This is a genomic window from Pseudomonas bohemica (assembly GCF_002934685.1).
GTDB lineage: Bacteria > Pseudomonadota > Gammaproteobacteria > Pseudomonadales > Pseudomonadaceae > Aquipseudomonas > Aquipseudomonas bohemica.
This window is the reverse complement of sequence record NZ_NKHL01000101.1, coordinates 57,672-104,802: the sequence shown is the minus strand read 5'-3', so window position 1 is coordinate 104,802 and position 47,131 is coordinate 57,672. Positions and strand designations below refer to the sequence as shown.

At 60.3% G+C, this 47,131-nt stretch carries 36 protein-coding genes (1 of these 36 running past the window's edge); 23 read left to right on the top strand and 13 right to left on the bottom strand.

The features are described 5' to 3' along the window. Nucleotides 1-2,520: retention module-containing protein (locus CE491_RS10505; RefSeq protein WP_199885061.1), on the bottom strand; the 2,520-nt coding region annotated here is incomplete at its 3' end. Between the two features lie 419 nt (nt 2,521-2,939). On the opposite strand from CE491_RS10505, the gene CE491_RS10490 reads away from it, so the two are divergent. From CE491_RS10490 to CE491_RS10480, 3 genes are read left to right on the top strand one after another with little or no spacing between them, the layout of a single operon-like run. Next, nucleotides 2,940-4,295, top strand: coding sequence for a TolC family outer membrane protein (locus CE491_RS10490; protein ID WP_110948285.1), 1,356 nt, complete (start codon nt 2,940-2,942; stop codon nt 4,293-4,295). A 40-nt stretch (nt 4,296-4,335) separates the two neighbouring features. Continuing rightward, nucleotides 4,336-6,498: a type I secretion system permease/ATPase gene (locus CE491_RS10485; RefSeq protein ID WP_110948292.1), complete on the top strand. Its 2,163-nt coding sequence runs from the start codon at nt 4,336-4,338 to the stop codon at nt 6,496-6,498. A gap of 12 nt (nt 6,499-6,510) precedes the next feature. Next, complete coding sequence (locus tag CE491_RS10480) at nt 6,511-7,854, top strand: HlyD family type I secretion periplasmic adaptor subunit (RefSeq protein WP_110948284.1); 1,344 nt, start codon at nt 6,511-6,513, stop codon at nt 7,852-7,854. Between the two features lie 122 nt (nt 7,855-7,976). Here CE491_RS10480 and pap read toward each other — a convergent pair whose 3' ends face one another. Beyond that, on the bottom strand, nt 7,977-9,479 hold the full coding sequence (gene pap / locus CE491_RS10475) for a polyphosphate:AMP phosphotransferase (RefSeq protein WP_110948283.1): 1,503 nt from the start codon (nt 9,477-9,479) through the stop codon (nt 7,977-7,979). A 178-nt stretch (nt 9,480-9,657) separates the two neighbouring features. Between pap and mnmC the strand changes: the two genes are divergently transcribed. The 8 genes from mnmC (at nt 9,658) to CE491_RS10435 (ending at nt 21,946) form a co-directional block, all read left to right on the top strand. Beyond that, nucleotides 9,658-11,634, top strand: a complete 1,977-nt coding sequence (gene mnmC / locus CE491_RS10470; protein ID WP_110948282.1) for a bifunctional tRNA (5-methylaminomethyl-2-thiouridine)(34)-methyltransferase MnmD/FAD-dependent 5-carboxymethylaminomethyl-2-thiouridine(34) oxidoreductase MnmC — start codon at nt 9,658-9,660, stop codon at nt 11,632-11,634. Between the two features lie 306 nt (nt 11,635-11,940). Continuing rightward, on the top strand, nt 11,941-12,609 hold the full coding sequence (locus CE491_RS10465) for an ABC transporter ATP-binding protein (RefSeq protein ID WP_110948281.1): 669 nt from the start codon (nt 11,941-11,943) through the stop codon (nt 12,607-12,609). Then, nucleotides 12,609-15,089, top strand: a complete 2,481-nt coding sequence (locus tag CE491_RS10460; protein WP_110948280.1) for an ABC transporter permease — start codon at nt 12,609-12,611, stop codon at nt 15,087-15,089. The genes CE491_RS10465 and CE491_RS10460 overlap by 1 nt, the downstream gene beginning before the upstream one ends. Continuing rightward, the gene (locus CE491_RS10455; protein ID WP_110948279.1) at nt 15,079-16,167 is read left to right on the top strand and encodes a lipocalin-like domain-containing protein; all 1,089 of its coding nucleotides are present in this window, start codon (nt 15,079-15,081) and stop codon (nt 16,165-16,167) included. Before CE491_RS10460 ends, CE491_RS10455 begins: the two co-directional genes overlap by 11 nt. A gap of 302 nt (nt 16,168-16,469) precedes the next feature. Continuing rightward, the gene (locus CE491_RS10450) at nt 16,470-18,242 is read left to right on the top strand and encodes an N-acetylglutaminylglutamine amidotransferase (protein WP_110948278.1); all 1,773 of its coding nucleotides are present in this window, start codon (nt 16,470-16,472) and stop codon (nt 18,240-18,242) included. Between the two features lie 3 nt (nt 18,243-18,245). After that, a complete protein-coding gene (gene ngg, locus CE491_RS10445) occupies nt 18,246-19,994 on the top strand; it encodes an N-acetylglutaminylglutamine synthetase (RefSeq protein ID WP_110948277.1) in 1,749 nt (582 codons plus the stop codon). A gap of 145 nt (nt 19,995-20,139) precedes the next feature. Further along, complete coding sequence (locus CE491_RS10440) at nt 20,140-21,327, top strand: osmoprotectant NAGGN system M42 family peptidase (RefSeq protein ID WP_110948276.1); 1,188 nt, start codon at nt 20,140-20,142, stop codon at nt 21,325-21,327. A gap of 388 nt (nt 21,328-21,715) precedes the next feature. Beyond that, the gene (locus CE491_RS10435) at nt 21,716-21,946 is read left to right on the top strand and encodes a YheU family protein (RefSeq protein WP_081566003.1); all 231 of its coding nucleotides are present in this window, start codon (nt 21,716-21,718) and stop codon (nt 21,944-21,946) included. A gap of 29 nt (nt 21,947-21,975) precedes the next feature. Here the strand turns inward: CE491_RS10435 and csrA are convergent, their stop codons facing one another. The 4 genes from csrA to CE491_RS10415 form a co-directional block, all read right to left on the bottom strand. After that, nucleotides 21,976-22,173, bottom strand: a complete 198-nt coding sequence (gene csrA / locus CE491_RS10430) for a carbon storage regulator CsrA (protein WP_110948275.1) — start codon at nt 22,171-22,173, stop codon at nt 21,976-21,978. Nucleotides 22,174-22,372: 199 nt separating this feature from the next. Next, a complete protein-coding gene (locus CE491_RS10425) occupies nt 22,373-22,705 on the bottom strand; it encodes a YnfA family protein (protein WP_110948274.1) in 333 nt (110 codons plus the stop codon). Between the two features lie 85 nt (nt 22,706-22,790). Then, nucleotides 22,791-23,600, bottom strand: coding sequence for an SDR family oxidoreductase (locus tag CE491_RS10420; RefSeq protein WP_110948273.1), 810 nt, complete (start codon nt 23,598-23,600; stop codon nt 22,791-22,793). A 104-nt stretch (nt 23,601-23,704) separates the two neighbouring features. Further along, entirely contained in the window at nt 23,705-24,082 is a 378-nt protein-coding gene (locus CE491_RS10415; protein WP_110948272.1) for a DUF2784 domain-containing protein, read from the bottom strand. Between the two features lie 301 nt (nt 24,083-24,383). On the opposite strand from CE491_RS10415, the gene CE491_RS10410 reads away from it, so the two are divergent. After that, nucleotides 24,384-24,542, top strand: coding sequence for a DUF3309 family protein (locus CE491_RS10410; protein ID WP_110948291.1), 159 nt, complete (start codon nt 24,384-24,386; stop codon nt 24,540-24,542). A gap of 380 nt (nt 24,543-24,922) precedes the next feature. On the opposite strand, the gene CE491_RS10405 is transcribed toward CE491_RS10410, so the two are convergent. From CE491_RS10405 to CE491_RS10395, 3 genes are all read right to left on the bottom strand, one after another. Beyond that, nucleotides 24,923-26,581 (bottom strand): cation acetate symporter, encoded by a 1,659-nt coding sequence (locus tag CE491_RS10405; RefSeq protein ID WP_110948271.1) that lies wholly within the window; start codon nt 26,579-26,581, stop codon nt 24,923-24,925. Next, nucleotides 26,578-26,889, bottom strand: a complete 312-nt coding sequence (locus CE491_RS10400; RefSeq protein WP_110948270.1) for a DUF485 domain-containing protein — start codon at nt 26,887-26,889, stop codon at nt 26,578-26,580. Before CE491_RS10400 ends, CE491_RS10405 begins: the two co-directional genes overlap by 4 nt. A 302-nt stretch (nt 26,890-27,191) precedes the next feature. Further along, a complete protein-coding gene (locus CE491_RS10395) occupies nt 27,192-28,049 on the bottom strand; it encodes a glycine betaine ABC transporter substrate-binding protein (RefSeq protein ID WP_110948269.1) in 858 nt (285 codons plus the stop codon). A 448-nt stretch (nt 28,050-28,497) separates the two neighbouring features. Here CE491_RS10395 and CE491_RS10390 point away from each other — a divergent pair, with 448 nt between their 5' ends. Beyond that, a complete protein-coding gene (locus CE491_RS10390; RefSeq protein ID WP_110948268.1) occupies nt 28,498-30,081 on the top strand; it encodes a glycoside hydrolase family 17 protein in 1,584 nt (527 codons plus the stop codon). A gap of 625 nt (nt 30,082-30,706) precedes the next feature. Here CE491_RS10390 and CE491_RS10385 read toward each other — a convergent pair. Beyond that, nucleotides 30,707-31,066, bottom strand: coding sequence for a hypothetical protein (locus CE491_RS10385; protein ID WP_110948267.1), 360 nt, complete (start codon nt 31,064-31,066; stop codon nt 30,707-30,709). Nucleotides 31,067-31,304: 238 nt separating this feature from the next. On the opposite strand from CE491_RS10385, the gene CE491_RS10380 reads away from it, so the two are divergent. From CE491_RS10380 to CE491_RS10370, 3 genes are all read left to right on the top strand, one after another. After that, on the top strand, nt 31,305-32,603 hold the full coding sequence (locus tag CE491_RS10380; protein WP_110948266.1) for a serine/threonine protein kinase: 1,299 nt from the start codon (nt 31,305-31,307) through the stop codon (nt 32,601-32,603). Beyond that, nucleotides 32,596-33,399, top strand: a complete 804-nt coding sequence (locus CE491_RS10375) for an MlaA family lipoprotein (protein WP_110948265.1) — start codon at nt 32,596-32,598, stop codon at nt 33,397-33,399. Before CE491_RS10380 ends, CE491_RS10375 begins: the two co-directional genes overlap by 8 nt. Before the next feature lie 217 nt (nt 33,400-33,616). Next, on the top strand, nt 33,617-34,471 hold the full coding sequence (locus CE491_RS10370) for a pirin family protein (RefSeq protein ID WP_110948264.1): 855 nt from the start codon (nt 33,617-33,619) through the stop codon (nt 34,469-34,471). Between the two features lie 3 nt (nt 34,472-34,474). Here the strand turns inward: CE491_RS10370 and CE491_RS10365 are convergent, their stop codons facing one another. Continuing rightward, nucleotides 34,475-35,407 (bottom strand): lipid A biosynthesis lauroyl acyltransferase, encoded by a 933-nt coding sequence (locus CE491_RS10365; RefSeq protein WP_110948263.1) that lies wholly within the window; start codon nt 35,405-35,407, stop codon nt 34,475-34,477. 145 nt (nt 35,408-35,552) lie between these two features. On the opposite strand from CE491_RS10365, the gene minC reads away from it, so the two are divergent. The 6 genes from minC to CE491_RS10335 all read left to right on the top strand — a co-directional run bounded on the left by minC (nt 35,553) and on the right by CE491_RS10335 (nt 43,216). Then, nucleotides 35,553-36,299, top strand: a complete 747-nt coding sequence (gene minC / locus CE491_RS10360) for a septum site-determining protein MinC (RefSeq protein WP_110948262.1) — start codon at nt 35,553-35,555, stop codon at nt 36,297-36,299. A gap of 338 nt (nt 36,300-36,637) precedes the next feature. After that, nucleotides 36,638-37,450, top strand: a complete 813-nt coding sequence (minD, locus tag CE491_RS10355) for a septum site-determining protein MinD (RefSeq protein WP_081565987.1) — start codon at nt 36,638-36,640, stop codon at nt 37,448-37,450. After that, nucleotides 37,450-37,704: a cell division topological specificity factor MinE gene (gene minE / locus CE491_RS10350; protein ID WP_037013831.1), complete on the top strand. Its 255-nt coding sequence runs from the start codon at nt 37,450-37,452 to the stop codon at nt 37,702-37,704. Before minD ends, minE begins: the two co-directional genes overlap by 1 nt. Nucleotides 37,705-37,848: 144 nt before the next feature. Then, nucleotides 37,849-38,484, top strand: a complete 636-nt coding sequence (locus CE491_RS10345) for an RluA family pseudouridine synthase (protein ID WP_110948261.1) — start codon at nt 37,849-37,851, stop codon at nt 38,482-38,484. A gap of 880 nt (nt 38,485-39,364) precedes the next feature. Continuing rightward, complete coding sequence (locus CE491_RS10340; RefSeq protein WP_110948260.1) at nt 39,365-40,654, top strand: M18 family aminopeptidase; 1,290 nt, start codon at nt 39,365-39,367, stop codon at nt 40,652-40,654. 372 nt (nt 40,655-41,026) lie between these two features. After that, on the top strand, nt 41,027-43,216 hold the full coding sequence (locus tag CE491_RS10335; protein ID WP_234407569.1) for a mechanosensitive ion channel family protein: 2,190 nt from the start codon (nt 41,027-41,029) through the stop codon (nt 43,214-43,216). Nucleotides 43,217-43,374: 158 nt separating this feature from the next. Here the strand turns inward: CE491_RS10335 and CE491_RS10330 are convergent, their stop codons facing one another. Then, nucleotides 43,375-44,277 carry a glycine betaine ABC transporter substrate-binding protein gene (locus CE491_RS10330; RefSeq protein WP_110948259.1) on the bottom strand — a complete coding sequence of 301 codons (903 nt, stop codon included), beginning with the start codon at nt 44,275-44,277 and terminating at the stop codon, nt 43,375-43,377. Between the two features lie 217 nt (nt 44,278-44,494). Here CE491_RS10330 and CE491_RS10325 point away from each other — a divergent pair, with 217 nt between their 5' ends. Beyond that, nucleotides 44,495-46,531: an NADH:flavin oxidoreductase gene (locus CE491_RS10325; protein ID WP_110948258.1), complete on the top strand. Its 2,037-nt coding sequence runs from the start codon at nt 44,495-44,497 to the stop codon at nt 46,529-46,531. Between the two features lie 109 nt (nt 46,532-46,640). Here the strand turns inward: CE491_RS10325 and CE491_RS10320 are convergent, their stop codons facing one another. After that, nucleotides 46,641-47,131, bottom strand: partial view of a pyrroline-5-carboxylate reductase family protein gene (locus CE491_RS10320; RefSeq protein ID WP_110948257.1) — the 3' portion only. It continues 289 nt past the right edge of the window; the window shows 491 of its 780 coding nt (coding positions 290-780); its start codon lies beyond the right edge, outside the window; it ends in the stop codon at nt 46,641-46,643.

Below are 47,131 nucleotides of genomic sequence, written 5' to 3'. Positions count from 1 at the left end.
GCCGTCGCCCTGGCTGTGGGTTTCAGCGCTATTGAGGGTGTAGGTGTAACTCACCTCGCCCGTATTCGGGTTGTAGTTGACGACGGTAAACGTGCTACCCGATGGCAAGGTGATCGACTGCGGCGAGGTCAGCGGCACACCATGATCGACTACGTTGATGCCGCCGACGGTGAGGGTTTGCAGGCCGTCCGGCGCGGTGATCTTGATCGTACCGGCCTGGGTCAGCGCGGCAGGATCTGGGTGGGAGCCGTCAGCAAGACTGGCCTCGCTGACCGTGCAATCGCTGCCACCGATGACCACGCCATCGTTATGGAACACGTTGACAGTGACTGTGGTGGTGCTGGTATCACCATCTGCGTCGCGGATGGTGTAGGTGAAGATGTCTTGCGCGTCGCCATGACCACCGGAATTCGGGTTGGCCATGTACGAGGCCTGACCGCTCGCGTCTACGGTCAAGGTGCCGTACAGCCCTTGAATCACCGTGCCGACGCCGCCGAAGACCGGGCTGGAAGTGTCGCTGCCCGCCCGCACGCCGACGATCAGACCGCCCGCCCCCGCGCCATCGGCCCCGGCCAGGTCGTTGGCGAGAATATTGCCGCTGGTCTCGCCACCTTCCTTCACATAGCCAATGTCCGCGGTTGCCTGAGGGACATCGTCGGTCACGTGGACGTTGATGTTGCCGTCGGCGGTGTCGCCATCGTTGTCCACAGCATGCACGGCGATCTGTTCGTTGTTGACAGTGCCGTCGCCCTGGCTGTGGGTTTCAGCGCTATTGAGGGTGTAGGTGTAACTCACCTCGCCCGTATTCGGGTTGTAGTTGAGGATCGTGAACGTGTTGCCAGACGGCAAAGTGACCGACTGCGGCGAGGTCAGCGGCACACCATGATCGACTATGCTGATGCCGCCGATGGTGAGGGTTTGCAGGCCGTCCGGCGCGGTGATCTTGATCGTACCGGCCTGGGTCAGCGCGGCAGGATCTGGGTGGGAGCCGTCAGCAAGGCTGGCTTCGCTGACCGTGCAATCGCTGCCACCAATGACCACACCATCGTTATGGAACACGTTGACGGTGATCGTGGTGGTGCTGGTATCACCATCGGCGTCGCGGATGGTGTAGGTGAAGATGTCTTGCGCGTCGCCATGACCACCGGAGTTCGGGTTGGCCATGTACGACGCCTGACCGCTCGCGTCTACGGTCAAGGTGCCGTACAGCCCTTGAATCACCTTGCCGACGCCGCCGAAGACCGGGCTGGAAGTGTCGCTGCCCGCCCGCACGCCGACGATCAGACCGCCCGCCCCCGCGCCATCGGCCCCGGCCAGGTCGTTGGCGAGAATATTGCCGCTGGTCTCGCCGCCTTCCTTCACATAGCCAATGTCAGCGGTTGCCTGAGGCACGTCGTCGGTCACGTGAACGTTGATGCTGCCATTAGCGACATCACCGTCGCTGTCCACCGCGTGGACCGCGATCTGTTCGTCGTTGACAGTGCCGTCGCCCTGGCTATGGGTTTCCGGGCCGTTGAGGGTGTAGGTGTAGCTGGCCTCGCCCGTCACCGGGTTGTAGTTGAGGATCGTGAACGTGTTGCCAGACGGCAAAGTGACCGACTGCGGCGAGGTCAGCGCCACGCCGTTGACCACGACGTCAATGCCGCCAATGGTCAAGGTCTGTAAGCCATCGGGCGCGGTGATCTTGATCACACCGTTCTGGTTCAACGCAGCCGGGTTTGGAGCGCTGCCGTCGGCAAGGTTGGCTTCGTTCAGCGTTACATCGCTGGCCCCCACCGTCACGCCGTTGTTGGTCGGCGGCGGTGGCTCATCCGGAGGGGTCACGACCGGAGGGGTGACCACAGGTGGTGTCACTTCCGGCGGCGTTGTGTCAGGCGGAGTCACTTCCGGTGGCGTTGTGTCAGGCGGCGTCACTTCCGGCGGACCGACTACAGGCGGCGCGACTACAGGGGGTTGATCGGGCGGCACGGCCACGACCGGTGGCAGCGAGTTGTCGCCGTTACGGTTCGCATCGCCGAAGACCTGGCCATCGGGCACCTCGAACGTGGCGGTCAAGCCCACCGTTGGAAAGCCGATGGTGGGCGTCACGACGCCTGCGGTCTCAGTCAGCAGCACGTAGCTGTGACCGCCGCCCAACGCCGACGGGGCACCACCGGGGTTGGCGCTGCCGGCAGCCGGCGAGTCGGCGACTTGACTCGGGTCGGCACCTGCAGCGATCACTTGCTGCAGTTGCTGCACATCCGCCAGTTGCCACTGACTCGGTGCAGTGGCATCCGGGGTGTCCACGTGAGTGGCGTGATTGGCGAGGATATCCGGGGTCAGCGGCATGCTGCTGTCGCGCCCCAGAGTCAACTCGCCTCCCTTGGCCAGGTGCACCGCCACCGCGCCCGTAGCGCCGGTTTGCAGCAGCTCGCCGGCGTAAACCTTGTCGCCTTCGACCACCAATCGCTTGGTGCCGTTGGTAGCCACTGCAAAAACGTCGCCTGTCACTGCCCGCACCGTACCGATCAACCTGGCCATGTCCACTCCCTTGCTGCGTAAACCGGATCAGAAATGTTACTAATCCAACAAAAAATGTTCGAAAGACGCACGTCTATGGCTGAGAGCCATCATTAAACGACAATTTTATGTCGCTGATTCTTTTCGAGATTTTGCTCGAAAAATCAGCTAGTCGAACGCCGTCAAATTTTCGTTTAAACCTCAATCTAAACGCTTCAGTGGTTGTAAACGCTTGAATAAAAGCGATTACTGAAGCCAACATTCGCCCGAATATCGAAAAAGGCATAAGTTTTTTTTGGAATAAGCGATATGAAAAAAACGTCTGAGCATTTCTCGAGAGTTGTTCTTTGCTATGTGTTACAAACCTGAGACGATTCAAACAGACGATTTCGCCTGTTTTTTGGCACAGGCAGTACAACATCTATCCAGGGAGAGTTTCCATGCGCGATTTGACCCCGCTTTACAGTGCAGTTGTGTTAGCGGTGGCCTGCGCCCAAGCGCAAGCCATGTCACTGAATCAAGCGGTTCAGAACACCATTGACAATCACCCGGAGATTCACTCCAACGTGAATAACCGGTTGTCCGCAGACGAAGACGTGAAGATCGCCAAGGGAGGCTATCTTCCGACCGTGGATGTCATTGCCGCCTACGGCCGCGAGCACACCGACAGCCCCACCACCCGTTTTGTGGGCAACCACAACGAAGAAACCCTGAACTACACCCAGTCGGAATTGCGGCTGCGCCAGATGCTATTCGACGGCTTCAACACCAAGAACGAAGTCGGCCGCACCCAGGCGGTGGTCAATTCCCGGGCGTACTACCTGCGCGGTACCTCGGAAGATCTTGCGCTGAGGGCTATCGAGGTTTACCTGGAAGTGCTCAAACGCCGGGAGCTGCTGGATCTGGCCAAGAACAACCTGCAGGCGCATCTGCGCATCAACGACCAGATCGGCCTGCGCGCCAATCGCGGCATCGGCAGCAACGCCGACAGCGATCAGTCCAAGGCCCGTCGCGCACTGGCGGAGAACAACTTCTACACCGCCCAGGTGGATTTGGCCGATGCCGAAGCCAACTTTTTCAGTGCCGTAGGCAAGATGCCCGATGAGCTGGAAGCCCCGCCTTCCATCAAGGGCGAAGTGCCGTCGAGCCTGACCGATGCCAAGCAAAGCATGCTGGCCAACAATTCCTATTTGAAATCGGCCCAGGCCGACGTCAACGCCGCCGAGAAGCAGTACGAGGTTGCCAAATCGCCGTTCTACCCACGCTTCGATGGCGAGCTGGCGGTGGGTGCCAACAACAACATTGCGGGCGAGGAAGGCCACGACAACGAATGGCGGGCCGCCGTGGTGATGAATTACAACCTGTTCAACGGCAATCGCGACAAGGCCCGGCTTAATTCGGATTCGTACAAGACCGGCCAGGCGATGGACATCCGCAACAACGCGCTGCGGATGATTAACGAGAACCTGTCCCTGGCCTGGAACGCCATGAACAACGCGCGCATCCAGACGCCGATCGCCCGTGAATATGCCGAAACCACGACCAAGGTCCGCGCCGCCTATCAGGACCAGTTCGGTCTGGGTCAACGCACCCTGCTCGACCTTCTGGACAGCGAAAACGAGCTGTACAACGCCGCCCGCCGCTACACCGAACTGCGCTACACCGAGGAATATTCGATGTATCGGGTGTTGGCCACCGAAGGCGAGTTGTTGAACAAAGCGCGCGTGATATTGCCAGCCGCCGCACTCGCCTTGACGGAAGTCAAAAGCGAAGCCCGGCTGCCCGACATGAAGTAATGAAGTAGCGCGCGAGCGCTGGGAGAAGTCTGTGACCAGCATGGAATTGCCAATTTTTGAACCTGCACCGTTCGACCCACGTTCGAACTTCGACGATCCGCTACTGGATGGTTTGCTCATCCTCTGCCGGCTTCACGATTGCAGCGCCAGCCGCAGCAGCCTCAGCGCTGGCCTGCCCCTGGCGCAACAATCGTTAAGCGTCGAGCTTCTGCCCCGCGCCGCCGCCCGCGCCGGTCTGCAGGCGCGCATCCTGCGCCGCGACCTGAACGCCATCGACGGCCTGAATCTGCCGGTTCTGCTGCTGCTCAAGGGCAATCGCTGTGCGATCCTTCGTCGCTGGGAAGAGGATGGTCGGGCACTGATTCTGCCCAGCGAGGCGGACGGCGGCGAACAGCGCGTCACCCGTGAAGAGCTTGAAACGCTCTACACCGGACAGGCGTTGTTCGCCCGCCCCCGCCACGAGCTGGAAAACCTGCGCGCGCCGCTGGTGCCTCGGGTCAACGCCTGGTTCCGCGACACGCTCAAATTGTCTCGCGGGCTGTACAGCGATGCGGTTCTCGCCAGTTTGCTGATCAACCTACTGGGCCTGATGGTGCCGCTGTTCGTCATGCAGACTTACGACCGCGTGGTGCCCAACCAGGCGACGTCCACGCTGTGGGTGCTGGCGATCGGTCTGCTGATCGGCACCGGTTTCGAACTGACCCTGCGGCTGGTGCGCGCGCATCTGCTGGATAAGGCCGGGAAGAAGACCGACGTGATTCTCTCGGCGACGCTGTTCGAGCGCATCACCGGCATGTCGATGAAGGCGCGCCCGGCCACCGTCGGCGGCTTCGCTCAGAGCATTCATGACTTTCAGGGCCTGCGCGAATTCCTCACCGCCGTGACCCTGACCAGCCTCATCGACCTGCCTTTCGCCGTGCTGATGCTGGCGGTGATCGGGCTGCTTGGCGGCTGGCTGGTGGTGATTCCGCTGGTGGCATTTCCGGTCACGATCCTGTTCGCCTGGATCATCCAGATACGTCTGCGCGACACGGTCGAGCGCAGTCTGGCCCTGGGTGCCGAACGCCAGGCGCTGCTGGTGGAAACCCTCGGCGGCCTGGAAACCCTGAAAGCCTGCGGCGCCGAAAGCGAACGCCAGCACAAATGGGAATCGACCCACGGCGCCCTCACCCGCCTGGACAGCCACGCCCGCGATCTGTCGGCACTGGCCAGCAACGGCACGCTGTTCATCCAGCAGTTCTCGGGCATGGCGACCATCATTGCCGGGGTCTACATCATCATTGCCGGCAACCTCACCGTCGGTGCTCTGGTCGCCAGCTACATGCTCGGCAGCCGGGTTCTCGCGCCACTGGGCCAGATCGCCGGCCTGATCACGCGCTATCAACAGGCGCAGGTCACGATGAAAAGCACCGACGCACTGATGGCCCTGCCACAGGAGCGCGCACCAGGCACGACCCCGCTGCAACACACTCAGCTCAAGGGCGCGATCCAGGTAGTCAACGCCAGCTTCGCCTATGGCGGCCCCGGCACGGCAGCGGCGTTGCACGAGGTCAGCATCAGCGTCAAACCGGGTGAGCGGGTCGGCATCATTGGTCGCAGCGGCTCGGGCAAAAGCACCCTGGCGCGACTGATGATGGGCTTCTACACGCCCGACGAAGGGCAACTGTTGCTGGACGGGCTGGACCTGCGGCAGGTGGACGTCGCCGATCTGCGTCAACAGGTGGGCTATGTCGCTCATGACCTGCCGTTGCTGGCGGGCAGCCTGCGCGACAACCTGACCCTTGGCGCGCGCTATGTCACCGATGCGCGGATGCTGGAGGTAGCCGAGCTGACTGGCGTCACCGAGCTGGCGCGCAATCATCCGCTGGGCTTCGACCGGCCAGTGGGCGAGCGCGGCCAGCTGTTATCTGGCGGGCAGCGTCAGGCAGTGCTGATGGCCCGCGCGCTGTTGCTCGATCCGCCGATCATGCTGCTCGACGAACCGACCAGCCACATGGACAACGCCAGCGAGGACGTCTTGCGGCAGAAACTCTTCGAGCGGATGCAGGGCAAGACGCTGTTGCTGGTCACCCATCGCATGTCGATGCTCAGTTTGGTGGATCGGCTGGTGGTGCTGGACAACGGCAAAGTGGTTGCCGACGGCCCGAAAGATCTCGTCGTCGAAGCACTGCGCAAGGGCCGTGTCGGCCCCACCACGGTTTAAGGAGCGTTACCGATGTCATCCGCTCACAGCTATTTTCGCCCTGCCCGTCAGGTCGATGCCGAGTTCATGCCGGAAGTTGCAGGCGTCGCGGCGCAGGACTCGTCCCGAGGTTCGCGACTCACGGTATGGATTGCCGCCGCCTTGATCCTTACCGCGCTGATCTGGGCCAAGTTCGCCGTTTTGCAGGAAGTCACCATGGGCGAAGGCAAGGCGATCCCGTCGAGCAAGGTTCAAGTGATCCAGAACCTGGAAGGCGGCATCGTCACCGAGATTTTCGTCCGCGAAGGGCAGATCGTGAACAAGGGCGATACCCTGCTGCGCCTGGACGACACGCGGTTTTTGTCGAACAAGGGCGAAAGCGAGGTCGACAAATACACCCTGATGGCTCAGGTCGGGCGCCTGTCGGCGGAATCCGAGGGGCGTCCCTTCAAGCCTTCGGCCGAGGTGCTGAGCAAGGCGCCACAAGTCGCGGCCGATGAGCAATCGCTGTATGACTCGCGCCAGCGCCGTCTGGCCAGCGAACAGCGCACACTGCAGGAGCAATTGCGGCAGAAGATGCAGGAAGTCGCCGAGTTTCGCTCCAAACAGGATCAATACCGCAATCAACTGGGCTTCATTCAGCAAGAGCTGAACATGTCGGCGCCCCTGGTCAACAGCGGCGCGGTATCGCCGGTGGAGATCATCCGGCTCAAGGGCAAGGCGTCCGAGGCCCGTGGTCAGATGGATGCGACGTCGCTGGCGATTCCTCGCGCGGAAGCCGCGATCAACGAGATCAAGAGCAAGATTCAAGAATCCCTCGACGGCTTCCGCTCCGACGCCGCGAAAGACCTGAACGACAAACGCTCGGACCTGGCCAAGGCCAGCGCCACCAGCATCGCCATCGACGACCGCGTGACCCGTACCACCGTGACCTCGCCGGTCAAGGGCATCGTCAAGACGCTCAAGGTCAACACCATCGGCGGCGTGGTTCAGCCCGGCAGCGACATGGTGGAAATCGTCCCGCTGGAGGACAACCTGCTGATCGAAGCCAAGGTACGCCCGCAAGACGTGGCCTTCCTGCGTCCGGGCCAGAAAGCCATGGTCAAGTTCAGCGCCTATGACTACACCATCTATGGCGGGCTGCCCGCCAAGCTGGAACTGATCGGCGCCGACACCACCACCGACGACAAGGGGAACACGTTCTACCTGATCCAGGTCCGGACCGACAAAAACCACTTGGGCAGCGATGACAAGCCCCTGCTGATCATCCCCGGCATGGTCGCCACCGTGGACATCATCACCGGCGAGAAAAGTGTGATGGATTATTTGTTGAAACCAGTGCTCAAAGCACGAACCGAGGCATTGCGGGAGCGGTGACGCCGCAGTTGCCCTGTAGGAGCGCGCTTGCCCGCGATACGTCGTATCGGATGATAGAAGTGCATCGGATATACGGACGAATCTCGGGCAAGCGCGCTCCTACAGGTTTTTGTGCCCGGCCGTTACTTTTTCTTTTTATCCCCCTTCTCGAACGCCGCCAACAGCGCATCGTTGATGGTGCGCAGCACTTTGACCCGCGCCCAGCGTTTATCGTTGGCTTCGACCAGTGTCCACGGGGCGATTTCGGTGCTGGTGCGGTCAACCATGTCGCCGACGGCTTCGCGGTATTGCGGCCATTTCTTGCGGTTGCGCCAGTCGTCATCAGTGATCTTGTGGCGTTTGAACGGGATCTTTTCCCGTGCCTTGAAGCGTTCCAGCTGGGTCTTGTCGTCAATCGCCAGCCAGAATTTCACTACCACGACGTTCGCATCGGTGAGTTGCTCTTCGAAGTCGTTGATCTCGCTGTAGGCCCGCAGCCAGTCAGCCTCGGAGCAAAAGCCCTCGACGCGCTCGACCAGCACCCGGCCATACCATGAGCGGTCGAACACGGTGAACTTGCCCCGCGCCGGAATCTGTCGCCAGAATCGCCACAGGTAAGGCTGCGCCAGTTCATCCTGACTCGGCGCGGCAATCGGCACGATGTGATACTGCCGAGGGTCGAGCGCCCCGGCCACGCGTTTGATGGCCCCGCCCTTGCCCGCCGCGTCATTGCCCTCGAACACCGCCACCAGCGCGTGACGACGCATGCGTTTGTCGCGCATCAGGCCCGACAGCCGCGCCTGTTCGGTGATCAACTGCTCGTTGTAGTCGTCTTTTTCCAGCGCCAGGGTCATGTCCAGGCTGTCCAGCAGGCTCAGCTCATCGGTGTTGCTCGGCAGCGGCCCGATGTTGACCATATTGGCGCTGCCTTCAGGCGTCTTCAGGGCATTCTGCAAGCCTTCCAGCAACAGGCGCCCGACCGTCAGACTGCGGTAATTGGGGTCGACACCCTCAATCACGTGCCACGGCGCATAGTCACGACTGGTGCGGCGCAGGACCCGCTCGCCGAAGCGCACGAACTTGTCGTAGGTCTGGGATTGTTGCCAGTCCAGCGGGCTGATGCGCCAGCTGTGCAACGGGTCGTCCTTGAGGGTCTTGAGGCGCAGCTTCATCTGTTTCTTGGACAGGTGAAACCAGAACTTGAAGATCACCGCGCCTTCGTCCACCAGCATTTTTTCCAGACGTTCGGCAGCGTTGATCGCCTGATCCAGAACCGGGTCCTTGAACTGCTTGTGTACCCGGCCCTGGAGCATCTGGCTGTACCAGTTGCCGAAGAAGATGCCGATGCGGCCCTTGGGCGGCAACTGGCGCCAGTAGCGCCAGACCGACGGATGGGCCAGTTCCTCGTCGGTCTGCTGATCGAAGGTGCGCACTTCTATAAAGCGCGGATCCATCCAGTCGTTGAGCAGCTTGACGGTTTCGCCCTTGCCGGCGCCTTCAATGCCGTTGATCAACACGATGATCTGGCGCTTGCTCTGTTCATGCAGTTCATATTGGGCGTCAAGCAAGGCTTCGCGAAGGGCCGGGACTTCGGCGTTGTAGGTTTCGTCGTCGATGGTGTGGCCGATTTCAGCGGATTCGAACATGTGTTGCTCCTGTTCCAGATCGCTCAAGACTAGCGGATCGATACGAGCGATGTGGGTTGTGACAACGAATCGCTGCCATGGATCAATCGTCGTGCAGCAAGCCGGTAACCGCGGTGAGTTCATCGGTGGGTTAAGATGCCGGCCTTGCACCTGCCAAAGCGCCTTGCGTAGCCCGACGATGACCACTATCCAGCACGCCCAGCTCGACTGGGACGAAAACGGCAACCCGATCTCCCGGGCATTCGCCGACGTCTACTTCTCCAACGAATCGGGCCTGGCCGAAACCCGTCACGTGTTTCTGACTCAGAACGACCTGCACGCGCGCTTCGGTGCCCTACCGGCTGACGGTCGCTTGGTGATTGGCGAAACCGGTTTTGGCACCGGGCTCAATTTCCTCTGCGCCTGGCAGTTGTTCGAAGCCTGCGCCACGCCCGGCGCGCGGTTGCAATTCGTCAGTGTCGAGAAGTTCCCCCTCAGCCGCACCGATCTGGAACGCGCCTTGAATCTGTGGCCGGAATTGAAAACCTTCGCCGATCAATTGCTGGGCCAATACCTGGCGATTCACGAAGGTTTTCAGCGATTGGTGTTCGACAGCGGGCGAGTCACGCTGACCTTGCTGATCGGCGATGCGCTGCAGATGCTGCCGCAGCTGGACGGGCAAATCGACGCATGGTTTCTCGACGGCTTCGCGCCTTCGAAAAACCCGGAAATGTGGACCCCGGAGCTGTTCGCCGAACTGGCTCGACTGGCCGCGCCCGGTTCGACCATCGGCACCTTTACTAGCACCGGCTGGGTTCGCCGTGCCTTGAATGCGGCAGGCTTCAAGATGAAACGGGTGCCGGGGATCGGCCACAAGTGGGAAGTGCTCAAGGGCACGTTCGTTGGTTGGCCCGAAGAAGTAGCTACGCCGACACCTGCGAAACCCTGGTTTGCTCGACCCCGACTGCCGACCGGCGAGCGCAAGGCATTGGTGATCGGCGCAGGACTGGCCGGCTGCGCCACGGCGGCCAGTCTCGCCGCGCGGGGCTGGCAGGTCAGTCTGCTGGAGCGGCACGAGGACGTGGCGCAGGAAGCTTCCGGCAATCCTCAAGGCGTGCTGTACCTGAAACTTTCAGCGCACGGCACGGCGCTGTCGCAATTGATCCTCAGTGGTTTTGGTCACACCCGTCGTCTGCTGGAACGGTTGGAACGTGGGGTCGACTGGGGTGACTGCGGCGTGTTGCAACTGGCGTTCGACGAAAAGGAAGGCGAGCGACAGGCGCAATTGGCGCAAGCATTTTCTCCCGAGTTGCTGCATGTGCTGGTCAAGACCGACGCCGAAGCCCGAGCCGGCGTCGCGCTGGACAGCGGCGGTCTGTTCTATCCGGAAGGCGGTTGGGTACATCCGCCTGCGTTGTGCCGGCATCAGGCGGGAATGGCGAACATTCGCCTGATGGCGCACAACGATGTCATCGAATTGCGCCGTGAAGACGATATTTGGCAGGCGTGGGATGGGGAGCGTCTGCTGGCCTCAGCCGCGGTGGTGGTATTGGCGGGCGCGGCGGAGATCAAGCGCTTTGCGGCCAGCGCGGACCTGCCACTCAAGCGCATTCGTGGGCAGATCACCCGATTGCCGGAAACCGAGGCCAGTCAGTCGCTGAGCACGGTGGTCTGCGCCGAGGGCTATGTGGCGCCGGGGCGTCTGGGCGAACACACGCTGGGGGCAAGTTTTGACTTCAAGAGCGACGACCTGACCCCGACCGTGGCCGAGCATCAGGGCAATCTGGAGCTGCTGCGCGAGATCTCGACGGACCTGACCGAGCGTCTGCAGGCCAACGAGCTACCTGCCGAACAATTGCAAGGGCGCGCTGCATTTCGCTGCACCAGTCCCGATTACCTGCCCATCGTCGGGCCGCTGGCGGACAGGCGGGCATTTCTCGAGGCATACGCGGCGTTGCGCAAGGACGCCCGGCAGATCCTACAGACCGAATGCCCCTGGCTGGACGGACTCTATGTCAACAGCGGCCATGGCTCGCGCGGACTGATCACCGCACCCTTGTCCGGCGAGTTGATCGCCGCGTGGCTGGACAACGAACCCCTGCCCTTGCCACGCAGCGTGGCAGAGGCCTGTCACCCCAACCGGTTTGTGCTGCGCAGTCTGATTCGCGGTAAATAACGAGGCCGCGAGTTCACTACAGCTTTTCGGCATGGCGACAATCCTGTGGAAGACGTTGCAGGTTACGACGGCAGCGAAAGCGCTACGACAGTCGATGCATCTCTGCCTGACCCGCCGCATTCGCCACTGTCGCAAACTCCAGCAGCTCCCACAGGTTCTGCGTCGGTCGCAAATACTCCTTCTCATCCAGGCGCGCTCCTACACAGCCCACATTCGACGCAACTTCTGCGCCCCCACGCTGATCCACTGTCCGAGCGTTTGCATATCCCGGTATTCTCCACGTCGTCTCCCTTCAGGTGCATGTCGATGCTGCAAGTCCAAGGCGTGTTCAAGAGCTATGCCACAGCCCAGGGCCCGCTGGCGGTATTGCGGGGCGCGGATTTGCAATTGGGCCAGAATGAAAGCCTGGCGTTGATGGGCGAATCCGGCAGTGGCAAAAGCACCTTGTTGCACCTGGTGGCCGGGCTGGATCAGGTCGACAAGGGCAGCATCGAAATCGCCGGTCAGCGTCTGGACCAGATGAACGAAGCGCAGTTGGCCAACTGGCGACGCACTGAAATCGGTCTGGTATTCCAGCAGTTCAACCTGATCGGCAGCCTCAAGGTCGAAGACAACCTTGCCTTTCAGGCGCGGCTGGCCGGGCGTTATCTGCCCGAGTGGCAAGCCGAGCTGGTCGAGCGCCTGGGGCTGAGTGCGCTGCTCAAGCGTTATCCGGAGCAGCTCTCCGGCGGCCAGCAACAAAGGGTAGCGATCGGGCGCGCCCTCGCTTCTCGACCCGGCCTGTTGTTGGCGGACGAACCCACAGGCAACCTTGACGAGAACACCAGCGACGAAGTGCTGCAGCTACTTCTGGACCTGCTCGCCGACAGCCCCACCAGCCTGTTGATGGTGACGCACAGCCCGCGAGTGGCGGCGCGTCTGGATCGGCAGGCGGTACTGCACCTGGGACGTCTGGCCGCTGAAGGCGATCGCTGATGCCGGTGCTTTTCTGGACGCTCAAGGCGCTGCTCAGCCATTGGCGGCGCCATCCGGTGCAGTTCTTCAGCGTGCTGACCGGCCTGTGGCTGGCGACCAGCCTGCTCACCGGGGTGCAGGCGCTGAACAGTCAGGCTCGGGAAAGTTACGCCAAAGCCAGCCAATTGATCGGCGGCGAGCCGCAAAAGGTGCTGGTTGCCCCCAACGGCGCGAATTACTCCCAGGCACTGTTCGTTAGCCTGCGCCGGGCGGGCTGGCCAGTGTCGCCCGCTTTGCGCGGTCGCATCACCCTGAAAAACCTGCCTGAGCAACGCCTGACGCTGTTGGGCATCGAACCGGTGTCACTGCCTTCCAATACCGCACTGGCCGGGCAGTCGCTGGACACCGCGCAGATCGTCGATTTCTTCACTCCGCCGGGCAGTACCTGGATCTCCCCGCAGACGATGCAGGCGCTGGGTCTGCACGAAGGTGAACAGCCGCTGAGCGAATCCGGTCAGGCTCTGCCGCAGCTGCATGCGCAGGCCGACATGGCACCCGGTCTGCTGCTGATGGACATCGGCTTCGCCCAGCAACTACTGAACCAGTCGGGGCAGATCTCACGCATGATCCTGCCCGCGGACTTCGCGGAAAACACGCCCGCCCTGCCTGATGACTTGAAGGGTGAGCTGGTGATCCGCAAAAGTGGCGAGGACAACGACCTGGGTCGCCTCACCGAAAGCTTTCACCTGAACCTCGACGCGCTAGGCTTTCTGTCGTTCGTGGTCGGGCTGTTCATCGTGCATGCGGCGATTGGCCTGGCCCTGGAACAACGCCGCGGACTGCTGCGCAACCTGCGCGCCTGCGGGGTCAGCGCCCGAGGACTGATCGGCAGTCTGATCATCGAACTGGGCGTGCTCGCCCTATTGGGTGGCATCGCCGGGGTAATCAGCGGTTACTGGCTGGCGAGCGTGCTGCTGCCCGATGTCGCCGCCAGCCTGCGTGGGTTGTATGGCGCCGAAGTAGCCGGGCATCTGAACCTGAGCATCTGGTGGTGGCTGAGCGGCCTGGGCGTGGCCCTGTTCGGTGCCTTTCTCGCCGGGGCCAGCAGCCTGTTGCGCGCGGCGCGTCTACCATTGCTGGCGCTGGCCAATGCCCAGGCCTGGCACGAAACCCACGCGCGCTGGCTCAAGCGCCAGGGCTGGATCGCCGGGATTTCTGCACTGATCGCGTTGCTCGCGGCGCTGTTCGGCAACAGCCTGGCGCTGGGTTTCGTGTTGATGGCCAGCCTGTTGCTCAGCGCCGCACTGGGCCTGCCGGTGTTGCTCAACGCCTTGCTCAACGCCCTGTTGGGCAAGAGCCGCTCGGTGCTGGGGCAGTGGTTTCTCGCCGACTGCCGCCAACAGCTGCCCGCGCTGAGCCTGGCGTTGATGGCCCTGTTGCTGGCCATGGCCGCGAACATCGGCGCGGGCAGCATGACCTCCGGTTTCCGCCAAACCTTCAGCCACTGGCTGGAGCAACGCCTGAGCGCCGAGCTGTACATCAATCCGCAGAATTCGGCCCAGGCGGCGCCGCTGCAAAAATGGCTGAGCGAGCAACCGCTGACATCCGCGGTGCTGCCCAACTGGCAGGTGTCGCTGCAACTGCATGGTTGGCCCGCCGAGCTGTATGGCGTCATCGACAGTCCGCATTACCGTCAACACTGGCCGCTGCTCGACTCGGCCAGTGGCGACCCCTGGGGACAGTTGGCCAAGGACGACACGCTGATGCTCAGCGAGCAGTTGGCGCGCCGGCTCAAGGTCGCCGTGGGTGACGAAGTGAAGCTTCCTGCGCCGGACGGTGACTGGCAACTGCGGGTGGTGGGCATCTACGCCGACTATGGCAACCCCAAGGGGCACATGCTGGTCAACGCCGAGCACCTGCTCGAACACTGGCCGCAACTGACGCCGAACCGCTTCAACCTGCGCATCGATCCCCACGCCATTCCCCAACTGCTGCGGGTGCTGCACAACAAGTTCACCATCGACGACAACCGCATCGTCGATCAGATCCAGCTCAAGGCCTGGTCGCGACAGGTGTTCGAACGCACCTTCGCCGTAACCGCCGCGCTTAACAGCCTGACGTTGATGGTCGCCGGCGTGGCGCTGTTCATCAGCCTGTTGACCCAGAGCCAGAGTCGACTGGGGCAATTGGCACCATTGTGGGCGCTGGGCGTGACCCGGCGGCAGTTAATGCTGCTGAATCTGGCGCAGACCTGGCTGCTCGCAGTGCTGACGCTGGTGCTGGCGATCCCATTGGGGCTTTTGCTGGCCTGGTGTCTGGATGCGGTCATCAACGTTCAGGCGTTCGGCTGGCGCTTACCGTTGCAGGTATTCCCGGCGCAGCTGTTGAGCCTGATGCTGCTGGCAATACTGGCTACCCTGCTGGCTTCGGCGTGGCCGCTGTACCGTCTGTATCGGACTCGCCCCGCCGATTTGCTGAGGACCTTCGCCAATGAAAGCTAAGGCGATTGCCCTGCTGTTACTGCTCGTAGCGCTGACCGGCTGCGACAACGAACCCGAAGAAGAAAAAGGCTTCGCGGGCCTTGCTGACGATGCCGCGAGCTACGCCAAAGTAACGCCGGACAAGCGCTTCGTATTCCCTGAGGATCACGGCCCACACAATGATTTCCGCATCGAGTGGTGGTACATCACCGCCAACCTCAAGGACGCCGACGGCCAGTCATTCGGCGTGCAGTGGACGCTGTTTCGCAACGCCCTGCCCCGGTCAAAAACCTCCCCCGGCAGCGATCAGGGCTGGCGCGACCGCAACCTGTGGATGGGCCATGCGGCAGTCACCTGCGAAGACGAGCACTATGCCGCCGAGCGCTATGCCCGCGGGGGTGTCGGTCAGGCTGGCGTGACCCTGGCGCCCTTCTCGGCCTGGATCGATGACTGGGCCTTGAGCAGCCAATCCACCACGGACGATCCCCTGACCGACATGCAGCTGCAAGCACGCGGGCCGCAGTTCAACTACCGCCTGCATCTGACGTCGAGCAAGCCTCTGGTGCTGCAGGGCAAACAGGGTTTCAGCCAGAAATCCGAACAAGGTCAGGCTTCGTATTACTACAGCCAGCCGTTTTTCCAGGCTGACGGCAGCATCGAGATCGATGGCAAGGCTTATCAGGTGTCCGGCCCGGCGTGGCTGGACCGCGAATGGAGCAGCCAGCCGCTGACCGAGGATCAGACCGGCTGGGACTGGTTTTCTCTGCACATGAAAGATGGGGCCGAGGTGATGCTGTACCGCATGCGCCAGAAGAACGGCGAACCTTACCTGACCGGAACCTGGATCAACGCCGATGGCAATACCGAGTTGCTGGCGGCCAAGGACATCGCGCTTGAGCCGCAAGGCACCACCGGCGTCGAAGGCCGCGACATGCCCACCCGCTGGTCGGTAAAAATCCCGGGCAAGGGGGTGGATGTGACGGTAGAAGCGCTCAACCCGCAGGCCTGGATGAACCTGCAGATTCCTTATTGGGAAGGGCCGGTGCAGGTGAGCGGGAGTCAGGATGGGGTGGGGTATCTGGAGATGACGGGGTATTGAGGTTATAGCTCTGGAACAAGGCCTGTGGGAGTGAGCTTGCTCACGAAAACTGAGCCCAGCCGCTGATGATTTAGCGTCTGTACCTGCCTCTTTGTGAGCAAGCTCACTCCACACGGTTGATTGAAATCCATGACTCCGCGTTTTGCCGCGTTCGCCAGCAAGCCTGCTCATACGTGTGTGCTGAGGACTTGAGGTCCCTGTTATAACCGATCGTTCTAAAACTCTGGCAATCCCCACCGGTCAGTCTTTGGGTAGCCGGACTTCCCGTCTACGCTCCCCAACGGAAAACCGGTAAGGATTATATGTGCGGATTAGCTGGTGAATTACGTTTCGACAACCAACCTGCGGATCTCGCCGCAGTAGAACGCATCACCCATCATCTGGCCCCTCGCGGCCCGGATGCCTGGGGTTTTCATAGCCAGGGGCCGATTGCCCTGGGCCATCGTCGCCTGAAAATCATGGACCTGTCCGACGGCTCGGCGCAGCCGATGATCGACAGCCATCTGGGCCTTTCCCTGGCCTTCAACGGCGCGATTTACAACTTCCCTGAACTACGTGCCGAGCTTGAAGCGCTCGGCTACCAGTTCCATTCCGGTGGCGACACCGAAGTGCTGCTCAAGGGCTATCACGCCTGGGGCGAAGACATGCTGCCCAAGCTCAACGGCATGTTCGCTTTCGCCATCTGGGAGCGCGACAAAGACAGCCTGTTCATTGCCCGCGACCGTCTGGGCGTCAAGCCGCTGTATCTGTCGCGCACCGACAAGCGCCTGCGCTTCGCGTCGGCCCTGCCTGCGCTGCTCAAGGGCGGCGACATCAGCCCCATGCTCGACCCGATCGCGCTGAACCATTACCTGAATTTCCATGCCGTGGTCCCTGCCCCTCGCACCCTGCTCGCTGGTGTCGAGAAAATTCCGCCAGCCACCTGGATGCGGGTCAGTGCCGACGGCAAGATCGAGCAGAAAGTCTGGTGGACGCTGCCCTACGGCCCACGCGCCGACGAAGCGAACCTGACCCTCGAAGACTGGCGCGACCGCGTGCTCGACAGCACCCGTGAAGCCGTGGCCATTCGCCAACGTGCGGCGGTGGATGTCGGTGTGCTGCTGTCCGGCGGCGTCGATTCCAGCATGCTGGTGGGGCTGTTGCGCGAAGTCGGCGTTAAAGACCTGTCGACGTTCTCCATCGGCTTCCAGGATGCCGGTGGCGAGCGCGGCGACGAGTTCCAGTATTCGGACCTGATCGCCAAGCACTACGGCACCCACCATCATCAACTGCGCATCAAGGAAAGCGAAATCATCGAGCAGCTGCCTGCCGCGTTTCGCGCCATGAGCGAGCCGATGGTCAGCCATGACTGCATCGCTTTCTACCTGCTGTCCCGCGAAGTCGCCAAGCACTGCAAAGTGGTCCAGAGCGGCCAGGGCGCGGACGAGCTGTTCGCCGGTTATCACTGGTACCCGCAGGTCGATGGCGCGAGCGATCCTTATGCGGCCTATCGCAATGCGTTTTTCGATCGCAGCTACGACGAGTATGCGGCCACCGTGACACCGAAATGGCTGACCGCCAATGACGCCGCCGGTGACTTCGTGCGCGAACATTTCGCCACGCCGGGTGCCGATGCCGCAGTAGATAAAGCCCTGCGTCTGGACAGTACGGTGATGCTGGTGGACGACCCGGTCAAACGTGTCGACAACATGACCATGGCTTGGGGTCTGGAGGCGCGTACGCCGTTCCTCGACTACCGCTTGGTGGAGCTGTCGGCCCGCGTTCCTGCGCGCTTCAAGCTGCCCGATGGCGGCAAGCAAGTGCTCAAGGAGGCAGCGCGTCTGGTGATTCCATCCGAAGTCATCGACCGCAAAAAAGGCTATTTCCCTGTGCCCGGTCTCAAGCACCTGGAAGGCGACACGTTGAATTGGGTCCGCGATCTGTTGCTCGATCCGAGTCAGGACCGTGGCCTGTTCAACCCGACCATGCTCGACAAGCTGTTGACCGATCCCGACGGTCAATTGACCCCATTGCGCGGTTCCAAGCTGTGGCAGCTCGCGGCCCTGAATCTGTGGCTCAGCGAACAAGGACTTTGACCGATGAAAGCCAACGCTTCGATCTACAACCAGCGTCTGTTGCGTGGTCAGGCACCATCCTATGAACGCTTGCAAGCGCGTTTTGCCGAGGATGGCAGCACCTCCGATAGTGAGCCGCTGGCGCTGCATTGCGGCTGGGGCCGTCTGCTGATCGGCCACACCTATCCTGATCCTGCGGCGCTGGCCCATGAGTTGCTCAACGAGAAACCCGGCGAGCGTGACATCGCGCTGTACGTAGCCGCGCCGCAACAGGTGTTGGCGCAATCGCCGCAGCAGCTGTTCCTCGATCCGTCGGACACCCTGCGTTTGTGGTTCAGCGACTATCGCCCTTCCCAGCGCGTGTTTCGCGGCTTTCGCATTCGTCGCGCGCAGAACCAGGGCGATTGGGACGCCATCAATAATCTCTACATTGCGCGCAACATGTTGCCCATAGATCCAACGTTGCTGACGCCGCGTCATCAGGGCGGACCGGTCTACTGGATCGCCGAAGACGAAACCACCAACGCGGTGATCGGCAGCGTCATGGGCCTGAACCACCAGAAAGCCTTCAACGACCCGGAAAACGGCAGCAGCCTCTGGTGCCTGGCGGTGGACCCGCAATGCACCCGCCCAGGCGTTGGTGAAGTGTTGGTGCGCCATCTGATCGAGCATTTCCAGAGCCGAGGGCTGGCTTATCTGGATCTGTCGGTACTGCACGACAATCAACAGGCCAAGAACCTCTACGGCAAACTCGGTTTTCGCAACCTGCCGACCTTCGCCATCAAGCGCAAGAACGGTATCAACGAGAAGCTGTTTCTCGGCCCCGGTCCGCAAGCGGACTTCAACCCGTATGCGCGAATCATCGTCGAGGAAGCCCATCGGCGTGGTATCGATGTGCAGGTCGATGATGCCGAAGCCGGACTGTTCACGCTCATTCACGGCGGCCGCCGCATTCGCTGCCGCGAGTCTCTGAGTGACCTGACCTCGGCGGTCAGCATGACCCTGTGTCAGGACAAGCGTCTGACCAACAAAGTGCTGAAAGCGGCGGGCCTGGAGTTGCCAGTGCAACAACTGGCGGGCAATGCCGATGACAATCTGGCGTTTCTGGATGAGCACGAACGCATCGTGGTCAAGCCTGTGGATGGCGAACAGGGTCAGGGCGTAGCGGTCGATCTGCGTACCATCGAAGACGTTCAGGCTGCTGTCGAGCGGGCACGCCAGTTCGATTCCCGCGTGTTGCTGGAAAGCTTTCACGAAGGACTGGATCTGCGCATTGTGGTCATCGGTTTCGAAGTGGCAGCGGCGGCGATCAGACGTCCTGCGCAGATCATGGGCGATGGCAGTCACACCATCGGGCAACTGATCGAAGCCCAGAGCCGTCGCCGTTCTGCTGCGACAGATGGCGAAAGCAAGATTCCGGTGGATGAAGAGACCCGTCGCACTGTGGAAGACGCCGGTTTCACGTTCGACAGCGTACTGCCTGCCGACCAGCGTCTGGCCGTGCGCCGCACTGCAAACCTGCACACCGGCGGCTGTCTGGAAGACGTCACCGCGATCCTGCACCCGGTGTTGAAAGATGCCGCCATCCGCGCTGCTCGCGCCCTCGACATTCCGGTGGTGGGCCTGGACCTGATGGTTCCGGCCGCCGATCAACCCGAGTACGTGTTCATTGAAGCCAATGAACGCTGCGGCTTGGCCAATCACGAGCCACAACCGACCGCCGAACGTTTCGTCGATCTATTGTTCCCCCACAGCTTGCCTGTGCACGGCTGAAAAGCGGCGCGCGCTCCTATCGTTGTAGGAGCGCACTTTCCCGTGATGGCGTAATACCAGGCGAAGTTCTCGTCACAGGCATTCCGATATCGCGGGCAAGCGTGCTCCCACCGGGGTTATCGCGCCATCAAATGAGGAGCCTCCCATGACAACTGCGACCAAAATCCTCGAACCGGATCTGAATTACCTGCAGAAAGTCCTGCTGGAAATGCTCGCGATTCCAAGTCCCACGGGCTTTACCGACACCATCGTGCGTTATGTCGCCGAGCGTCTGGAAGAGCTGGGCATTCCCTTCGAACTGACCCGGCGCGGCACAATCCGCGCTACCTTGAAAGGCAAGCAGAACAGCCCGGACCGCGCCGTTTCCGCGCACCTGGACACCATTGGCGCCAGCGTGCGTGAGGTGAAAGACAACGGCCGTCTGGGCCTGGCCGCCGTCGGTTGCTGGTCCAGCCGCTTTGCCGAAGGCAGCCGTGTGAGCGTGTTCACCGACACCGGCGTGATTCGTGGCAGCGTGCTGCCGTTGATGGCCTCCGGGCATGCGTTCAACACCGCCGTCGATACCCTGCCGATCAGTTGGGATCACATCGAGCTGCGCCTGGACGCCTATTGCGCCACCCGCGCCGACTGTGAATCGCTGGGGATCAATGTCGGCGATTTCGTCGCCTTCGATCCATTGCCCGAGTTCACCGAAAGCGGCCACATCAGCGCCCGTCACCTGGACGACAAGGCTGGCGTGGCGGCGCTGCTCGCAGCTCTCAAAGCGATTGTCGACAGCGGCGCCGAACCGCTGATCGATTGCCACCCGCTGTTCACCATCACCGAAGAGACCGGCAGTGGTGCGGCGGGCAGCCTGCCGTGGGACGTTAGCGAATTCGTCGGTATCGATATCGCCCCGGTGGCGCCCGGCCAACACTCCAGCGAGCACGCGGTGAGCGTGGCCATGCAGGATTCCGGCGGTCCCTATGACTATCACCTGTCCCGACATCTGTTGCGTCTGGGCCAGGAAAAGGAACTGTCGGTGCGCCGAGACCTGTTCCGCTATTACTACAGCGACGCGCATTCGGCGATCACCGCCGGCTACGACACCCGCACCGCCCTGCTGGCCTTCGGTTGCGACGCGACCCACGGTTATGAGCGCACGCACATCGACAGCCTCAGCACGCTTAGCCGTTTGTTGACGGCATACATCATGAGCCCGCCGGTGTTCGCCAGCGATGCGAAACCGGCCAATGCGTCGCTGGAGAATTTCAGTCATCAGATCGAGCACGACGCGCAAATGGAGACCGATACTCGGGTGCCGGCGGTGGATACGTTGGTGGGGCAGCGGTAGGCGCTGACGACGCAAACTGTGTGAGCGCGCTTGCCGGCGATGCGCCGGGTCAGGGGTCCATCTGCAACTGACCCCCTTCGCTGCCGTTGTAACCTCCTGCGCCTGCCACAGGTTTCGCGGCGTCCGGGGGTTTCGGCGGGCACACGATCAATTGCAATAGCCGTTGGTGGATGGCAAATGCCCGCATGACGCCTGAACCTGTGAGAAACGCCGGAAGTTACGACGGCGGCTAACGCGGCAGATCAGGCGACTGATCGGTGATTGCCCCAACGCATTAGCCAGCAGCCAACGCCTACAATGTGGGAAATTGAACCACGACCCGTAGCCTCCTTCTCCCGACCAAGCTAGCATCCCCGCCATCCGCCCCACTGCGATTATCGAGAACCCTATGCTGATCCCCCACGACCAACTCGAAGCCGACACCCTGACGCGTCTGATCGAGGATTTCGTGACTCGAGATGGCACCGACAACGGTGACGACACGCCGCTCGAAACCCGCGTGCTACGGGTTCGGCACGCGTTGAGCAAAGGTCAGGCGGTGATTTTTTTCGACCTGGACAGCCAGCAATGCCAGCTGATGCTCAAGCATGAAGTGCCCAAGGAATATTTCGACGAATGAATGGCCGGCCGCGGCGCGTGTAAACGCGCTTACGAGGTCGAAGACTGCGCGGCCATCTGCTGCAGGCGTGCCGTGATACGCCTGTAGACTTCCGCGCGGTGAATCTTCACGTGTTGCGGCGCGTCGATGCCCAGGCGTACCTGATTGCCGGTGATGCCCAGGATCCGCACTGTGATGTCATCTCCGATGGAGAATGTTTCTCCAATTTCTCGCGTCAATACCAGCATTTTTCCTACTCCCTGGGAGGTAACCGAGGGAGCAGGTTGCCGCGGTGGATCCAATCCTTCAATGCACTGAGAACAAATCAGTTTTGCCCTTCAGGCCTGAACGGCGGCGGCTGACAGACATGTCCTACAGGCGAACGGATGTAATCAAACACATCGAACATTCGACACAATCGTTAACGCTTTTCGAAGATCGCGGTCGTCAGGAAACTGACCAGCGCGGACCGAACAGAATGACCGTCGCACCTATCACGCAAAAGCCCACGCCAATCCAGTCCGACGTCAGCGGCCGCACACGCTCGATCACACCCAGCCAGGCGATGGACGCAATGATGTAGATGCCGCCATACGCCGCATAGGCGCGCCCGGCATAGGTGGCTTCGACCCGCGTGAGCAACAGCGCGAACAGCGTCAGGCTGATCAGCGCGGGGATGACCCAAAGCGCGCTCTTGCCCTGTCGCAACCACATCCAGAACCCGTAACAACCGGCGATTTCGAACAAGGCAGCGAGAAAGAACCAGAGATAGTTGAGCACGATGAAGTCTCTTCAAGGGTGACCGGAAAGATGCGCGTCACCCTATCAGAAAATGTTTCTGCCAAGCTTAATGCTAGCCCTGCCCTCATTCCGCCCTGGCCTTGGCGCGCATCTTGTCGGCCATGTTGGCCATCTCGTTATAGATCGCTTGCGGATTCTGCTGCTTGAGCTGCCAGGCCATGCGCCCCTGCTCGTGAGGCAGGATCAGGAATTCGCCCTGGCCGACCTGATCGAAGATATACCCGGCGATGTCACTCGCTGTGATTGGCGAGCTTTCCAGCAACTTGCCGACCTGAGCTTTCATCGCCGGGGTCGGGCCGCGGAAGGAGTCCAGCAGGTTGGTCTGAAAGAACGAAGGGCAGACTACGTGCACGCCTATTTCCTGCTGCCGCAACTCGACCAGCAGGCTTTCCGACAACGCCACCACCCCCGCCTTGGCCACGTTGTAATTGCTCATCGCCGGTCCCTGCATCAGGGCCGCCATCGAGGCAATGTTGACGATCTTGCCCTTGCTCTGTTCCAGCAGCGGCAAGAACGCTTTGCACCCCTTGACCACACCCATGAGGTTGATCGCGATCTGCCAGTCCCAGTCCTCCAGCGACAGCTCGCCGAAGAAGCCACCAGACGCCACCCCCGCGTTATTGACGATGATGTCGATGCCGCCGAACTTCTGCTCGCAGGCCTGTGCGAAGGCGGTCAGCTGGCTGTAATCGCGCACATCGCAACGCTGAATGAAACCGTCACCGCCCGCCTCGCGCACGAGCTTCAAGGTTTCCTGAAGACCGTCATCACTGACGTCCGACAGCGCCAGACGCCAGCCTTCTCGTGCCCAACGCAGTGCGATCTCGCGCCCCAGGCCGGATCCTGCGCCAGTGATCATCATGCGATTTTGCATAGCCATTGCCTTGTCGATTGCGAGGAAGTGGCTTCAGTGTAAACAGACAAATTGTCGGACAACGCCTTCATTAGCTCGCTGAATATGCCAGGCAAACCCTCGCCTCAGGCCACCTTGTGTCGTGCGCGCCAGCGCCGGATGACGATGGCGTAAGCAACCAGGTTGATCGTCAGCACCACGGCGCCGAGGCCAACCTGGATCTGTGGCGTGAGGCCCGCCGGGTAAATCAGCGCAGTCAGGTAGTGGCCGACGAAATCGCCTCGATACCCGGCGGCTCCTGCCTTGATGCGCAGGGCATTTTCCAATGGAGTCAGCGGACAATACAGATGCAGGAATTCCACCGCCATGCCCCAGGCCACCGCCGGAAGATGCAGCCAGACCCAAGCGAGCCTGTGCAAAACCAGAACTGCGCCCAACATGACGAACAGAATGAATAAAAGATGGAAGACCACCACCGCATCGGCCAAGAGAGAATAAAACATGGCTTGCTTCCTATTGGCGGGATTGCGGTAACTTCGTGACCGGTCGGGAAATTGTTAGTTCCATATTAATTTGCTGTAAGAGAACGCTTTCTGCAGATCTCGAGGGTGATTAGTTCTCCCTGATTATTTTTTAACTATTTGATTTTTATGAATTTTATAAAAACTGGATTTTTTATTTCCTTCCATCCGAACCTTTTATTCAGGGGGATAGTCGGATTATTCAAGCAGTACAACTTTTCACGAAGTTGGCGAACGCTTGAACGGCATGGCCATTTACCAAGTACACAAGAAGGAACTCGTCATGGGCATCGGCACAATTCTGATCATCATCCTGATTCTCCTGTTGGTCGGCGGTCTTCCGATCTTCCCGCACTCCAGAAGTTGGGGTTACGGGCCGTCTGGCATCATCGGTACGATTCTGGTGATTCTGTTGATTCTGGTCTTGCTCGGAAGGATATAACCCCCCTGGTAGCCAGTGAAAAACCCCGCTCCTGTAGCGGGGTTTTTTATGGGTGATGGCGGCGTTGAATTTGGGCTCCGCGCCATCGGCGTGCAGCCTGCACCCAAGTCGCTATCTGTGTTGTCTGGGTTTGCGCGCACCCAGAGCAGGTGCGGTACAGAATTTTTAACGTCAGCGCTGTACCTGTAGGTGCTTTTGGAGGTTACGACAGTGGCGAATGCAGAGTCTCAGGCAACTTATCTCTAATGGGTCCACCGCGCTCGCGGCCGTCGTAACCTCCGACTTCTCTCACAAGGTTCTGCGACGCCTCGGGATTTGCCCATGACACAAAAACGCCCCGACTCGACCGGGGCGTTCTCGCTTCAAGCCACTAACTCAGATCAATGCGAAACCGCACCGCTGGCCCCCAATCCAGTCTGCGAACGCACAAACTGCGGGAAGAACAACGCACGCTCCCCCTCGGCCGCTTTCGACTTGTCAGTCACCGAGAAGAACCAGATCCCGACGAAAGCAATGATGATCGAGAAGAACGCCGGATACTCGTACGGGAAGATCGCTTTCTCATGATGCAGGATCTGCACCCAGATAGTCGGCCCGAGAATCATCAGCACTACCGCACTGATCAACCCCATCCAGCCACCGATCATCGCCCCACGGGTCGTCAGATTCTTCCAGTACATCGAGAGCAACAACACTGGGAAGTTACAGCTCGCCGCGATGGAGAACGCCAGGCCGACCATAAACGCGATGTTCTGACTTTCGAAGGCGATACCCAGCAGGATCGCCACGATCGCCAGCGCAATCGTGGTGACCTTCGACACGCGGATTTCATCTTTTTCGTTGGCTTTACCGGCTTTGATCACGCTGGCGTACAGGTCGTGAGACACCGCCGAAGCACCGGCCAGGGTCAGACCGGCAACCACTGCCAGAATGGTCGCGAACGCCACCGCCGAGATGAAGCCCAGGAACAGGCTGCCACCGACCGCATTGGCCAGGTGCACTGCCGCCATGTTGTTACCGCCCAACAGAGCGCCCGCTGCATCCTTGAACGCTGGGTTGGTGCTGACCAGCAGGATCGCGCCGAAGCCGATGATGAAGGTCAGGATGTAGAAGTAGCCGATGAAGCCGGTCGCATACAGAACCGATTTACGCGCTTCCTTGGCATCGCTCACGGTGAAGAAGCGCATCAGAATGTGCGGCAAGCCAGCAGTACCGAACATCAGCGCCAGGCCCAGGGAGAACGCCGAGATCGGATCTTTCACCAGACCGCCCGGGCTCATGATGGCTTCGCCTTTGGGGTGAACCTTCACTGCTTCCGAGAACAACACGTTGAAGTCGAAGTTGACATGCTTCATGACCATGAAGGCCATGAACGTCGCGCCGGACAACAACAGCACGGCCTTGATGATCTGCACCCACGTGGTCGCCAGCATGCCGCCGAACAATACGTAGAGACACATCAGGATGCCGACCAGCACCACCGCAACGCTGTAATCCAGGCCGAACAGCAACTGGATGAGCTTACCGGCGCCGACCATTTGCGCGATCAGGTAGAACGCCACCACTACCAGCGAACCGCAGGCAGACAAGGTGCGTATTTCCTTCTGCTTCAGGCGGTAGGAGGCCACATCAGCGAAGGTGTATTTACCCAGATTGCGCAGGCGTTCGGCGATCAGGAACAGGATGATCGGCCAGCCGACAAGGAAGCCGATCGAGTAGATCAGGCCGTCGTAACCGGAGGCATACACCAGGGCCGAGATACCCAGGAAGGACGCTGCCGACATGTAGTCACCGGCGATGGCAAGACCGTTCTGGAAACCGGTGATCTTGCCGCCAGCGGCGTAGTAGTCTGCTGCCGATTTGTTTTTCTTGGCCGCCCAATAGGTCACACACAGGGTGAAACCGACGAAGACCACGAACATGACGATCGCGGCGACGTTGAGCGGTTGTTTTTGCACAGCGCCCGTCAGGGCGTCCGCCGCCCAGAGTGTCGGTGCGAAGGCCGCAAGGCCCAGGGTTGCAAGCAGGCGCCGGATCATTGTTGAGCCTCCTTCAGGATCGCGTTGTTCAGCTCATCGAACTCGCCGTTTGCACGACGAACATAGATGGCGGTCAGCACGAACGCGGAAAGGATCAGACCTACGCCGATGGGCATGCCCCACGTGATGGATGATGTGGCGCTGAGTTTGGCGCCCAGAATCTGAGGCCCATACGCAATCAGAAGGATGAATGCGGCATACAGCCCAAGCATGATCGCCGAGAGAATCCAGGCGAATCGTTCCCTTTTCGAGACCAGCTCCTTGAAACGGGGGCTGTCCTGGATCGAGAGGTAAATGCTGTCGTTCATTGTTTTTGTCCTCGCAGCACAGATGGATGTCACGTCTCGCACTTTAGCCCGGTCTGGAGCGCACTCCAGACGACCTTAGTATTAGAACGACATTAGTTGATCTGCGCGGGACTGCGCTTTTATTAACAGAAGTAAAAGCGCAGGCATGTTTGGCCGAACAAGCGCGTTAACACCGCGATCTGCTTCTGGCCAAAGGCCTGTGGCAATCGGCTTGCTGACAGAAGCGGTCTGTCAGCCAACAAAAAACCGCCTGGCAATTGCTCACCAGGCGGTTTTTTTGAAGATTGAGTCCTTGTTGCAGCTTATTTACCGGTCCACTCCTTGACGCGATCCGGGTGCTTGGCGACCCAATCCTTGGCGGCGGCTTCGGGTTTGGCGCCGTCCTGGATGGCGAGCATGACTTCGCCGATTTCGTCCTTGCTGGTCCATTGGAATTTCTTCAGGAAGTCGACCACGTCCGGGGCTTTCTTGGCCAGCTCCAGGCTGCCGACGTTGTCCACGGTTTCAGCTGCACCGTAAACACCTTTCGGGTCTTCCAGGAATTTCAGTTTCCATTTGGCGAACATCCAGTGCGGCACCCAGCCGGTCACGGCAATGGATTCTTTCTTGTTCTGCGCACGAGTCAGCTCGGCGATCATGCCCGCGCCGGAGCTCGCCTGAAGTTTGTAGCCGTCCAGACCGTAGTCCTTGATGGCTTGGTCGGTCTTGATCATCACACCTGAACCGGCATCGATCCCGACGATTTTCTTCTTGAAGGAATCGTCGGTTTTCAGATCGGTGATCGAGTTGGCTTTCACATAATCAGGCACGATCAGGCCGATTTTGGCGTCCTTGAAGTTAGGACCGTAGTCGGTGACCTTATCCTTGTTCTTCTCCCAATATTCGCCGTGGGTCACGGGCAACCAGGCGGACAGCATCATGTCCAGCTTGCCGGTGGCAACGCCCTGCCACATGATCCCGGCGGCAACCGCCTGCAGTTTCACGGGGTAGCCCAGTTTTTCCTTGATCACTTCAGCGGCCACGTTGGTGGTCGCAACGCTGTCGGACCAGCCATCCACATAACCGATGCTCAGCTCGGGTTTGGCGTCGGCAAGGGCCAGCGTGGAACTGATGGCAAGTGCCAGAGCGGCACCCGCACCCAGGATATTTCGCATTTTCATCGTTACTTCCCCGGTAGTCCTGCACCCGACGGCGGTCGGGTATCGTTAACGTTTTTTTAAGCCCGCGGCCCGCGCCCGCATTTGGCGCACCGTGCGACTTTCACGCTTCAACCACTCGCCTGCGCAGGCGCACTCGCTGCGTTGACGAACCGATCATCAACCCCTGCCGACCTCTTGCCTTTCCTGTCAGCGACACTCAGGCAGCGGGAAACGACATCACTGCGCCATCAACGACAACCAGGTCGTAAAAAGGGGCACGATCCGTCCGAAAATTGCATGTCGATGAAAATGCAACGTTTGACGCGCATCTGCAGGAGCGCGCTTGCCCGCGAAATAGCGGTACTTGCGTCACGAAAGTGTCTGCCGAGATGACGCCATCGCGCGCGCTCATACAGTGCGGTGCGGCCCGATGCTAAGATGCGGGCCGTCTGCCCACTTTGGCTCGATCATGGCTGCCACCTCCCGCTCGCCTTTCGTCCTTTATCTGTTCTCCTGTCTGCTTGCCCTGGTCGCCTTGTGCGGCTATTGGTATGGCCTTGGCAAACCGGTCGTGTTACCCGACGCCGCGACGCCGACCCACAAGCTGCAATGCGCGTCCTACACGCCGTTCGATAAAGACCAGTCGCCCTTCGATCAGCCCTTCACCTTGCGCCCGGCGCGGATGGATGCCGACCTGGCGCTGCTGGCGACGCGTTTCGACTGCATTCGCACTTATTCGATGACCGGCCTTGAAGCAATTCCGGAACTGGCGCGCAAGCATGGCCTGAAGCTGATGCTCGGTGCGTGGGTCAACGCCAACCCGGTGGACACGGCCAGGGAGGTCGATGCGCTGATCAAGGCAGCCAACGCTTACCCGGACGTTGTCAGCGCTGTGATCGTGGGTAACGAGACCCTGTTACGTAAAGAGGTAACAGGCGCGCAACTGGCGAAACTGATTCGTCAGGTGAAGGCCCAGGTGAAACAGCCAGTGACTTACGCCGATGTCTGGGAGTATTGGCTGCAATACCCGGAAGTCGCGCCTGCGGTGGACTTTCTGACGATCCATCTGCTGCCCTATTGGGAGGACGATCCCAAGGGCATCGACGACGCGCTGGCCCATGTTGCACAGATCCGTCAGACCTTCGGTAACACGTTCGCGCCCAAGGACATTCTGATCGGAGAAACCGGCTGGCCCAGCGAGGGACGTCAACGTGAAACTGCCCTGCCGAGCCGAGTCAATGAGGCGGAGTTCATTCGCAGTTTCGTCGCCATGGCCGAGCAGAACGGCTGGCACTACAACCTTATCGAAGCATTCGACCAACCCTGGAAACGTGAAGCCGAAGGCGCGGTGGGCGGCTATTGGGGGCTGTTCGATGCCGATCGCCAGGAGAAAGGGGTGCTGGCCGGCCCGGTGTCGAACCTGCCGTACTGGCCGTTGTGGCTGGCGGTGAGCGGTCTGATCAGCCTGCTCACATTGGCCGTGGCTGGGCCTGTTACCCAAGCGCGTAATGCTTTCATCCTGCCGTTACTCAGCGTCTTCAGCGGTTGCTGCATCGGTACCTGGGGTGAACTGGCGCGGGTGACCAGCCGTTTTGCCGGTGAATATGTCTGGGCTGGGGCATTGGTGGTGCTGAATCTGCTGGTATTGGCCCATGCGGCGTTGGTGCTTTCGGACAGGCGCGGATGGCGCGACCGGGCGTTCGTCTGGTTCGATTCTCGTGCGGGTTGGTGGCTGAGTGCGGCGGGGTTCGCGGCGGCGGTGATGATGCTGGCGATGGTGTTTGACCCGCGTTACCGCAGTTTCGCCACGCCAACGTTGTGGTGGCCTGCCCTCTTCTATTGGCTCAGGCCCGTCGACGCACCCCGCCGCGAGATCGCGCTGCTGGCGTCCATCGTCGGTGCCGGAACCGCTCCACAGCTGTTTCGCGAAGGTCTGAATAACCCCCAGGCCCTGGCATGGGCCGCGGTTAGCGTGCTGATGGCACTGGCGCTGTGGCGCAGTTGGCGACTCAGTTCGCCTTCACTTGCCGCACAGCACGTAACAACCCCCTAACCAGAGCGCAGCCCGGCGTGACGCTGCGCGAAACACATTGTGTTACCGCTGACAGCATTCCAGAACAGAATGCGGGTAACACGGAAACAGAATAGGCTCCGCTGCGGACTTATAGAAATGCGTGATTCTTTCAACCAATTGATTTCAAAGGCTTTTAAAAAGTTGGCACGCACCCTGCTATATCTCCTGTATAACAAGAATAAAATGTGAAAACCCAATAAAAATAAGATGAATCGGCTCTGACATAACAAGAACAACGGCACAGAGACGCAGCCAACAGATTTTTTTGGAGTAGATGTGCTTTACAGAGGCCCTGGCCTCACAGCCCGACAGAGAACAATAAAACTGCCATCAGGCAGCGTCCAGAACGGGTTGGATCCTCGCCACAGGCATAGGATCGAAGCAGATAAGCGCTCAAAAAAATACGTTTGCTCTTGTATCCCGGATGGGGATCACTGAAGAACGCTGTGAAGGGTACGGTTGCCAAAAACAACAATAGACCGCCCTAAAACAATAAGAAAAGAGCACGTGCAACGATTTAAAGGGGAGCTTCGGCTCCCCTTTATGCTGTCTGGGGTCTGGAAAATCACAATCGCTTTCATCCAGCAGCACGGCTGTTCACCAGTCAGCGAGACCGCACCAGCCGCAACCCCGCGATCACCACCGCGAACACCGCCAGATTTGCCGTATAAAGCACCAACGCCAGCAGGCCCAGCAGCAAGCCAATCCCCGCCAACACCCGCCCAATCGTGCGTGGCACGAAGAACGCAATCAACGACGTCACCAGCGCGCCCCAGCCAAACACGCCAAAGTGAATCAGCAACCCCAGATTCGAACGCACGACGCATTGCCATTTCAGCGCATCATCGGAGCAGGCGCCCACCCACCGCACGTCTTCCATCAGCCCGTACCTCACGCCATAACTCAGGGCGAGCCACAGGATCAGTACAGCAATCATTAAAGCCAATGGCACGCGACGCGACACGGAACTCTCCAGTTGAGAAAAACGACGCACAGCATATCCGTAGTCAGCCCCGGACAAGAACCACAACACATTAAAAGCACAAGCACACGCGCTGGCAGAGCCAGAACGTGTATTGTCGCCTAGGATTTGTACCGGGTAGCGCAGTATTAATGCAAAATGCCACTACGGCACTTTTAGCACTCCCCCTGTGTCATAGCCTGCGTATCTCAACAGCACTTCTTTCCCAAGGGATTTAGTCATGCTTCGTTTTCTACGCCTCGCCGCCCTTTCAGGCGGCCTGTTCTTGAGTGCGTCCGTGATGGCGGTCGATATCGATCCGTCCAGCTATGGCTTCCCTCTGACTAACCCGTTCGAAGCGACCATCGCCACGACGCCGCCCGATTTGCGCGCAAATGTCCCGGACGATGCGGACATCGATCAGGGCGACTACAGCCTGACTCTGCGTCCCGATCGCGAATTCACCCTCCCGGACAACTTCTGGGCCGTGAAAAAACTGCATTATCGCCTGGCCAAGCAAGACCACCCGGCACCGCTGATCTTCCTGATCGCAGGCACCGGCGCACCTTACAACAGCACCCTCAACGAATATCTCAAGCGCCTGTATTACGGAGCAGGGTATAACGTCGTACAGCTGTCATCGCCGACCAGCTACGACTTCATGAGCGCGGCTTCACGTTTCGCGACCCCGGGTGTCACAACCGAAGATGCCGAAGACCTCTATCGCGTGATGCAGGCCGTGCGTGCCCAGCAGAACAAATTGCAGGTCACCGAGTATTACCTGACCGGTTACAGCCTCGGCGCGCTCGATGCGGCGTTCGTCAGCAAGCTGGACGAGACCCGCCGCAGCTTCAACTTCAAGAAAGTGCTGCTGATCAACCCCCCGGTGAACCTCTACACTTCGATCTCCAACCTGGACAAACTGGTCCAGACCGACGTGAAGGGCATCACCAACAGCACCACCTTCTATGAACTGGTGCTGCAGAAACTGACGCGCTACTTCCGCGAAAAAGGCTATATCGACCTCAATGATGCGCTGTTGTACGACTTCCAGCAGTCCAAGCAGCATCTGTCCAACGAACAAATGGCGATGCTGATCGGCACCTCTTTCCGCTTCTCCGCCGCCGACATCGCCTTCACCTCCGACCTGATCAACCGTCGCGGCCTGATCACCCCGCCGAAGACGCCGATCAGCGAAGGCACCAGCCTGACGCCGTTCCTCAAGCGGGCGCTGCAGTGCGACTTCGACTGCTACGTCACCGAACAGGTCATTCCGATGTGGCGCGCGCGCACCGACGGCGGCAGCCTGCTGCAACTGGTCGATCAGGTCAGTCTGTATGCGCTCAAGGATTACCTGACCACCAGCAAGAAGATCTCGGTCATGCACAACGCCGACGACGTGATCCTGGGCCCCGGTGACCTCGGATTCCTGCGCAAGACCTTTGGCGATCGCCTGACCGTTTATCCTTACGGCGGTCATTGCGGCAACATGAACTATCGCGTCAACAGCGACGCCATGCTGGAGTTTTTCCGTGGCTAAACGTCTATTGCTTATCGCCGCCCTGCTTTGCGCAGGTGCTGTGCACGCGGCCGATGCGCCGATCGTTTCCCAGGCAGCTCCCGTGCAGCGAGTCGACAACCCCGATGGCTTCACCGAGCCTTTGAAGTCGCTGAAATTCAACCCCGGCCTGGACGCTCAGGAGTTCGAGCGCTCGTCGCTCAACGCCCTCAATGTCTACGACCCGCTTGAGTCGTGGAACCGCCGGGTCTACCACTTCAACTATCGCTTCGATGAGTGGGTCTTTCTGCCGGTGGTCAACGGCTATAAATATGTCACCCCAAGCTTCGTGCGCACCGGCGTCAGCAACTTCTTCAGCAACCTGGGCGATGTGCCCAACCTGCTGAACAGCCTGCTGCAGTTCAAGGGCAAGCGCTCGATGGAGACGACTGGACGCCTGATCATCAACACCACGCTGGGCATCGCCGGGCTTTGGGATCCGGCCACCATGATGGGCCTGCCCAAACAGAGCGAAGACTTCGGTCAGACGCTGGGTTTCTATGGCGTGCCTGCCGGGCCGTACTTCGTGCTGCCGATCCTCGGTCCGTCGAACTTCCGTGACACAGGCGGTCTGGTATTCGACTTTTCCGCAGAATCGCAGATCAACTTCCTGAACGTTGCGCAGGTTAGCGAAGACCATCCGGAGCTGTACCTGCTGCGCGCGATCGACCGTCGCTACACCACCAGTTTCCGTTACGGGTCGATGAACTCGCCGTTCGAATACGAGAAGGTGCGGTACGTGTACACCGAGGCGCGCAAGTTGCAGATTCAGGAATAACGCCGCCGTCCTTGTAGGGGCGCGCTTGCCCGCGAACGCGATCGGTCTGCGACTCATTTGCGCACTGACACGACGCTATCGCGGGCAAGCGCGCTCCTGCAATGGGATACCAGACCCATCTAACAACCCGATCAATCCCCTGCAAAAACCTCACCCATCCATCGCGTCAACAGGCATACCATAGGCGCCATTCCCACCCTCTTCTGGAGTGAGCCTCATGACTCAATTACGCAAAGTACTGCAGATCCAGGCCGGACAACCGACCTCGGATGGCGCGGGCGTCAGGCTGACGCGGGTCTTCGGTGGCGCAGGTGTCGAACTGTTCGATCCCTTCCTGATGCTCGACGAATTCGGCTCGGACAAACCTGACGACTACATCGCCGGTTTCCCAGCGCACCCGCACCGCGGCTTCGAAACCGTAACCTACATGCTCGAAGGCCGCATGCGTCACGAGGACCACATGGGCAACGTCGGCCTGCTGCAGGGTGGCGGCGTGCAATGGATGACCGCGGCCCGTGGCGTGATCCACAGTGAAATGCCGGAACAGGAAGAAGGCGTGATGCGCGGCTTCCAACTGTGGCTGAACCTGCCGGGCAAATCGAAGATGGGCGACGCCGGTTACGACGATATCCAGCCCGAGCGCATTCCCCGTGTGACCACGCAGAACGGCGTGGAGGTGATCGTGATCGCCGGACAATTCGATGATGGTCAGGTGCAACAGGCAGGCGCCGTGCAGCGTCCGGACACCGAGCCGCAGTATTTCGATTTGCATATGCCGGCTGGCACGAACATCAGCCCGAACGTACCGGAAGGCCATCGCGTGCTGTTGTATGTGTACGAAGGCGAAGTGGGGATTGCCGGACAAGGCCAGAAACTCGGCAAGAGTCGTCTGGCACGGTTGTCGGAAAACGGCGAGTTGCAACTGAGTACAGCCACTGGCGCCAAAGTCTTGCTGATCGCGGGCAAACCACTGGGCGAACCGATCGTGCAATACGGCCCGTTCGTGATGAACAGCCGTGAGGAAATCGAACAGGCGCTGCGCGATTTTCGGGATGACAAGCTGACGGCGTGATCTTCAGCCACGCTTTTTATACAGCCTCGGTTCACCCGGCGGTCTGCTTTTGAACCGCCGGTGTGCCCACAAGTACTGCTCGGGGCACGCGGTCACTGCCCGCTCCACCCACTGATTGATGCGCACGCAATCGGCCTCGTCGCTTTCGCCGGGAAAATCGGTCAGCGGTGGGTGGATCACCAGTTTGTAACCGCTGCCATCGGCCAGACGCTCCTGAGTGAACGGCACCACCAAGGCGTGGCCTAGCTTGGCGAACTTGCTGGTGGCCGGCACGGTGGCGGCCTGAATCCCGAACAGGGGCACGAAGAGGCTCTGCTTGGCGCCGTAGTCCTGATCGGGCGCGTACCAGATCGCGCGGCCCTTGCGCAGTTGCTTGATCATGCCGCGCACGTCTTCGCGCTCGACAGCGATGGAATCCAGGTTATGCCGCTCGCGGCCACGGCGCTGAACGTAATCGAACAACGGGTTCTTGTGTTCGCGATACATGCCGTCGATGGTGTGCTGCTGACCGAGCAATGCGGCCCCGATCTCCAGCGTGGTGAAGTGCAGCGCCATCAGGATCACGCCCTGCCCTTCGATGTGCGGCTGCTTGAGGTGCTGCAGGCCTTCGATGTGGGCCAGCCGGGCCAGACGTGGCTTGCTCCACCACCAGCTCATCGCCATCTCGAAAAAGGCGATACCGGTCGAGGCGAAGTTTTCCTTGAGCAGGCGTTTGCGCTCAGCCTTCGAATATTGCGGGAAGCACAGTTCCAGATTGCGCGCGGCGATGATCCGGCGGTCGGTGGCAAAGTAGTACATGATCCCGCCAAGGGCGCGGCCGATGACCACCAGCGCACGGAACGGCAACTGCACCACCAGCCAGAGCAAACCCAGCCCCAGCCACAGCGGCCAGAAGCGCGGATGAAGAAATTGAGCTCGAAAACGCGGGCGTTCCATTACAGCTTCCGTCAGGGCAAAGGCGGGCATTCTACATCGGTTCGGCGTGATTCGTGACGCTTCGTCGGATGCGGCTCCCTTGCGACTCGCGGGCGTTCTCGTTATAAGTCTCGGCACTTTTAGCGACAAGCCGCTGTATGCCGACATGAGCCAAATCGAATTGCAAGACAAGGAACCCGTGTTCCAGTTAAAGGGCAGCATGCTGGCCATCACTGTGCTGGAACTGGCCCGCAACAACCTCGAAGCGCTGGATCGTCAATTGGCGGCCAAAGTCGCCCAGGCCCCGAATTTTTTCAGCAACACCCCGCTGGTACTGGCGCTGGACAAGCTGCCGCCCAACGAAGGCGCGATCGATCTGCCAGCGATGATGCGCATCTGCCGCCAGCACGGTCTGCGGACCCTGGCCATTCGCGCCAACCGCATCGAAGACATCGCCGCCGCCATCGCTATCGACCTGCCGGTCTTGCCACCCTCCGGTGCGCGCGAAAGACCGCTCGATCCGACGGAAGGCGAAGTGAAGAAAAAGCCCGAAGTGATCGAGAAACCGCCGCAGCCTTTGATCAAGCCGACCAAGATAATCACGGCTCCCGTGCGCGGCGGTCAGCAGATTTACGCCCAGGGTTCGGACCTGGTGGTGATTTCTTCGGTCAGCCCCGGCGCGGAACTTCTCGCTGATGGGAACATCCATGTGTATGGTCCGATGCGGGGCCGGGCACTGGCGGGCATCAAGGGCGATACCAAGGCCCGGATCTTCTGCCAGCAGATGGTGGCCGAACTGATCTCCATCGCCGGGCAATACAAGGTTTCCGAAGACTTGCGCAGAGATCCTCTATGGGGGGCCGGGGTACAAGTCAGTCTGTCCGGCGACGTGTTGAACATCACCCGTCTTTAACGGATACTGCGCCATTTTCAAAGCCACTCTGATTCGTCGCGAAAACGATGCAAAGGGAAAGGAAATCCGGGAAATTCATTTGTTTTCTCGAAACATGAGCCTCGCAAGACGCTTGCCTTCACCATTGCACGAACCAACGCTGCGTCATGTGGGGCTATAACAGGGACTAGGTTCGTTCGAAAAGTCGGCGAGCGAAGGGGCAGGCAGGGCAAAGGCAGGCGAGCAAGCGGAGTTTAGGCCCCTAAATGAGCATTGCGAGCCTGCTTTTAACGCAGCATGACCGAGCGCAGCCACTTTGCGGACGAAGCTAGCCGTCCTACTTTTAGGGGTTTTACACCTTGGCCAAGATTCTCGTGGTTACATCCGGCAAGGGTGGTGTGGGCAAGACCACCACCAGCGCCGCTATCGGTACCGGCCTCGCTCTGCGCGGCCACAAAACAGTCATCGTCGACTTCGACGTCGGTCTGCGTAACCTCGACCTGATCATGGGTTGCGAACGCCGCGTGGTGTACGACTTCGTCAACGTGGTCAACGGCGAAGCCAACCTGCAGCAGGCCCTGATCAAAGACAAGAAGATCGAAGGCCTGTACGTACTTGCCGCCAGCCAGACCCGCGACAAGGAAGCGCTGACCAAGGACGGCGTGGAAAAAGTCCTGATGGAACTCAAGGAATCCTTCGAGTACATTGTCTGCGACTCGCCTGCCGGTATCGAAACAGGCGCGCACCTGGCGATGTATTTCGCCGACGAAGCGATCGTCGTGACCAACCCTGAAGTGTCGTCGGTTCGTGACTCGGACCGCATGCTGGGCCTCCTGGCCAGCAAGTCCCGTCGCGCCGAGCGTAACGAAGATCCGATCAAGGAACACCTGCTGCTGACCCGCTACAACCCCGAGCGCGTGAGCAAGGGCGAGATGCTGGGCGTTGAAGACGTCAAGGAAATCCTTGCCGTGACCCTGCTGGGCGTGATTCCTGAATCCCAGGCTGTGCTCAAGGCTTCCAACCAGGGCGTGCCGGTCATTCTCGACGACCAGAGCGACGCCGGCCAGGCGTACAGCGATGCCGTCGACCGCCTGTTGGGCAAAGACCGCGAGCACCGCTTCCTGGACGTACAGAAAAAAGGATTTTTCGAACGTCTGTTCGGGGGTAATTAATGAGTATTTTTGACTTCTTTCGTGCCAACAAAAAGCCAAGCACCGCGTCGGTAGCGAAAGAGCGTCTACAGATCATCGTGGCGCACGAACGCGGCCAACGCAGCACCCCGGATTACTTGCCAGCCTTGCAGAAGGAACTGGTCGAAGTGATCCGCAAATACGTCAATATCGGCAACGATGACGTGCATGTCGCGTTGGAAAACGACGGCAGCTGCTCGATTCTGGAACTCAATATCACCCTGCCTGATCGTTGATCGAGAAGGTAGTCGCCACGGCGGCTCGGTTGCCCTGATCCTTTCGCGGGATCTGGGTAAGCGAGCCGCCGTTGGCGTTTGTTACGAAGCCGTTTTGCACTGGGAGTGCTGACTCTCAGGCCGTTTTAGCTACGAGGCTGTTCGATGCCGCTGTCCAACGTTCATATTCTCCATCAGGACGACGCCATCCTGGTGGTGAACAAGCCTACCCTGCTGCTCTCGGTACCCGGTCGGGCCGATGACAACAAGGACTGTCTGATCACCCGCCTGCAGGAAAACGGCTATCCCGAAGCGCGTATCGTCCACCGCCTGGACTGGGAAACGTCGGGGATCATCTTGCTGGCTCGTGATGCCGATACCCATCGGGAGTTGTCCCGGCAGTTTCATGATCGGGAAACCGAAAAAGCCTATACCGCGCTGGCGTGGGGTCAACCGACGCTGGACAGCGGGAGTATCGATCTACCTCTGCGGTATGACCCGCCGACCAAACCTCGGCATGTGGTCGATCATGAGTTCGGCAAGCATGCGCTGACGTTCTGGAAGGTGCTGGAGCGTTATGACACGTATTGCCGCGTCGAGCTGACGCCCATTACCGGTCGATCGCATCAGTTGCGGGTACATATGTTGTCGATCGGGCATCCGTTGTTGGGGGATGGGTTGTATGCGCATCCTGAGGCGCTGGCGGCTTACCCGCGGTTGTGTTTGCATGCGAGTATGTTGGCGTTTACCCATCCGGGGAGCGGGGAGCGGATGCGGTTTGAGTGTGCGGCACCTTTTTAACAGGCGCTGATGGGTGATGGCTTTGGCATCGGCGCTGCATATAGACCCACTATCTGGCAGGCGCTGACTTAATTCTGCCTAACGACAGAAGCGTTTCGCCTTCGGCGGGCTATTTGAAAAGCACCCCGCTCTCTATTTCCAACGGCAGGCAAGGGCTTTGCTCCCGGTTTGGCCCGACTGCGTCGGGTTCGCTCACGCAGCTTAGCTCCGACCCGGCGCCATCGGCCCTCCATGGCCGGGGGGACTCTCGCAGCATCCATGCCACTCGGCCCTCCGCGCCGCCTGCGCTCAGGCTGCACCCAAGTCGCGCCCTGCGGTGTCTGAGCGATCATGTAAAAAAGCAAAATCAAAGCTCGGCGTGCCTGTGTGCTCAGAACACTGGTTTTGATCGACGCAGCGCGTCCAGGCCGGCGCTCCCACGCGGAACATAGGAACGATCATTTTCTCGGCACGCCGCCCTACTCGTGGGAGACGTCGGAGGTTACGACGGCAGCGAACGCGGTGGATCAGTTGTAGATAGGTTGTTTGACACCCCGCTTTCGCTGCCGTCGTACCTCCGACGTCTCCTACAGGGATCGCATCAATACTCTGGATCTCTTGTGCGCCGGCTGTTGATCTTCCTGCGCGGTAGTTCAGACACCACTAAACGCGACTTGGGTGCCGGCCGAATCAGGAGCAAGCCCCTTTGGTTACTTGGGGGCTTTTCTAAGTAACTCGCCGAAGGCGAAACGCTTCTGCCGTTGGGCAGAACCAAGCCAGCGCCGCCAAAAGCATCGGATATACACCCCACCCCAGCGCCAACATCAAGCCCCACAGCAACCACGCTCGCCCCCGCAGTAATACGGCTGTAAACTCGCGCCATTGCTGTCTGGAGTAACTTATGCGCGAAGAGTTGAACCAAGGCCTGATCGACTTCCTCAAGGCCTCCCCCACCCCCTTCCACGCCACCGCAACCCTGGTGCAACGTCTGGAAGGCGCCGGCTATCAGCGTCTGGATGAACGCGAGCCGTGGTACACCGAAGCCGGCGGCCGCTACTACGTCACCCGCAACGACTCCTCCATCGTCGCCTTCAGACTGGGTCGCCTGTCGCCCCTGATCGGCGGCATTCGGCTGGTCGGCGCCCACACCGACAGCCCCTGCCTGCGGGTCAAACCTCAACCTGAGTTGCAGCGTCAGGGCTTCTGGCAACTGGGCGTCGAAGTCTACGGCGGCGCCCTGCTCGCCCCGTGGTTCGATCGCGACCTGTCGCTGGCCGGCCGCGTCACCTTCCGTCGTGACGGCAAAGTCGAAAGCCAACTGATCGACTTCAAACTGCCGATCGCGGTCATCCCCAACCTGGCGATCCACCTCAACCGCACCGCCAACGAAGGCTGGCCGATCAACGCGCAGAACGAACTGCCGCCGATTCTCGCTCAGGTGGCGGGCGACGAGCGCGCCGACTTCCGCGCACTGCTGACCGACCAACTGGCTCGTGAGCACGGACTGAACGCCGACGTGGTGCTCGATTACGAGCTGAGTTTCTACGACACCCAGAGCGCAGCGGTCATCGGCCTTAATGGCGACTTCATCGCTGGCGCGCGCCTGGACAACCTGTTGTCCTGCTTCGCTGGCCTGCAGGCCCTGCTCAACGCCGATGGCGACGAAACCTGCCTGCTGATCTGCACCGACCACGAAGAAGTCGGCTCGACCTCCGCCTGCGGCGCCGACGGGCCGATGCTGGAGCAAGTGCTGCAACGCCTGCTGCCGGAGGGCGACGACTATGTGCGCACCATTCAGAAGTCGCTGCTGATCTCCGCCGACAATGCCCACGGCGTGCACCCCAACTACGCCGAGAAGCACGACAGCAACCACGGCCCGAAACTCAACGCTGGCCCCGTGATCAAGGTCAACAGCAACCAGCGCTACGCCACCAACAGCGAAACCGCCGGGTTTTTCCGCCATCTGTGCATGGCCGAAGAAGTGCCGGTGCAGAGCTTCGTGGTGCGCAGCGACATGGCCTGTGGCTCGACCATTGGCCCGATTACCGCTGGTCACTTGGGCGTTCGCACGGTGGACATCGGCCTGCCGACCTTCGCCATGCACTCGATCCGCGAGCTGGCAGGCAGCCAGGACCTGACGCATCTGGTGAAGGTACTGACAGCCTTTTATGGCAGTAGTGAATTGCCATAATCCATGCGCTTGTTAAAACATAAATGCTCCGCTCAAGGGGCATTTATGTTGGCGCTCAAGTTACAGGCACCTGCCCTGAAACAAATCGCTATTAACCGCAAGTGATGCGAACTCGGGCCGGACTGGCAGTTTCATGAAGGCTCAACCCAATCAATCCCCCGAAGGAATCAACGACTTCTGAAGTGACCTTCAGGGGTTGAGGCGGACGATAGGAGGTATCTCCCAGCTATCCCGCAGCGCCCTCTTGATACGCCACACAAAATGCCTCTCGCCAACCCAGAGCGTCACTCGTAAACTCACGGGTCCTGCCTGAACGCCCGGCTGCCTTGTCCGGCCGCGTCGGGTGTCTGTCGATTCGAGGTTCATTGCCTGGTGATTGCTTCTGCCCGCCTTCGCGTCCTGTCGCGTTTGTTGTTGATCTGTCTGCTGGCGTTTTTTCCTGTCGCGTTGACCCAGGCCGCCGGACTGCCCGGCTTGCTCAGCGGGCAGAAAACCCAGCCCCAGGCGCAGGAGCCTCTGGGCCAGTCGCTGGATGAAGTGATCACGTCCCTGGAGAACGATCAGCAGCGCAGCAAACTGCTGGACGATCTCAAGAAACTGCGCGACGCCACCAAGAAAGCCCAGCCGAACGCCGAGCAAGGCGTCCTGGGATTGATCGGCGGCACGCTGTCCGAATTTGAAAAACAGTTCACCGGTGAAGACAGTCCGCTCAGTCGCTGGGGAGATGAGGTGGCGTTGGCCGAGCAGGAGCTCGTCGGGCTGATGCTGCCCGCCAGTCAGTGGTGGCCGATCATCTTCAGTTTTGCCGTGGTCCTTGCCCTGTGGAGTCTGCTGGCCGCCGCGTTGATCTGGCTCAGCCATCGGCTGCGGGTGCGTTTCGGGCTATCGGAAGAACTGCCCCAACACCCGCGTCCCACCGACATGCTGCGCTTTGCCCTGCGCAAACTGGGTCCGTGGCTGATTGCACTGGTAATCACCATTTACCTCAGTTACTCCCTGCCGCCCTCGCTGGGTCGCGACCTGGCCATGGTTCTGGCTTATGCGCTGGTGGTCGGCACGTTGTTCTCGGCCATCTGCGTGATTGCCTTCTCCCTGCTCGACGGCCCGCATCGCCACCAGGCGCTGTACATCCTGCGCCATCAGGCGTTTCGCCCGCTATGGTGGATCGGCAGCTTTGCCGCGTTCGGTGAGGCGCTGAGCGATCCGCGACTGGTCGCCAGCCTCGGCGTGCATCTGGCACACACCGCCGCGACCCTGGCCAACGTCATGGCGGCGATTTCCACGGGGCTGTTCATCATCCGTTTCCGCAGGCCGATTGCCCATCTGATCCGCAATCAGCCGTTGTCCCGTCGCCTGAAACGGCGGGCGCTGAGCGACACCATCGAGATCCTTGGCAGCTTCTGGTATCTGCCCGCGCTGGTGCTGGTGGGGGTATCGCTGTTCGCCACGTTCTTTTCGGCGGGCGACACCAGCACCGCCCTGCGCCAGTCGTTGATCTGCACCGTGCTGCTGGTGCTGTGCATGGTCATCAACGGCCTGGTGCGGCGCCACTCGCAGAAACCGGCCCACGGCCACAAACGTCATGCGCTGTATTCCGAACGGCTGAAAAGCTTCTTCTACACCGTGGCCCATCTGCTGGTCTGGCTCTTGTTCATCGAATTGGGCCTGCGCGTCTGGGGTCTGTCGCTGATTCGCTTTTCCGAGGGCGACGGCCATGACATCAGCGTGCGTATCCTCGGCCTGGCAACGACGCTGATGTTCGCCTGGCTGGTCTGGATTCTGGCCGACACCGCGATTCACCACGCCCTCACCCGCTCGCGCAAAGGCCTGGCCAACGCCCGTGCGCAGACAATGATGCCGCTGATCCGCAACGTGCTGTTCGTGACCATTCTGATCATCGCGGTGATCGTCGCGCTGGCGAACATGGGCATGAACGTGACGCCGCTGCTGGCCGGTGCCGGTGTGATCGGTCTGGCCATCGGTTTCGGCGCGCAGTCGCTGGTCGCGGATCTGATCACCGGCCTGTTCATCATCATCGAAGACTCGCTGGCCATCGATGATTACGTGGACGTCGGCGGCCACCTGGGTACGGTCGAGGGCCTGACCATTCGCACGGTTCGGTTACGCGACATCGACGGCATCGTCCACACCATTCCGTTCAGCGAGATCAAGAGCATCCAGAACTACTCCCGCGAATTCGGCTACGCGATCTTCCGCATCGCCATCCCTTCGAACATGAACATCGACGACGCCTTGAAGATGATTCGTGACGTCGGCCAAAAGATGCGCACCGATCCCCTGCAACGCCGCAATATCTGGTCGCCGCTGGAGATTCAGGGGGTGGAGAGTTTCGAATCGGGCAACGCGATCCTGCGCGCACGCTTCAAGACTGCGCCGATCAAGCAGTGGGAAGTCTCGCGAGCGTTCAATCTGTCGCTCAAGCGCTACCTGGATGAGGCCGGAATGGATCTGGCGACACCGCGACTGAATGTGCAGGTGAGCACCAGTGGCGCACGCGTGAGCGGGGTACGCGGTAAGAAGGAAGACGCGTCGGGTAGCTGACGCGCCACCAAACCTGCGGGAGTGAGCTTGCTCACTAAGGAGTTCCGGTCGTTGAAAATTTAGCGAACGTACCGGCCGCTTCTTGAGCAAGCTCGCTCCCACAGCACCGGTGCATGCCCTGAAATTGGGCCGGACGGTTAATTGGGCAGAGAGCCCGTTTACGGCGTCGCCGATGCCGTGGCGCTGTCCTTGAACATCGCTGCAAAGCGCGGTTTGTTGGCCGCGGAATAGTCGGCGGTGACTTTTTCAGCCGAACTCGACCGCGCATCCAACATCAGTTTTTGCAGATCTTCCTTCGGGATCGAGTAATGGGCGAAGAACTGCGCCACCTTCGGGTACTGCTCACTGAAGCCTTTGCGGGCCACCGCGTGAATCTGCTCGGCGCCGCCGAACAGATGCTCAGGGTCATCCAGGTAACGCAGCGGGTATTTGGAGAACATCCAATGCGGGCTCCAGGCGTTGACCAGCGACCACTTGCTGCGTTTCAGATTGCGATCCAGCTCGCTGAGCATGCCGCTTTCCGAAGATGCGACCATTTTGTAACCGACAATTTTCCCGTCGTTGATGACCTTCTCGGTCAACTTGTACTGCCCGTTGCCCACTTCGGAGGTCAGAATCTTGCCTTCGAATTTCTCCTTGATCCCCGGCTTGTTCAAATCAGCGAGGCTTGAGACTTCACTGGCCGGAACGATATCCGGAACCGCCATGCCAATACGCCCTTCATACAGCACGCCCAGATCTTCGAGCTTGTCCCTGTACTTGTCGTAGAACGCCTTGTGCGTGCCCGGCAACCAGACCATCGGAATCAGATCGATGTTGCCGTTGGCCATGGCCTGAAACTGGATGCCGATGTCGGCCATTACCAGCTTGACCGGCTGCTTGAGCTGATCTTCCAGAACGATGTTGGCCAGCTTGACGGTGATTTCGGTGTCGGACCAATTGACCCATCCGATGCGCACCGGCGGCTGGTCTGCGGCGTGGCTGAACAGACTTGCAGTCGTCAATGCGACCCCTGCCAACCAACCAATACTTTTTTTCTTATACGGCGAATAAGCAACCATTGTGCATCTCCCCTTTCGTGTATGGGCGTTACTGGGTGTGGCAGTGGAATCGTCGATCGCGCCAGTCTCGGGCCGGCTGCTGCGCGATGGTATCCACACACACTGTGTGGGAGCAAGCGAAATGTACACCAGCGTCATCATAATTTGACACCCCTGTACATTTCACATACTTTCGCGTCAAACCACGTCTGATGTTCCCTCCCAGGAGCGCACCACTATGTCCAGCGATCCGCTGCTGCAGCCTTACAGAATCAAGAACCTGACCCTGCGCAACCGCATCATCACCACCTCCCACGAACCGGCGTATCCGGTGGACGGCATGCCCAAGGATCTGTATCGGGCCTACCATGTGGAGCGGGCCAAGGCCGGAGTGGCGCTGACGATGACTGCAGGTTCGGCAGCGGTTTCCCGCGACAGCCCGCCGGTTTTCAACAACGTACTGGCATACAAGGATGAAGTGGTTGGCTGGCTCAAAGACTTGACCGACGAGTGCCATGAACATGGCGCGGCGGTGATGATCCAGTTGACGCACCTGGGACGCCGCACCCGCTGGGACAAGGCTGACTGGCTGCCGGTGGTTTCTCCTTCACATCGGCGCGAAGCGTCCCACCGCTCGTTCCCCAAGAAGCTGGAAGACTGGGACATCCAGCGCATCATCAATGACTACGTCGCCGCCGCGGAGCGTATGAAAGCTGCGGGCATGGATGGTCTTGAGCTTCAGGCATATGGCCATTTGATGGATCAGTTCTGGTCGCCGCTGACCAACGACCTAGAAGGCGAATACGGCGGCTCGCTGGAAAACCGCCTGCGCTTCACCTTCGACATCCTGCGCGGCATTCGCCGGCAATGCGGTGAGGATTTCCTGCTCGGCGTGCGTTACACCGGCGATGAAGACCTGCCGGGCGGATTCGGCGCCGAGGATGGCATCGCCATTTCGCACATGCTCAAAAACAGCGGGCTGGTGGATTTCCTCAACGTGGTCAAAGGCCACATCGACACCGATGCCGGGCTGACCGATGTGATTCCGATCCAGGGCATGCGCAACTCGCCGCACCTGGATTTCGCCGGGGAAATCCGCGCCGCGACGGGCTTCCCAACCTTCCACGCCGCGAAGATCCCGGACGTGGCCACCGCGCGCCACGCCATCGCCTCCGGCAAAGTGGACATGGTCGGCATGACCCGCGCGCACATGACCGACCCGCACATCGTGCGCAAGATCATCGACAAGCGCGAAGAAGAGATTCGCCCTTGCGTGGGCGCCAACTATTGCCTGGACCGCATCTACCAAGGCGGCGCGGCCTACTGCATCCATAACGCCGCCACCGGCCGCGAAACCACCATGCCCCATGAAGTGCCGAAGGCCGCGATCAAACGCAAGATCGTGGTGATCGGCGCAGGCCCCGGTGGGCTGGAAGCGGCACGGGTTGCGGGTGAACGCGGGCATGACGTGACAGTGCTGGAAGCTGCGGATCGGCCGGGTGGACAGATTCGTCTGACCTCACTCAGCGAACGCCGTCGGGAGATGATCAGTATCATCGACTGGCGCATGGCGCAGTGCGAACGACTGGGAGTGAAATTCCACTTCAACACCTGGGCCGAAGCGCGGACGGTACTGGACCACGAACCGGATGTGGTGATCGTTGCCACAGGCGGCCTGCCGGACACCGAAGTTTTGAAGGAAGGCAATGAGCTGGTGGTCTCGGCCTGGGACATCATTTCCGGCGACGCCAAGCCGGGCAAGAACGTGCTGATCTTCGATGATGCGGGCGACCATGCGGCGCTGCAGGCAGCAGAGGTGATTGCCCAGAGCGGTGCACGGCTGGAAATCGTCACGCCAGATCGCGCCTTCTCGCCGGAAGTGATGGCCATGAACCTGGTGCCTTACATGCGCAGCCTGCAGGATCTGGAGGTGGTGTTCACCGTGACCTACCGCGTGGAAGCCGTGCAGCGTCGGGACGGCAAGCTGGCGGCGATTTTTGGCAGCGACTACGGCAAGGTCAACAAGGAACGCATCGTCGATCAGGTGGTGATCAACCACGGCACGCTGCCGATGGACGAGTTGTATTTCGAACTGCGCCCGCTGTCGAGCAACGAAGGTGCGGTCGAGCAGCACGATCTGATCGCCGGGAACGTACAGAACCTGGTGACCAACCCGACCGGGCGCTTTCAGTTGTTCCGCATTGGGGATGCCGTGGCCGCACGCAATACCCATGCGGCGATTTACGATGCGTTGCGGTTGGTGAAGGATCTTTGACGACCCGAGATTCTCCGTTGGAGCGCTTGCCCGCGATCGCATCGTGTCAGCCAATGCATTTGGTAGGGGGAGACTGCAATCGCGGGCAAGCGCGCTCCTACAAAACCGCTTACATCCCTCCGCGCGCCACGGCTGCTCCCGCCTGCAACGCCCGCCCCATCTGATCCTCAAACCCGGCATCGATCAGGCTCTGCAACGCTGCCGCCGTTACGCCTTTATAAGCCACCAGTGAATTGATCATGGCCTGGGGATCGTGCCTGGCAAGCAACTGGCTCGCCGACACCACCACGCCTTTCGCTGCCTGCCGGGCGATGTCTTCGGAAATACCGGCTTTGACAGCCTGACGGGTCAGCGCAGTCATCAACAGCGCCGCAAACGCAGGGCCGGTGCCTGACAACGCGCTCAGGTAATCGATGGCGTCTTCCGTCGATACCCGACTCGCAGTGCCTACACACTCCAGCAGACGCTGAATGCACTGGATTTCAGTCGCCGCCAGCTCATTCGCGCAATGCCACGGCGTAAACGACTGCCGGATTTCAATGGCCGCGTTGGGCATTGCCCGAATGACGGTTGACGCCCCCGTCGCCGCGCCGATGGCCT

Excerpts from the sequence above, each read along its gene's own strand:
- csrA (WP_110948275.1), bottom strand. The coding sequence starts at position 22,173 with ATGCTGGTATTGACGCGAGAAATTGGAGAAACATTCTCCATCGGAGAT.
- CE491_RS10370 (WP_110948264.1), top strand. The coding sequence starts at position 33,617 with ATGACTCAATTACGCAAAGTACTGCAGATCCAGGCCGGACAACCGACC.
- CE491_RS10345 (WP_110948261.1), top strand. The coding sequence starts at position 37,849 with ATGCCGCTGTCCAACGTTCATATTCTCCATCAGGACGACGCCATCCTG.
- pap (WP_110948283.1), bottom strand. The coding sequence starts at position 9,479 with ATGTTCGAATCCGCTGAAATCGGCCACACCATCGACGACGAAACCTAC.
- CE491_RS10390 (WP_110948268.1), top strand. The coding sequence starts at position 28,498 with ATGGCTGCCACCTCCCGCTCGCCTTTCGTCCTTTATCTGTTCTCCTGT.
- minE (WP_037013831.1), top strand. The coding sequence starts at position 37,450 with ATGAGTATTTTTGACTTCTTTCGTGCCAACAAAAAGCCAAGCACCGCG.
- CE491_RS10465 (WP_110948281.1), top strand. The coding sequence starts at position 11,941 with ATGCTGCAAGTCCAAGGCGTGTTCAAGAGCTATGCCACAGCCCAGGGC.
- CE491_RS10420 (WP_110948273.1), bottom strand. The coding sequence starts at position 23,600 with ATGCAAAATCGCATGATGATCACTGGCGCAGGATCCGGCCTGGGGCGC.
- CE491_RS10435 (WP_081566003.1), top strand. The coding sequence starts at position 21,716 with ATGCTGATCCCCCACGACCAACTCGAAGCCGACACCCTGACGCGTCTG.
- CE491_RS10450 (WP_110948278.1), top strand. The coding sequence starts at position 16,470 with ATGTGCGGATTAGCTGGTGAATTACGTTTCGACAACCAACCTGCGGAT.
- CE491_RS10440 (WP_110948276.1), top strand. The coding sequence starts at position 20,140 with ATGACAACTGCGACCAAAATCCTCGAACCGGATCTGAATTACCTGCAG.
- CE491_RS10365 (WP_110948263.1), bottom strand. The coding sequence starts at position 35,407 with ATGGAACGCCCGCGTTTTCGAGCTCAATTTCTTCATCCGCGCTTCTGG.
- mnmC (WP_110948282.1), top strand. The coding sequence starts at position 9,658 with ATGACCACTATCCAGCACGCCCAGCTCGACTGGGACGAAAACGGCAAC.
- CE491_RS10330 (WP_110948259.1), bottom strand. The coding sequence starts at position 44,277 with ATGGTTGCTTATTCGCCGTATAAGAAAAAAAGTATTGGTTGGTTGGCA.
- CE491_RS10380 (WP_110948266.1), top strand. The coding sequence starts at position 31,305 with ATGCTTCGTTTTCTACGCCTCGCCGCCCTTTCAGGCGGCCTGTTCTTG.
- CE491_RS10400 (WP_110948270.1), bottom strand. The coding sequence starts at position 26,889 with ATGAACGACAGCATTTACCTCTCGATCCAGGACAGCCCCCGTTTCAAG.
- ngg (WP_110948277.1), top strand. The coding sequence starts at position 18,246 with ATGAAAGCCAACGCTTCGATCTACAACCAGCGTCTGTTGCGTGGTCAG.
- CE491_RS10410 (WP_110948291.1), top strand. The coding sequence starts at position 24,384 with ATGGGCATCGGCACAATTCTGATCATCATCCTGATTCTCCTGTTGGTC.
- CE491_RS10485 (WP_110948292.1), top strand. The coding sequence starts at position 4,336 with ATGGAATTGCCAATTTTTGAACCTGCACCGTTCGACCCACGTTCGAAC.
- CE491_RS10490 (WP_110948285.1), top strand. The coding sequence starts at position 2,940 with ATGCGCGATTTGACCCCGCTTTACAGTGCAGTTGTGTTAGCGGTGGCC.
- CE491_RS10340 (WP_110948260.1), top strand. The coding sequence starts at position 39,365 with ATGCGCGAAGAGTTGAACCAAGGCCTGATCGACTTCCTCAAGGCCTCC.
- minC (WP_110948262.1), top strand. The coding sequence starts at position 35,553 with ATGAGCCAAATCGAATTGCAAGACAAGGAACCCGTGTTCCAGTTAAAG.
- CE491_RS10460 (WP_110948280.1), top strand. The coding sequence starts at position 12,609 with ATGCCGGTGCTTTTCTGGACGCTCAAGGCGCTGCTCAGCCATTGGCGG.
- CE491_RS10415 (WP_110948272.1), bottom strand. The coding sequence starts at position 24,082 with ATGTTTTATTCTCTCTTGGCCGATGCGGTGGTGGTCTTCCATCTTTTA.
- CE491_RS10455 (WP_110948279.1), top strand. The coding sequence starts at position 15,079 with ATGAAAGCTAAGGCGATTGCCCTGCTGTTACTGCTCGTAGCGCTGACC.
- CE491_RS10325 (WP_110948258.1), top strand. The coding sequence starts at position 44,495 with ATGTCCAGCGATCCGCTGCTGCAGCCTTACAGAATCAAGAACCTGACC.
- CE491_RS10395 (WP_110948269.1), bottom strand. The coding sequence starts at position 28,049 with ATGAAAATGCGAAATATCCTGGGTGCGGGTGCCGCTCTGGCACTTGCC.
- CE491_RS10480 (WP_110948284.1), top strand. The coding sequence starts at position 6,511 with ATGTCATCCGCTCACAGCTATTTTCGCCCTGCCCGTCAGGTCGATGCC.
- CE491_RS10405 (WP_110948271.1), bottom strand. The coding sequence starts at position 26,581 with ATGATCCGGCGCCTGCTTGCAACCCTGGGCCTTGCGGCCTTCGCACCG.